This is a genomic window from Variovorax beijingensis (assembly GCF_007828835.1).
GTDB lineage: Bacteria > Pseudomonadota > Gammaproteobacteria > Burkholderiales > Burkholderiaceae_C > Variovorax > Variovorax beijingensis_A.
On record NZ_VIVL01000010.1, the window covers coordinates 1 to 53,431 of the forward strand.

General features: G+C 64.9%; 59 protein-coding genes and 1 pseudogene (1 of these 60 cut by a window edge). 31 read left to right on the top strand and 29 right to left on the bottom strand.

Annotated features, from left to right (window positions below):
• From FB547_RS24555 to FB547_RS24580, 6 genes are all read right to left on the bottom strand, one after another.
• On the bottom strand, positions 1 to 92 hold a 92-nt coding region (locus FB547_RS24555; protein WP_145746269.1), incomplete at its 3' end, for an acyl-CoA dehydrogenase N-terminal domain-containing protein.
• A 136-nt stretch (positions 93 to 228) separates the two neighbouring features.
• Entirely contained in the window at positions 229 to 759 is a 531-nt protein-coding gene (locus FB547_RS24560; RefSeq protein ID WP_145746270.1) for a MarR family winged helix-turn-helix transcriptional regulator, read from the bottom strand.
• Between the two features lie 83 nt (positions 760 to 842).
• Positions 843 to 1,649, bottom strand: a complete 807-nt coding sequence (locus FB547_RS24565) for an alpha/beta fold hydrolase (protein WP_145746271.1) — start codon at positions 1,647 to 1,649, stop codon at positions 843 to 845.
• Between the two features lie 120 nt (positions 1,650 to 1,769).
• Positions 1,770 to 2,987, bottom strand: a complete 1,218-nt coding sequence (locus FB547_RS24570; RefSeq protein WP_145746272.1) for a xanthine dehydrogenase family Fe-S subunit — start codon at positions 2,985 to 2,987, stop codon at positions 1,770 to 1,772.
• Between the two features lie 6 nt (positions 2,988 to 2,993).
• On the bottom strand, positions 2,994 to 3,845 hold the full coding sequence (locus tag FB547_RS24575) for an FAD binding domain-containing protein (protein ID WP_145746273.1): 852 nt from the start codon (positions 3,843 to 3,845) through the stop codon (positions 2,994 to 2,996).
• Positions 3,842 to 6,223, bottom strand: coding sequence for a xanthine dehydrogenase family protein molybdopterin-binding subunit (locus FB547_RS24580; protein ID WP_145746274.1), 2,382 nt, complete (start codon positions 6,221 to 6,223; stop codon positions 3,842 to 3,844). Before FB547_RS24580 ends, FB547_RS24575 begins: the two co-directional genes overlap by 4 nt.
• A gap of 209 nt (positions 6,224 to 6,432) precedes the next feature.
• Here FB547_RS24580 and FB547_RS24585 point away from each other — a divergent pair, with 209 nt between their 5' ends.
• From FB547_RS24585 to FB547_RS24655, 15 genes are all read left to right on the top strand, one after another.
• Complete coding sequence (locus FB547_RS24585; RefSeq protein ID WP_145746275.1) at positions 6,433 to 6,651, top strand: hypothetical protein; 219 nt, start codon at positions 6,433 to 6,435, stop codon at positions 6,649 to 6,651.
• A gap of 265 nt (positions 6,652 to 6,916) precedes the next feature.
• Positions 6,917 to 7,234, top strand: coding sequence for a non-heme iron oxygenase ferredoxin subunit (locus FB547_RS24590; protein ID WP_145746276.1), 318 nt, complete (start codon positions 6,917 to 6,919; stop codon positions 7,232 to 7,234).
• On the top strand, positions 7,231 to 8,484 hold the full coding sequence (locus FB547_RS24595; protein WP_145746277.1) for an NAD(P)/FAD-dependent oxidoreductase: 1,254 nt from the start codon (positions 7,231 to 7,233) through the stop codon (positions 8,482 to 8,484). The genes FB547_RS24590 and FB547_RS24595 overlap by 4 nt, the downstream gene beginning before the upstream one ends.
• A 29-nt stretch (positions 8,485 to 8,513) precedes the next feature.
• Positions 8,514 to 9,824: an aromatic ring-hydroxylating oxygenase subunit alpha gene (locus tag FB547_RS24600; protein ID WP_145746278.1), complete on the top strand. Its 1,311-nt coding sequence runs from the start codon at positions 8,514 to 8,516 to the stop codon at positions 9,822 to 9,824.
• Positions 9,821 to 10,336 (top strand): aromatic-ring-hydroxylating dioxygenase subunit beta, encoded by a 516-nt coding sequence (locus FB547_RS24605; RefSeq protein ID WP_145746279.1) that lies wholly within the window; start codon positions 9,821 to 9,823, stop codon positions 10,334 to 10,336. Before FB547_RS24600 ends, FB547_RS24605 begins: the two co-directional genes overlap by 4 nt.
• 17 nt (positions 10,337 to 10,353) lie before the next feature.
• The gene (locus FB547_RS24610) at positions 10,354 to 11,349 is read left to right on the top strand and encodes an amidohydrolase family protein (protein ID WP_145746280.1); all 996 of its coding nucleotides are present in this window, start codon (positions 10,354 to 10,356) and stop codon (positions 11,347 to 11,349) included.
• A 23-nt stretch (positions 11,350 to 11,372) separates the two neighbouring features.
• Positions 11,373 to 12,416: a 2,5-dihydroxypyridine 5,6-dioxygenase gene (locus tag FB547_RS24615; RefSeq protein ID WP_145746281.1), complete on the top strand. Its 1,044-nt coding sequence runs from the start codon at positions 11,373 to 11,375 to the stop codon at positions 12,414 to 12,416.
• On the top strand, positions 12,413 to 13,054 hold the full coding sequence (locus tag FB547_RS24620) for an isochorismatase family protein (protein WP_145746282.1): 642 nt from the start codon (positions 12,413 to 12,415) through the stop codon (positions 13,052 to 13,054). Before FB547_RS24615 ends, FB547_RS24620 begins: the two co-directional genes overlap by 4 nt.
• 80 nt (positions 13,055 to 13,134) lie before the next feature.
• A complete protein-coding gene (locus FB547_RS24625; RefSeq protein ID WP_145746283.1) occupies positions 13,135 to 14,313 on the top strand; it encodes an ABC transporter substrate-binding protein in 1,179 nt (392 codons plus the stop codon).
• Between the two features lie 15 nt (positions 14,314 to 14,328).
• A complete protein-coding gene (locus FB547_RS24630) occupies positions 14,329 to 15,198 on the top strand; it encodes a branched-chain amino acid ABC transporter permease (protein ID WP_145746284.1) in 870 nt (289 codons plus the stop codon).
• On the top strand, positions 15,195 to 16,208 hold the full coding sequence (locus FB547_RS24635) for a branched-chain amino acid ABC transporter permease (RefSeq protein WP_145746285.1): 1,014 nt from the start codon (positions 15,195 to 15,197) through the stop codon (positions 16,206 to 16,208). The genes FB547_RS24630 and FB547_RS24635 overlap by 4 nt, the downstream gene beginning before the upstream one ends.
• Complete coding sequence (locus FB547_RS24640) at positions 16,205 to 16,969, top strand: ABC transporter ATP-binding protein (RefSeq protein WP_145746286.1); 765 nt, start codon at positions 16,205 to 16,207, stop codon at positions 16,967 to 16,969. Before FB547_RS24635 ends, FB547_RS24640 begins: the two co-directional genes overlap by 4 nt.
• Positions 16,950 to 17,672: an ABC transporter ATP-binding protein gene (locus tag FB547_RS24645; RefSeq protein WP_145746287.1), complete on the top strand. Its 723-nt coding sequence runs from the start codon at positions 16,950 to 16,952 to the stop codon at positions 17,670 to 17,672. The genes FB547_RS24640 and FB547_RS24645 overlap by 20 nt, the downstream gene beginning before the upstream one ends.
• A gap of 36 nt (positions 17,673 to 17,708) precedes the next feature.
• Positions 17,709 to 18,950, top strand: coding sequence for an MFS transporter (locus FB547_RS24650; protein ID WP_145746288.1), 1,242 nt, complete (start codon positions 17,709 to 17,711; stop codon positions 18,948 to 18,950).
• A gap of 27 nt (positions 18,951 to 18,977) precedes the next feature.
• Positions 18,978 to 19,850 (top strand): LysR substrate-binding domain-containing protein, encoded by an 873-nt coding sequence (locus FB547_RS24655; protein WP_145746289.1) that lies wholly within the window; start codon positions 18,978 to 18,980, stop codon positions 19,848 to 19,850.
• Between the two features lie 64 nt (positions 19,851 to 19,914).
• Here FB547_RS24655 and FB547_RS33650 read toward each other — a convergent pair whose 3' ends face one another.
• The 3 genes and pseudogenes from FB547_RS33650 to FB547_RS24665 all read right to left on the bottom strand — a co-directional run bounded on the left by FB547_RS33650 (position 19,915) and on the right by FB547_RS24665 (position 21,654).
• Positions 19,915 to 20,322, bottom strand: coding sequence for a hypothetical protein (locus tag FB547_RS33650; protein ID WP_261380404.1), 408 nt, complete (start codon positions 20,320 to 20,322; stop codon positions 19,915 to 19,917).
• A gap of 103 nt (positions 20,323 to 20,425) precedes the next feature.
• A pseudogene (locus FB547_RS33655) lies at positions 20,426 to 20,776 on the bottom strand (transporter); the annotation flags it as partial.
• The gene (locus FB547_RS24665) at positions 20,776 to 21,654 is read right to left on the bottom strand and encodes a MurR/RpiR family transcriptional regulator (protein WP_145746501.1); all 879 of its coding nucleotides are present in this window, start codon (positions 21,652 to 21,654) and stop codon (positions 20,776 to 20,778) included. The gene FB547_RS24665 and the pseudogene FB547_RS33655, both read right to left, overlap by 1 nt.
• Positions 21,655 to 21,742: 88 nt before the next feature.
• Here FB547_RS24665 and FB547_RS24670 point away from each other — a divergent pair, with 88 nt between their 5' ends.
• On the top strand, positions 21,743 to 22,639 hold the full coding sequence (locus FB547_RS24670) for an oxidoreductase (protein WP_145746290.1): 897 nt from the start codon (positions 21,743 to 21,745) through the stop codon (positions 22,637 to 22,639).
• 103 nt (positions 22,640 to 22,742) lie between these two features.
• On the opposite strand, the gene FB547_RS24675 is transcribed toward FB547_RS24670, so the two are convergent.
• From FB547_RS24675 to FB547_RS24700, 6 genes are all read right to left on the bottom strand, one after another.
• On the bottom strand, positions 22,743 to 23,726 hold the full coding sequence (locus FB547_RS24675; RefSeq protein ID WP_145746291.1) for a Bug family tripartite tricarboxylate transporter substrate binding protein: 984 nt from the start codon (positions 23,724 to 23,726) through the stop codon (positions 22,743 to 22,745).
• Between the two features lie 120 nt (positions 23,727 to 23,846).
• On the bottom strand, positions 23,847 to 24,623 hold the full coding sequence (locus FB547_RS24680; RefSeq protein WP_145746292.1) for an enoyl-CoA hydratase/isomerase family protein: 777 nt from the start codon (positions 24,621 to 24,623) through the stop codon (positions 23,847 to 23,849).
• Between the two features lie 9 nt (positions 24,624 to 24,632).
• Positions 24,633 to 25,799, bottom strand: a complete 1,167-nt coding sequence (locus FB547_RS24685; RefSeq protein ID WP_261380377.1) for a CaiB/BaiF CoA transferase family protein — start codon at positions 25,797 to 25,799, stop codon at positions 24,633 to 24,635.
• A gap of 72 nt (positions 25,800 to 25,871) precedes the next feature.
• Entirely contained in the window at positions 25,872 to 26,651 is a 780-nt protein-coding gene (locus FB547_RS24690; RefSeq protein ID WP_145746294.1) for an SDR family NAD(P)-dependent oxidoreductase, read from the bottom strand.
• 10 nt (positions 26,652 to 26,661) lie between these two features.
• Positions 26,662 to 27,798, bottom strand: a complete 1,137-nt coding sequence (locus tag FB547_RS24695; protein WP_145746295.1) for a thiolase family protein — start codon at positions 27,796 to 27,798, stop codon at positions 26,662 to 26,664.
• Position 27,799: 1 nt separating this feature from the next.
• Complete coding sequence (locus tag FB547_RS24700) at positions 27,800 to 28,159, bottom strand: Zn-ribbon domain-containing OB-fold protein (protein WP_145746296.1); 360 nt, start codon at positions 28,157 to 28,159, stop codon at positions 27,800 to 27,802.
• A gap of 187 nt (positions 28,160 to 28,346) precedes the next feature.
• Here FB547_RS24700 and FB547_RS24705 point away from each other — a divergent pair, with 187 nt between their 5' ends.
• Complete coding sequence (locus FB547_RS24705) at positions 28,347 to 29,492, top strand: PrpF domain-containing protein (protein ID WP_145746297.1); 1,146 nt, start codon at positions 28,347 to 28,349, stop codon at positions 29,490 to 29,492.
• 26 nt (positions 29,493 to 29,518) lie between these two features.
• Positions 29,519 to 30,298 (top strand): SDR family oxidoreductase, encoded by a 780-nt coding sequence (locus FB547_RS24710; RefSeq protein WP_145746298.1) that lies wholly within the window; start codon positions 29,519 to 29,521, stop codon positions 30,296 to 30,298.
• Between the two features lie 55 nt (positions 30,299 to 30,353).
• On the opposite strand, the gene FB547_RS24715 is transcribed toward FB547_RS24710, so the two are convergent.
• Complete coding sequence (locus FB547_RS24715; protein ID WP_307698182.1) at positions 30,354 to 31,325, bottom strand: AraC family transcriptional regulator; 972 nt, start codon at positions 31,323 to 31,325, stop codon at positions 30,354 to 30,356.
• Between the two features lie 154 nt (positions 31,326 to 31,479).
• On the opposite strand from FB547_RS24715, the gene FB547_RS24720 reads away from it, so the two are divergent.
• The 6 genes from FB547_RS24720 (at position 31,480) to FB547_RS24745 (ending at position 37,424) form a co-directional block, all read left to right on the top strand.
• Entirely contained in the window at positions 31,480 to 31,788 is a 309-nt protein-coding gene (locus tag FB547_RS24720) for a hypothetical protein (protein WP_145746299.1), read from the top strand.
• Entirely contained in the window at positions 31,785 to 33,803 is a 2,019-nt protein-coding gene (locus tag FB547_RS24725; RefSeq protein ID WP_145746300.1) for an FUSC family protein, read from the top strand. The genes FB547_RS24720 and FB547_RS24725 overlap by 4 nt, the downstream gene beginning before the upstream one ends.
• Complete coding sequence (locus tag FB547_RS24730) at positions 33,800 to 34,012, top strand: DUF1656 domain-containing protein (RefSeq protein ID WP_145746301.1); 213 nt, start codon at positions 33,800 to 33,802, stop codon at positions 34,010 to 34,012. Before FB547_RS24725 ends, FB547_RS24730 begins: the two co-directional genes overlap by 4 nt.
• 20 nt (positions 34,013 to 34,032) lie before the next feature.
• Positions 34,033 to 34,995 carry an HlyD family secretion protein gene (locus FB547_RS24735; RefSeq protein WP_145746302.1) on the top strand — a complete coding sequence of 321 codons (963 nt, stop codon included), beginning with the start codon at positions 34,033 to 34,035 and terminating at the stop codon, positions 34,993 to 34,995.
• Complete coding sequence (locus tag FB547_RS24740) at positions 34,992 to 36,452, top strand: efflux transporter outer membrane subunit (protein WP_145746303.1); 1,461 nt, start codon at positions 34,992 to 34,994, stop codon at positions 36,450 to 36,452. The genes FB547_RS24735 and FB547_RS24740 overlap by 4 nt, the downstream gene beginning before the upstream one ends.
• A 66-nt stretch (positions 36,453 to 36,518) precedes the next feature.
• Positions 36,519 to 37,424 carry a LysR family transcriptional regulator gene (locus FB547_RS24745; protein WP_145746304.1) on the top strand — a complete coding sequence of 302 codons (906 nt, stop codon included), beginning with the start codon at positions 36,519 to 36,521 and terminating at the stop codon, positions 37,422 to 37,424.
• Between the two features lie 516 nt (positions 37,425 to 37,940).
• Here FB547_RS24745 and FB547_RS24750 read toward each other — a convergent pair.
• Entirely contained in the window at positions 37,941 to 38,855 is a 915-nt protein-coding gene (locus tag FB547_RS24750; RefSeq protein ID WP_145746305.1) for a LysR family transcriptional regulator, read from the bottom strand.
• 97 nt (positions 38,856 to 38,952) lie between these two features.
• On the opposite strand from FB547_RS24750, the gene FB547_RS24755 reads away from it, so the two are divergent.
• Both FB547_RS24755 and FB547_RS24760 read left to right on the top strand, forming a co-directional pair.
• Complete coding sequence (locus FB547_RS24755; protein WP_145746306.1) at positions 38,953 to 40,068, top strand: alpha/beta fold hydrolase; 1,116 nt, start codon at positions 38,953 to 38,955, stop codon at positions 40,066 to 40,068.
• 52 nt (positions 40,069 to 40,120) lie between these two features.
• Positions 40,121 to 40,687, top strand: a complete 567-nt coding sequence (locus FB547_RS24760; RefSeq protein ID WP_145746307.1) for a flavin reductase family protein — start codon at positions 40,121 to 40,123, stop codon at positions 40,685 to 40,687.
• 99 nt (positions 40,688 to 40,786) lie between these two features.
• On the opposite strand, the gene FB547_RS24765 is transcribed toward FB547_RS24760, so the two are convergent.
• The 6 genes from FB547_RS24765 to FB547_RS24790 form a co-directional block, all read right to left on the bottom strand.
• Positions 40,787 to 41,809, bottom strand: coding sequence for a zinc-dependent alcohol dehydrogenase family protein (locus FB547_RS24765; RefSeq protein ID WP_145746308.1), 1,023 nt, complete (start codon positions 41,807 to 41,809; stop codon positions 40,787 to 40,789).
• Entirely contained in the window at positions 41,806 to 42,384 is a 579-nt protein-coding gene (locus FB547_RS24770; protein ID WP_145746309.1) for an amino acid synthesis family protein, read from the bottom strand. Before FB547_RS24770 ends, FB547_RS24765 begins: the two co-directional genes overlap by 4 nt.
• 10 nt (positions 42,385 to 42,394) lie before the next feature.
• Complete coding sequence (locus FB547_RS24775; protein ID WP_261380378.1) at positions 42,395 to 43,366, bottom strand: tripartite tricarboxylate transporter substrate binding protein; 972 nt, start codon at positions 43,364 to 43,366, stop codon at positions 42,395 to 42,397.
• 69 nt (positions 43,367 to 43,435) lie between these two features.
• Positions 43,436 to 44,299 carry a fumarylacetoacetate hydrolase family protein gene (locus tag FB547_RS24780; protein WP_145746310.1) on the bottom strand — a complete coding sequence of 288 codons (864 nt, stop codon included), beginning with the start codon at positions 44,297 to 44,299 and terminating at the stop codon, positions 43,436 to 43,438.
• Between the two features lie 44 nt (positions 44,300 to 44,343).
• Positions 44,344 to 44,895, bottom strand: a complete 552-nt coding sequence (locus tag FB547_RS24785; RefSeq protein WP_145746311.1) for a VOC family protein — start codon at positions 44,893 to 44,895, stop codon at positions 44,344 to 44,346.
• A gap of 33 nt (positions 44,896 to 44,928) precedes the next feature.
• Positions 44,929 to 45,645: a GntR family transcriptional regulator gene (locus FB547_RS24790; protein WP_145746312.1), complete on the bottom strand. Its 717-nt coding sequence runs from the start codon at positions 45,643 to 45,645 to the stop codon at positions 44,929 to 44,931.
• A 31-nt stretch (positions 45,646 to 45,676) separates the two neighbouring features.
• Between FB547_RS24790 and FB547_RS24795 the strand changes: the two genes are divergently transcribed.
• A complete protein-coding gene (locus tag FB547_RS24795) occupies positions 45,677 to 46,261 on the top strand; it encodes an NADPH-dependent FMN reductase (protein ID WP_145746313.1) in 585 nt (194 codons plus the stop codon).
• A gap of 16 nt (positions 46,262 to 46,277) precedes the next feature.
• Here the strand turns inward: FB547_RS24795 and FB547_RS24800 are convergent, their stop codons facing one another.
• From FB547_RS24800 to FB547_RS24810, 3 genes are read right to left on the bottom strand one after another with little or no spacing between them, the layout of a single operon-like run.
• Positions 46,278 to 47,291, bottom strand: coding sequence for a TRAP transporter substrate-binding protein (locus FB547_RS24800; RefSeq protein WP_145746314.1), 1,014 nt, complete (start codon positions 47,289 to 47,291; stop codon positions 46,278 to 46,280).
• 40 nt (positions 47,292 to 47,331) lie between these two features.
• Complete coding sequence (locus tag FB547_RS24805) at positions 47,332 to 47,781, bottom strand: type II 3-dehydroquinate dehydratase (protein ID WP_145746315.1); 450 nt, start codon at positions 47,779 to 47,781, stop codon at positions 47,332 to 47,334.
• A gap of 15 nt (positions 47,782 to 47,796) precedes the next feature.
• On the bottom strand, positions 47,797 to 48,804 hold the full coding sequence (locus tag FB547_RS24810) for a TRAP transporter substrate-binding protein (RefSeq protein ID WP_145746316.1): 1,008 nt from the start codon (positions 48,802 to 48,804) through the stop codon (positions 47,797 to 47,799).
• Between the two features lie 118 nt (positions 48,805 to 48,922).
• On the opposite strand from FB547_RS24810, the gene FB547_RS24815 reads away from it, so the two are divergent.
• Positions 48,923 to 49,705 (top strand): IclR family transcriptional regulator, encoded by a 783-nt coding sequence (locus FB547_RS24815; RefSeq protein WP_145746317.1) that lies wholly within the window; start codon positions 48,923 to 48,925, stop codon positions 49,703 to 49,705.
• 27 nt (positions 49,706 to 49,732) lie between these two features.
• On the opposite strand, the gene FB547_RS24820 is transcribed toward FB547_RS24815, so the two are convergent.
• Positions 49,733 to 50,437 carry a B3/4 domain-containing protein gene (locus tag FB547_RS24820; RefSeq protein WP_145746318.1) on the bottom strand — a complete coding sequence of 235 codons (705 nt, stop codon included), beginning with the start codon at positions 50,435 to 50,437 and terminating at the stop codon, positions 49,733 to 49,735.
• 39 nt (positions 50,438 to 50,476) lie between these two features.
• Positions 50,477 to 51,337, bottom strand: a complete 861-nt coding sequence (locus FB547_RS24825) for an AraC family transcriptional regulator (protein WP_145746319.1) — start codon at positions 51,335 to 51,337, stop codon at positions 50,477 to 50,479.
• Positions 51,338 to 51,526: 189 nt separating this feature from the next.
• Here FB547_RS24825 and FB547_RS24830 point away from each other — a divergent pair, with 189 nt between their 5' ends.
• Together FB547_RS24830 and FB547_RS24835 are read left to right on the top strand one after the other, a co-directional pair.
• The gene (locus FB547_RS24830; protein ID WP_145746320.1) at positions 51,527 to 51,727 is read left to right on the top strand and encodes a hypothetical protein; all 201 of its coding nucleotides are present in this window, start codon (positions 51,527 to 51,529) and stop codon (positions 51,725 to 51,727) included.
• A 142-nt stretch (positions 51,728 to 51,869) separates the two neighbouring features.
• Entirely contained in the window at positions 51,870 to 52,316 is a 447-nt protein-coding gene (locus FB547_RS24835; RefSeq protein ID WP_145746321.1) for an SRPBCC family protein, read from the top strand.
• Between the two features lie 14 nt (positions 52,317 to 52,330).
• On the opposite strand, the gene FB547_RS24840 is transcribed toward FB547_RS24835, so the two are convergent.
• Positions 52,331 to 53,080, bottom strand: coding sequence for a TerC family protein (locus tag FB547_RS24840; protein WP_145746322.1), 750 nt, complete (start codon positions 53,078 to 53,080; stop codon positions 52,331 to 52,333).
• A gap of 189 nt (positions 53,081 to 53,269) precedes the next feature.
• Here FB547_RS24840 and FB547_RS24845 point away from each other — a divergent pair, with 189 nt between their 5' ends.
• On the top strand, positions 53,270 to 53,431 hold the 5' portion of the coding sequence (locus FB547_RS24845) for a hypothetical protein (RefSeq protein WP_145746323.1). The gene runs 207 nt beyond the window's last position; the window shows 162 of its 369 coding nt (coding positions 1–162); its start codon is at positions 53,270 to 53,272; the stop codon falls past the right edge of the window.

A 53,431-nucleotide genomic window follows, 5' to 3' on the forward strand; every position in this document is an offset into this window, starting at 1 on the left:
TCCTCGAAGCCCGGCAGCCTGGCGATCTCGCCGATGTTGGCCAGGTGCTCGATGTCGAACAGCATGTCCTTGAGGGGGGCGGTGTAGCTCATCTCCATCCTGCTTCCAGAGCAGTCCCAAATTACTTAATTGACACAACTCACGTGCGGGCAAGCGATACGGACGCCGAAAGAAAGCAGTGGGCCCATATTCATCAGTCGCCGAAAGACGAAAACTCCATCAGACGACTCAAATTCCCTTTTCCTTCTTTTCATGCGCATCGACGAGCTGCGCAAGCAACCTCATGAAGACAACGCGATCTTCTGGCGACAGCGGTTCGATCAGCAGTTCTTGAGAGCGGTGAATGCTTTCTTGCAAGTCGTTGATCAGTTTGAGCCCATCCGTGGTGATCACCGAAAGCCTTGATCGACGATCGTCCGGGTTGACGCGGGTTTCGACCAACCCCTTGTCACCGAGACGTTTGAGCACTTCCGCCGTCGTTGTCCGGTCCAGCGAAAGCTCTCGCCCGATCGCTTTCTGATCCAGCCAGGGGTTCATCGAAAGCGCCGTCAGCATGCCGATCTGAAGCGGAGTGATGCTTTCGGACTTGCATAGATCGAAAAAGATCGCCTGTCCGATCTGGGTCAGCCTGCGAATGAGGAAACCCGGGCGACGCCACATGACCTGGCGCAGTGGATTGAAAGGCTCTGGGACCGGGTGCTTTGCCACATCGGCTGAGCCGACCGTCTTTTTCTGGGCGGGAGAACGCTTTGTCATCATCTCGAGATCGCTGAGGGTGTCAGCCGACGAGTTTATCGACTCCCTTGAGTGTGAATGGAAACCCAACTGCGCTTCAGGTTGCGCTAGCGCAGGTCGACCTTCAGGTAATCACCAAGCAAGCGATAAAAATCTTCCTCGTCATCCCACGGGATCATGTGCCCGGCGTACAAGGCCGTGCATTGCGACAATCCAGGCGAGAGAGCCTCGATCTCGGCAAGGTCTTCCGGCAGCATCACCCCTCCTCGGCCCGCGGCCATCAGAAGTCCAGGCGTCCGCAGTTTGGGTAGATCGGCGTGGATGTCGTCCTCATGGAAGCCAGCATGCGCCTGGACAACAGCATCCTGGTCGCACGTATGGAGCCATTCGGCCCTCAGCCGCAATTGTTCATCTGTCCACGTGGGCGCATAGGGGCGAAGCTCTTCGGCCGTGATGCCATTGACAGCCATTTGGATCGACTCGACATACCAAGCCAGAGGGACTGGATAAGGTCGGCGGCCCGGGCCGGACATTGGCGGATCGACAAGCAGCAGCCTGGCCATGCGTCCCGGATCGAGCGCCGCGGCGCGAATCGCCACGCGGGCGCCCATTGAGTGACCCAGCACCGTCACGGATGACCACCCCAGGACATTCAGCAGATCCAGCACATCGGCCGCCATGGCATCAAGGGTCGCGACCATCCCCGGCGCGCTGAAGGACAGACCACGCCCCCGGAAGTCAAGGACATGGACGTCGAAGTGCCGAGCCAATCGTTCGGCGACGAAGCCCCAGGTAATTGCAGGACTCGTAATTCCGGGCAACAGGAGCAGTCGAGGACCCTGTCCTCCATAGCGCAAGAGGTGCAGTCGCACCCCGTTTGCACGGATGTGATAGCCAAGAAGGAAGGAACTCATTCAGACTCCGAAAATATTCATGCGGCCAACTCTGTGACGCGAGCATCACGCTCAAACCGACGTTGAAAGAACCATCGAAACGCTCGCCTGGGCCGCTTGCCTCTCCTGCAGCGAGCCATGTCAGAGCTGCGGCGGCTTTCCAAACCAGCCACGGATGCGATTCCAGAGCACGCTCCACATCATCCCGGCGACGGAAACCGTGGGTTGTGGTTCATTGGACGCAACCGTTTGACCGCCCAGCCTTCGCGTGATCTGTTTTCCAAAGTCCGCGACCATGCGGCGCACGAAATCCTTCACGAGTCCGGAGCGCGAGAATTGAGCGAGTGGACCCTGGAGGGCATAGATCATGTCCACGTGGACACGCGTGCTGCCGGCAGTCAGTTCTTCCAGGCGATAGGTGATGTCTCCCTGGGTGCGCGACTTGCTCAGGCTGTCCTGGCCGGCACCGCGCAGGACCGCGCGCTTGGCAACATCGTCGCGCTCCAGCCGCGCTGCACCGGCGAATGCCGCCGACATCGGGCCGAACTTGATCGCGATGGTGCCCTTGACCCTCTCTCCCTCGTGCGAGTCGATGGTCGCACCGGGCAAGCAGGAGGCAACCGCAGGCAGGTCGCCCATGAACTTCCACACCTGATCCGCCGGATAAGGCACATCGAAATGCACTTCGATCGCGTTGCCCTTGGCCTTGGCCTTGGCCATCGCGACGGGATCGACCTCCGCCATTTCCGCGGCAGTCACCGGATCCGCCGTGGGCGGCTTGCCGGGCGAACGCGCGGGCGGCTGCGCCTGGCTCGGTGCAGTGACCGGGCCCAGTGCCATGGTTCGCGGCAAGCTCAGTGTCTGCCGCAGGTTTTCGACTTGCGCGTCGGGGGTGTCACGCTGCTGTTGCAGCACATCCAGGATCGCGTCCACGATACCCTGGTATCCGGTGCAACGGCACAGGTTCCCGGACAGCTCGAGGCGCACGCGCGCCTCGTCGGCGTGGGGCAGACGAAGCACGATGTCGCGCGCCGTGGCGAGCATTCCGGGTGTACAGAACCCACACTGCAATGCGTGATGACGCGTGAACGCCGGGCGCAGCCTTTGCATCACTGCATCATCGTCGTAACCCTCGATGGTGGTGACCTCCTGGCCCTCACATGCGACGGCGAAAGTGATGCACGAGCGCGTCGGTTGCCCGTTGACGAGCACCGTGCATGCGCCGCAGACGCCATGCTCGCAGCCAAGGTGGGTTCCTGTCAGGCGCAGCTCGTCCCGCAGGAAGTCGCCAAGATGCATCCGCGGCTCGGCGTGCCGGCTGTAGCCGCGGCCATTGACCTGAATAGAGATGGGGTCCAAGTCTTCTTACTCCGCTTGCTTGAGATTGGAAAAAACACCGGACTGCTCGAGTGCGCGCTCGACGCAGGCCGTGAAGAGCTTCCGGTCGATGGCGTCGCGATCAGGGAGAGCGGCGCCGACGGCCGCGCTTACCTTTTCACGCCCCGCAGCCTGCGCACCCCTGCTGGCAATTTCCGCCGCGAAGTCATTCAGCAGGATCGGTGGCCCGTCTGCGGCCCCCAGAACGACGCGTGCTCGCTTGCGCGAGACATCGAAATAGACCGCCGCACTGGCCTCGGCAAATTCGCCAGGCTTGCGGCAGACCTTGTGATACCCCCAGCGCGTGGTCGGCGTCTCGGATGGCACATGAATGGCAAGGATCAACTCGTCAGCCTCGAGCACCGTTGTATAAGCGCCGAGCATGAGGCCGTCCGCCTCGATCGTGCGTTCGCCGCGCGGCGACCTGATCACAATGCGCGCACAGAGTGCAGCGAGCGTCACAACCCAATCCGCTGCTGGATCTGCATGCGCCAAGCTACCTCCGACGGTGCCGCGGCTACGGATCGCGCGGTAGGCGATCCCGCCTGCGACCTGACGCATGGGATGCGCCGCCAGCGGCGGGTACACACCATCCTCGATCTCGGCATGCGTGACGGCTGCGCCGATCTCGACCCACTCGCCCTTGCGACTGACAGCGCGCAGCGTTGGGATATTGGCCACGTCGACCACTTGAGCCGGTCGCGCCAGTCTCAAGTTGAGCATGGGACCGAAGGACTGGCTTCCGCTCATCGCCTTTGCCGTGCCGCCGCCCTTGGCCAGCACCTCGATCGCCTCATCCACGTCGAAGACCCGGGTGTATGCAAATTTCGGCGCCTTCATTTGACGAGCTCCTGTTCCGGCTTCGCGCTTTCGAGGGCCTTGAGCAAGCGACGCGGCGTCAGGGGCGTCATCAGTACCTCGGCGGCACCCGTGCCTCGCAACGCGTCGTTCACGGCGTTGAAGATCACCGCCGGCGGCGCGATTGCGCCCCCCTCCCCCACGCCCTTGGCACCGAACTCGGTGTGAGGCGAAGGTGTCTCGAAATGCTCGATACGGATGCGCGGCACTTCCGTGGCGCCAGGCAAGATGTAGTCGGCCAGAGTGGAAGCCAGGGGCTGGCCTTGATCGTCGTATGGGCTTTCTTCATACATCGCGGTGCCGATGCCCTGCGCGATGCCCCCGATGGTCTGGCCCTCCACGATCATCGGATTGACCATGGTGCCGCAATCCTCGACGACGACGTAGTCGAGGATCTCGACCTCGCCCGTCTGCGTGTCGACAGCGACAACGACCGCATGGGTGGCATACGTAAAGGTACCTGTGTCGACTCTGGGCTTGTACGCACGCGAGACCTCCAGTCCACCGAGATGAACGTTCTCAGGCAGGTCCTGCGGCGTGAGATACCACGCACCGCCCACTTCGGACAGCGGAATCGACTTTTCCCCGGCGACAGCAAACCCCTCGACCAATGCGACGGTCTGCGGGTCCACGCCCATGAGATAGCCGGCGATCGACTGAATGCGAGGCAACAGTTCCTTGCACGCGGTCGAGATGGCGCCTCCTGACATGACGGTGGCCCGAGAGGCGTAGGTCCCCGAGGAGAAGGGCGTGAGCGCAGTGTCGCCATGCACCACCCGGATCCGGGCAACAGGAATGCCAAGTACATCATTGGCGATCTGCGCAAAGCTGGTCTCCATGCCTTGGCCATGCGAGTGCACGCCGACGCGCACTTCCAGTCCGCCATCCGCGGTCATCCTGACCACCGCCTGATCGAAGCCAGGCACCACCGGCAACCCCCAGTTGGCGAAAACGGTCGTGCCGTGGGCAGACTGCTCCGTGTAGGTTGCCGTCCCGAACCCGATCCGGCGCCCATCCGGCTCTCCCCGGGCTTGCCGCTCACGGACTGCAGCGAGTCCGATCATCTCCACGGCGCGGCGCAGGCTCGCGGGAAAGTCGCCGCTGTCAAAGTGCTTGTTGGCCACGTTGACGTAGGGCATGGCAGCGGCCGGGACCAGGTTGTCCATGCGGACCTCCCATGGCTCTCGCCCCACTTCACGCGCCACGGCGTCCATGAGGAGCTCGATCGCGAAACACACGCCGGTGCGCGCTACGCCGCGGTAGGCCATGAAGCCCGGCTTGTTGGTCGCGACACACAGGGTCTCGCAGCGATAGCCGCGGAAGGTGTAGGGGCCCGGCAGGTTGCCGATCGCCTGGCCAGGTTCCAGACCGACGAAGAAGGGATAGTAGGAATAGGCGCCGCCGTCGATGGTGATGACAGCGTCCAAAGCGAGGAGCTTTCCAGTGCGGTCCGCATAGGCAGTGAGCTGGTAGTGATGCTGCCGCGTGTTGGCACCGACGATCAGATGCTCGCGCCGATCCTCAAGGTAGCGGAACGGCGTTCGGTATGTCTTGGCCAGCCAGGCAATGCACAGATCCTCGGGGTACAACTGCCCCTTGTAGCCAAAGGCGCCTCCCACGTCGGGCGACACCACGCGCACCGCTTCCTCGTTCATCGAGAGGTGCTGGGCGATACCGACGCGCAGCAGGTGCGGGACTTGCGTCGCGCTCACGACCACGAGTTGATCGGCCTGGAAGTCCCAGTAGGCCAGCACCGACTTACCCTCCAGCGGCACGATGCACTGACGCGAGAGTTCGACGGTGCGGCTGACCTTCACCTCCGCCTTCGCGGCAAGTTCATCGAAGTCGCGATTGGCCCGCAGCGTGAGAAAGACATTGTCTTTCCACCCAGGATGAAGGAAGTCTCCCGTCGCCGCAAGAGAAGACTCGGCGCCGTGGTAGACGGGAAGCTCGTCATAGGAAACCTGCACCTCCTCGAGCAGGTCTTCCGCCACTGCACGCGTGGGCGCAACAGCCATGGCGACCGCCTCTCCCACATGCCGGACCTTGCCCGAAGCCAGCGGCGGCAAGGCTGAGTACTGGTATGTGGGCAGCGAAGAAGGCGAACCGATGTCCGCAGCATCCGGCATCATCTCGCGCAAGAACACCTTCCCCGCAAGCTCCTCCGGAATTTCGACCCCCGTGATGGTGGCGTGCGCCAGAGGACTGCGCAGGAACGCGACCTCCTGCAGACCCGGCAGCACGAAGTCGCCCACGAAGTTGCCTTTGCCCACCATATGGCGCGCATCCTCCTTGCGAGGCACCCGCGCTCCGATGCCCTCGCGCTTGAGCACTCTCGCCGGAATGTCTGCTTGGTTCATGCGTTTCCTTTTCCTTGACTAATTTGCCCGGGCGTGCCGCACAGGATGTGCGGCACGGCGGCACTGTCCCAGCGATCCCAGCCGCTGCTCATTCATGCGCACAGATGACCCGTCCGAAACTGGCCCGTGACGGCACTTCGTGCTTCGTGCCGCGTACCTGGCGTTCGCCGCCGCATCGCCGACTCCATCGAAAGCCCCCGAGTGAAGCCGTGACCTCGACCACGGCGCACCCCGATCTGCGCGCGACTTCGAAAGCACTGGACCACACCCGCTTGAATGGCGGCCATGAGCAGGAACTTTCCACGCGACATCGGCGCGCGCTTCTCCACACGATCGGCTCACATCAAGAAGACGCTCACGTGCCGGACCCCGCCATGCTGCATCGCGGCTTCCGGACCGTGATCCAATGTCTCACATCTATTTTATGACAGTACACGTGCAGAAGTATAGATGCGCTAATGCCGCGTGTGAAGACAGCATTTCTTGATGAAAACCCTGACACGCCGGACTCACCGACGTGGTGCTATTCCAGAGCGTAAATGCACTCTTTTTGCCCATCATCCAGGCGCTTTTCTATCCACTCTGGTGCAGCGCCAACAAGTACAAACCCGCACTTGAAAAGACGATTCGATGCGCTTACTATGACAGTTCACTGAGTATTTATTTCGGATCTTTCAACGACTGGATGGAGCCATGGATTGGATCAAGGTCGCCTCGGCGCAAGAGCTGAGCAACGATGAAGCGAAGACAGTCAATGTCGCTGGCTACGGTGTTGCGCTGTACCGGATCGACGACGAGTTTTTTGCAACAGACAGCATGTGCACCCATGCCACGGCTCTGCTGTCGGAGGGCTATGTGGAAGACGGCTGTGTCGAATGCCCCTTGCACCAAGGCCGCTTCGACATTCGCACCGGCAAAGCGATGTGTGCGCCGGCCACCGCGGACCTGCGCACCCATGCCGTGAAGCGGGAGGGCGATCACATCTACGTGTTGTCGCCTGCCGGCAAATGACCGCACGCGGCATCGTCATCGTCGGTGCGGGTCAGTCGGCGGCCGTCGCGGCACACGCCCTGCGCGAGCATGGCTACAGCGGGCGCATCACGATGCTGGGTCGGGAGCGCCACAGACCGTATGAGCGCCCGCCTTTGTCCAAGGCCGTCTTGGTGGCTCCCGACGCCCCCCGGCTCGACGTCCTCACGGACGAATCCTGGACGCGCAGCAAGATCGACCTGCTCAGCGGCAGCGACGCGGTTGCACTGGACCTTGTGCAGCAGCATGTTCGCCTTGCAGACGGGCAAGTGCTCGAGTACGAGATCTGCCTGCTCGCCACCGGCGGTGAGGCCGTCACGCTCGCATCCGTCCCAGCCGGCCGCCCGGGTGTGCACTACATCCGCACCCTGGATGACGCGCGCAGGCTGCGAGCCGCCCTTCAAGGAACGCCGCAAGTCGCGATTCTGGGCGGTGGATTCCTCGGACTCGAAATCGCAAACTCGGCGCTGTTCGCAGGCGCTTCGGTGACGGTACTCGAACGCGCCACATCCGTGCTCGATCGCTTTGTGCCGCCGGAGGCGTCGGCATGGCTTGAATCGCGAATACGGGCAGCAGGCGCAAGGCTCCTGCTCGGCGCTTCCTGCAGCGGCGTCCATTCACTGCCAGTCGGCCGGTTGCGCCTGAGCACCAGCACCGGCGATCTTGAAGTGGATGAGGTGATCATCGCCATCGGCCTGTCTCCGAACGACGCGCTGGCGCGCGATGCGGGACTCGAGATCGCGGCAGGTGGCGGCATTCTGGTCGACGCGTCCTGTCGCACCAGCAACGCACACGTGTTTGCATGTGGCGACTGCACCAGCCAGCGTCGTCCCGGGCAGGCGGCGCCAACGCGCCTCGAATCCTGGCAGAACGCGAACGAGCAGGGGCGCACTGCCGCTGCTGCCATGCTGGGCCTGCCTCTTCCTGCACCTGTGGTGCCATGGTTCTGGACCGACCAGGGAAAACACAACATCCAGATGCTGGGCCTGCCGGCCAGCGATCTCGAATATGTGCGCCGCGGCGACCCGGCCAATGACAAGGCGCTGTGGATCGGCCATCGGGGTTCTGTCCCATTGCACGGCGTCGCCATCAATGCAGGCGCCGATCTGCGAGCCGTTCGCCCTCTCTTCGAACGTGGGCGGCCCGTGCAGTTGCAGGACTTTCAACTGGACGCCACCAACCTGCGCGCATGGGCCAAGCAGATGCAAGCCGATGACGCGCTCACCGCTTAAACCACCTCTCTCAAAGCTAAGGAGCTTTCATGTATCAATCGCAGGCGGTCATCGGCATCACGAATGCCCGAAAGAATCCGCCCTTGGAACAGTGCGTCTGGCCAGCGGACGCCATGAACAACATCCCGGACTGGGTCTACACCAGCCAGGCGAACTATGACCAGGAGATCGAGCGCATCTTTCGGGGGGACACCTGGAACTTTGTCGCTCTGGAAGCGGAGATTCCCAACCCAGGCGACTACAAGCGCGGTTACGTCGGCGCCACGGCCGTCGTGATCGTTCGCGCGGAGGACAACACGATCTCCGTCTTCGAGAACCGCTGTGCCCATCGCGGCGCGGAGTTCTGTCGCTCCAGCCAGGGAAATACGAAGGAGTTCGTCTGCCCCTACCACCAGTGGTCGTACGACCTCAAGGGAAACCTGCAGGGCGTTCCGTTCAAGCGCGGCATCAACAAGGTCGGCGGCATGCCGGCGGACTTCAAGAACGCCGACCACGGCACCCGCCAGTTGCGCGTGGCCACGCGCAACGGCGTGATCTTCGCCACCTACTCCGACAAGACCCCTCCCCTGGAAGAGTACATGACCGAGGAGATCGTCGAGGAGTTCGACGTGCCCTTCTCGGGCAAGAAACTCAAGATCCTGGGCTACTGCCGCAACGAGCTTCCCTGCAACTGGAAGATGTACCACGAGAACCTCAAGGACCCGTACCACGCGACGCTGCTGCATTCGTTTCTCGTGGTGTTTGGCCTGTTGGTTCCCGGCATCAAGTCGATCGTGTTTGCAGACAAGGCGCATGGCCGCCATGGCTTCATGGCGTCGGCCAAGCCGGACGAGATCTATGCCACTGTCGCCGACGACGACAAGGCGCAGATGCGATCGTTCAGCGACACCCTCCGGTTGCGAGACGAACGGTTCCTGGACTACGTACGGGAGTTCAAGTCGCCCTGGTCCGCCAACATGATGACCATGTGGCCGAACCTCATCGTTCAGCGCCAGATGAACACGATGGGTGTGCGCCAGATCATCCCGAACGGTCCGAACAGCATGGTGATGCAATGGACGATGTTCGGATATGAGGACGACACGCCGGAGATGACACGGCACCGCCTTCGTCAGGGCAACCTGATGGGCCCGGCCGGCTTCCTGGGCCTTGAGGACAACGAGGCATTGAAGTTCGTGCAGGAAGGCCTGCGCAACTCGTCCACGGACAACAACGTCGTCAAGCTCGATGCCGGCCACCAGGGCACGGCACGCAATCTCATCTCCGAGTCCTGCATCCGCTCCCTCTACCAGTACTACCGGGACGTGATGGACATCCGTGTCGCGGAGAAAGCAGCATGAAGGAGCGGCTCGCCTATGCCAAGGCCACCATCTCGCCCCGACGCGCAGCCGAGTTGCGCGCCGAGATCGAGTCGTTTCACGTCGAGTACTGCGCTGCTCTGGATGCGAACGACGTCGAACGCTGGCCGGACTTCTTCAGCGAGGAAGCGACGTACCGCGTGACATCGCGCCAGAACGCGCTTCTGAACATGCCCGTGGGACTCATCTACTGCGAGGGTCTGGACATGATCATTGACCGCGCCCTTGCCGTTGCGCACTCGCAGATGTTCGCGCCGCGACACATGCTGCATGTACTCGGGATTGCGCGCGTACTGCAAGAGACGGGGAACGCGATCAGTTCTCAGACGCCATTCATCCTGATGCAGACCCTGGTGGAGGGCCCATCCACGGTGCATCTCGCCGGGGTCTATCACGACCGCTTCGTGCGCGAAGGCGACCGACTGCTTCTTGCCAGCCGCGAAGTGGTCCACGACACGGAAATTCTCGACACCGCCTTGGCGTACCCGGTCTGAGGCCACCTAGGAAGACTATGAATCAAACCCCAAAAATCGCACTGGAAGAGCACTTCTCGGCCCCCGGCTTCGACGCGTACTCAGCCCCGTACACGCGAGCGCTTCCCGCCGAATTCGTCGCCAAGCTCGATGCCAGGCTGACCGACTTCGATGATCAGCGCCTTGCGGAGATGGACGCAGGGAACATCGAGTACGTCGTGCTGTCGCAAACGATGCCTGGTGTACAGGCCGAGGCCGATCGTGACACCGCCGTGCGCCGAGCGCGCGAGAACAACGAGTTCCTTGTCGAGCGCGTGTCGCGTCATCCGCGACGTTTCGGCGCCTTTGCCCACGTGGCCATGCAGGATCCGAGCGCCGCAGCAAAGGAGCTGGAACGCACGGTCGTCGAATATGGCTTCAAAGGCGCGATGATCAACGGCCATACCCTGGGCCGCTACTACGAAGGTGGCGCGTTCGACGTGTTCTGGGAGCGCGCGCAGGCGCTTGGGGTGCCCATCTATCTGCATCCCAACGCATTCAGCCAGGCACCGGCTCTGCTGGAAGGCATGCCGGTGCTCCAGGGCGCTGCATGGGGATGGGGCGTGGAGACAGCGGGCCATGCGTTGCGCCTGCTGTTCGGCGGGGTGTTCGACCGATTCCCGCGCCTGACCCTGGTGTTGGGCCACATGGGGGAGGCCCTGCCGTACCAGCGCTGGCGCATGGACAGCCGCTTCGCCGCGTATCCATCCGGCATCAAGTTGGCGCGCAAACCCAGCGAGTACATCGGTAGCAACATCCTGATCACCACGTCAGGTGTGTGCTCCGCATCGGCCCTGTTGGGCGCCATTGGCGAGCTCGGGGCACAGGCCGTGCTCTTCTCGGTGGATTACCCCTACGAGTCAACCGCCGAGGCCTGCACCTTCATCGAAGACGCACCCCTCGACGACAAGACACGGGCACAGGTGTGCCATGGCAATGCGCGCCGGCTCTTCAAGCTAGGCAGCCCGGAAGACCTGGCGCTGCTGCAGTTCTGACACTTCACTCCAAAGGACGAAACATGGCAGTCAGCGATTATCAGATGATCAAGGCCTGGGACGAGGTCCTGAAGCTCAGCAAAGTGGAGCGCGGACAGACGGTCTCCATTCTGTGCGGCCCCCACACGCACCCGCAGACGCTCCAGACAGCAACAATTGCAGCGCAGGCCGCGGGCGCGATCGTGACCAGGATCGAGCTGCAACCCATCAACGCGGAGAAGGCCACCAGCCGCGACCTGATGAGCTACCTGGGCGCAACGCCCCTGACCAACAACCCGGCCGCGCTCGCGGCGATGAAGAACAGTGACCTCGTCCTGGACTTGATGCTGCTGCTGTTCTCGCCCGAACAGATGGAGATCCTGGAGTCGGGAACGAAGATCCTGCTGGCCGTGGAGCCGCCGGAGGTCCTGGTGCGGGCGGTGCCCACCGAAGCCGATCGCAAACGCGTGCTGGACGCATCGAAGCTGCTCAAGAAGGCAAAAAGGATGCACGTGACGTCGCCGGCCGGCACGGACGTGACGTTCCAGCTTGGCGAATTTCCGGTCATCAGCGAGTACGGATTCTGTGAGGAACCCGGGCGCTGGGACCACTGGCCGAGCGGCTTCCTCTTTACCTTCGCCAACGAAGGCGGCAGCGACGGCACGATCGTGATCGATCGCGGCGACATCCTGCTGCCGCAGAAGAACTACGTCTCGGACAAGATCACGATGAATCTGAGCGGCGGTTTCGTGCGCAGCATCGAAGGTGACGTCGATGCCGCCCTGCTGCGCGAATTCATGGAAGCCTACAAAGACCCCGAGGCCTACGCCATCGCGCACATCGGCTGGGGGATGCAGCCACGATGCTACTGGCACACACTATCGCTGATGGACCGCGAGGCGACGACCGGCCAGGACGCGCGCTCGTTCGAAGGCAATTTCCTGTTCTCTCTGGGCCCGAACAACGAGGCCGGCGGCTCGCGCACCACGCCTTGTCACCTCGACATTCCGCTGCGCAATTGCACGGTGGCACTCGATGGCATCGTCGTGGTTCGCGACGGCAAGGTGATCGACGGGGCTTTCCAATGAGCTTCGATCAAGACATCTACCAGAAGCAAGGATTCGGCAATGCCGTGGCGCCCGTGGCGCCCTACGGCCTGTTGATCATCGACTTCATCAATGGCTTCGCCGATCCGCTCACGTTTGGCGGCGGCAACATCGCCGGGGCCATCGAATGCACGCGCGGGCTTCTCGCCCAAGCGCGCCAGCGCCAATGGCCGGTCGTGCACACGCGGGTCGTGTACCAGGACGATGGCGCCGATGCCAACATCTTCGCGCTCAAGGTTCCCCCCATCCTTGCCCTGCGCGAGGATGCGAGCGAAAGCCAGATCGTGCCGCAACTGCAGCCGGTGGCCGGGGAGTTGGTGCTGCGCAAGACCAGTCCCTCGGCTTTCTTCGGGACTTCGCTGGCCGCCTGGTTGTCCCTGCGGGGCACACGGACCCTCCTGATTGCCGGCTGCACGACCAGCGGCTGTGTCCGCGCCAGTGTGGTCGACGCCATGTGCCACGGGTTCCGCCCCCTCGTCGTGACCGACTGCGTGGGGGACCGGTCGCTGCAGGCCCACGACGCCAACCTGTTCGACATGAATCAGAAGTACGCGACCTTGATGGCCCGTGATGTCGCCCTTGAAGCGACCACCAGGGCAGAAAACGGCGCCTCGGTCTGATACCCGTTCGAAGGTCCGTCACCTCGTTCGAACCCCTGGTGCTCACGGCACCAGACATGCCCCACCATTTGGAGAAAAGAATGACCCTCAAATTCGTTGCCGCCTTGGCGGTTTCACTCGCGACGATTGCCTTTCAGGCGCGCGCCGACGTCATCAAGGTTGGCGTCATCGCTCCGATGTCCGGACCGTTTTCAGCCGTGGGGCAAACCTGGGAGGGTGCGACCAAGGCATACCAGAAGCTCAATGGCACGACCGTGGGCAAACACACGATCGAAGTCATCTATCGCGACCTTCCGGAGATCAACCCCGCGCAAGCCAAGGCCCTGGCACAGGAACTGATTGTCAAGGAAGGCGCCCAGTACATCGCCGGCCTCTATTTCACTCCTGACACCTTGGCCGTGGCTGCGCTCGCGCAGGAGGCCAAGGTACCGGTCGTGATCTTCAACGCGTCGACGTCCTCGCTTCTCGACAAGTCGGACTTCCTGCTGCGCACTTCATACACCTTGCCGCAAATGGCGGTACCTGTGGCCAAGTACGCACTGGAGAAGAACGTCAGGAACGTTGTCACGCTGGTCAGCGACTTTGGTCCCGGTCTCGACGCCGAGAAGGCCTTCACCACGGCGTTCGTCAGCGGCGGAGGCAAGCTGCTCGAGGCCATCCGTGCGCCGTTGAAGACAACCGACTTTGGTCCCCTGATGCAGCGCGTGAAGGCGCTCAAGCCCGATGCCCTCTACGTCTTTGCCCCAGGCGGTCCTGCGACCTACGCGATGGTCAAGGCATACAACGAGGCCGGATTGAGGACGGCCGGCGTGCGCTTTCTCGGCACTGCCGAGACCGATGAGGACCAGCTGCGAGCGATCGGCCCGGATCTTCTCGGCATCGAGACGGGCATGTTCTATTCGGCAACGCACAACTCTGCGCTGAACAACGCTGTCATCAAGGCCCTTGGCGAGGTTGCCCCCAAGGCCATTCCGACCGTCCAGCTTGCGAACGCGTATGACGGTCTGCATGTGATCTATCACATGGTCAAGGCAACCGATGGGAAGCGGGACGGCGCCAAGGCGCTTGCCAGCGCCAAGGGTCATTCCTGGGAAAGTCCGCGAGGCCCCGTGAAGATCGACCCGGCTTCGCGCGAGTTCGTGCAGAACGTCTACATGCGCGTGGTCGAAAAGGACCCGGCCGGACGCTACGTCAACCGGGAATTCCGGACGTTCGAGATGCAGCCCGACTACGGCCGCACGCAGAACGCATCCAAGTGACGCAGAGTCTGAAGCATGTCTCTCGCGCTTCTTAGCAGCATCCTGATCGACGGGGTCGCGTACGCGATGATCCTGTTCATGATCACAGTGGGCCTGTCGATGACGATGGGCCTGATGCGGGTGGTGAATCTGGCCCATGGCGCCTTCGCGATGCTCGGTGGCTTCTTTGCAGCCACGATCCCGCAACGCCTGGGCGTTCCGATCTGGCTGGGCTTCGTGCTGGCCATCGTCCTGGTCGGACTGGTTGCGCTGCTGTTCGAGCGCATCCTGCTTCGGCGCTTCTATCGACGCGACGATCTCGATCAGATGCTGGTGACGATCGGGCTGATGTTCGTGGCAACCGCCGCGGTGAATCTGCTGTTCGGTTCGACGGTGACATCGGTGGCGCTGCCGGAGCTGTTCAGCGGCACGGTCGATCTGGGCTTCCGGTCCATCCCTCGGCATCGGCTCATCGTTGTGGCCTGTGGGCTCGTGGTCGTCTGCATTCTTTGGCTGGCGGTGGACAAATCGTCCTTTGGCATCCGGGTACGCGCTGCGGTCGACAACGCGCCCATCGCACGGGCCATCGGCATCGATACGACGAAGATCTATGCCGCCACTTTTGTGATGGGTGCAGCGCTCGCAGCACTGGGAGGCATAGCAGGCGCGGAATTGCTGCCCATGGAGCCGACCTACGCCTCCAAATACCTGGTGATCCTCCTGGCCGTCGTCGCCGTGGGAGGCAACGGAAATCTGTTTGGCTCATTCTTTGCAGCGTTGCTGCTCGGCATTGTGGAGACTTCGATGAAATACATGGTTCCGCAGCTCGCATCGGCTGCGTTCTTCCTGACGATGATCATCGTCCTGCTGGTTCGACCGCAAGGTTTGTTCGGGAGACACGCATGAACACGGTCAGTGCGCCCATGACGGTGACCGCACCGTCTCGCGTCCGCCCGTGGATGCAATTGCGCGAAGAGCTCGTGCTGCTGCTGGTGGGACTGCTGGCCTTCGTGCTGTTCCCGCAGGACCTCGGTCTGCTCACCAACATGGCGACCATGTCCATCTTCGCGCTGTCGCTGAGCCTCGTGCTCGGACAGGCCGGCATCGCAACCTTGGGCCAGGCCGCGTTGTACGGCAGCGGTGCCTACGTCGTGGGCTGGACGGCGCTGCATCTGACGGCAGATCCGATTGTGGGCTTGCTGCTGGGCGGGCTGGGCGGCGGCGTGATCGCGCTGCTGAGCGGCGCCGTGATGCTGCGGTCGACCAAACTCACGCTGGTCATGCTGACCATCGCGGTCGCCCAGCTGCTGCTTGAGCTGGCCAATTGGGCGAGGTGGCTCACGGGCGGCGACGATGGACTTGCCGGTTTCAATATCGGCCCCCTGCTGGGCATCTGGGAGTTCAACTTCCTGAGCCACACGGGCTACTTCTATGCCTTGGGCGCACTTGTGCTCGTGTACTTCCTGCTGAGGAACCTCGTGGAGTCGCCATTCGGACTCACGGCCAGGGCCATCCGGCAGGATCCCGGACGAGTTCAGGCGCTGGGGGGTCGCGTCTACTTGCACTTGCTGGCCGTTTACACCGTCGGCGGCATCGTGGCGGGGCTGGCTGGCGCATTGACAGCACAGACCAGCAAAGTTGCCAACCTCTTCATGCTGGATTTCACGACATCGGCGGGCGTCGTGGTCATGATCGTTCTGGGTGGAACACGCCGTCTGTCGGGCGCCGTGCTCGGCACGGTCGCGTACATGACCATCCATCACATCGCATCGACCTTGAACCCCTATCACTGGTTGTTCCTCATCGGGTCGATGCTGATCGTCGTACTCATCGTCCTGCCTGAGGGCTTGATCGGGCTGGTGGACCGTGCCGGGATGTACACCAAGCGGCCTGGCCGCAGTGGGGTGGCACGATGACCCACCGACTCCAGACTCATAACCTGAGTCACTCCTTTGGCGGCCTGGCGGTCACGCAGAACGTCACGCTGTCCCTCCCCCAGGGAGCCCGCACGGCATTGATCGGTCCGAACGGCGCTGGCAAGACGACTTTGGTCAACCTGCTGAGCGGCGCGTTGCGCCCGCAGTCGGGTGACATTCAGCTGGACGGGCGCTCGATCGTCCAGCTGCCGCAGTACGCGCGCGTGCGCAGCGGCATCGTTCGCACGTTCCAGATCAGCCGCCTCTTCAAGGAGCTCACCGTGGCGGACAACGTCAGGGTCGCGGTGTTGCAGCGACACCGGGCCTCCATGCAGTGGTGGCCCTCGCCGACGCGTTCCGCACGCGTGCAGGAAGATGTCGACGAGACACTCGGCATGCTGGGACTGCACCCCTATGCGAACCGGGTGGTGGGACAACTGGCACTGGGCGAGCAGCGGCTTGCGGAGATCGCCCTGGCACTCGCGATGAAGCCCCAGGTGCTGCTCCTCGATGAACCGGGCGCAGGCGTACCGCAGGGAGAAGGCGGCCGGATCATGGAAGCCATCGGGAGCTTGCCGAAAGATCTGTCCGTCCTGCTGATCGAGCACGACATGGACCTGGTGTTCCGGTTCGCGTCGCACATCATCGTCCTGGTCGCCGGTGCGGTGATGGTCGAGGGAACGCCGCAGGAAGTCGCTGCCAACGAGCAGGTCAAGCAAATCTACTTCGGACGAGACGGTCATGCCCAAGCCCACCATTGAACTCCGGTTCGACGACGTCACCGCAGGCTATGGCGGCCTGCCAGTCCTCGAGCATCTCAGCTTCAGCGTACGCGAAGGCGAGCGCCTCGGCCTGATCGGGCGCAACGGCGCCGGCAAGACCACGACGCTCGCGACGGCCATGGGCCTCGCCGACCTGATGAAGGGGCGCATTCACTTCGGCGGCGACGACATCAGCAACGCGAGCACCTACGCACGCTCGCGCGCAGGCCTCGGCTACGTACCGCAGAGCCGCGACATCTTCCCCTCACTGACAGTGGAGGAGAACCTGCTGGCGGGCCTGCAGGGACGCTCGGCGAGCGTTGCCCTGCCACCGATCTATGCGCTGTTCCCGCGGCTCAAAGAGCGCCGACGCAACGGAGGCACGCAGCTATCGGGCGGCGAGCAGCAAATGCTGTCGGTCGCACGAGCACTCGTCGGGCAGCCGCGCATCCTGTTGCTCGACGAACCGCTGGAAGGCCTGGCGCCGATGGTGCGCGAGGAGTTGATGGATGCCATCGTCCGGATGAGTGATCAGCTCGGCGTTGGGTGCATCATCGTGGAGCAGCATGTGGATGTCGTTCTCGAGTTTTCAAACAACATGATCGTGCTGGAACGGGGCCTGGCCGCCTACTCCGGGTCTGCGGCGGTGCTGAGCGGCGAAGAGGCATTGCTGAACCGCACCATCGGCATCCAGAAATGCTGAAGACGAACTCATCGTTGGTTCAACGTGGATCCGCACATGACACCCTCTCCTGATTCACCTTCAGAACTGCGGCAGCATTGGCGCTACGTCCTGGGTTGCTTCCTCGGCCTGGCCAGCGGCGTCTCATCGCTGTACTTCTACAGTTCAGGTCTGTTTCTGAAGCCGCTCGCAGCCGAGTTCGGATGGACCCGAGGCACCGCGTCCCTGGGCTCGCTGATCAGCAGCGTGCTGCTCGGATGCGCGGCACCGCTCATCGGACAGGTGATCGACCGGTATGGCGCGCGACGCGTCACCCTGCTCTCCCTGGCGGCCCTGTCGACCTCCTTTCTGCTTCTGGGCGTTTGGACACAGGGGCTGGCCAGTTTTCTGGCACTGGTCACTGTCCTGACACTGCTCGGCGGCGCAACCTCCCCCTTGTCCTTCACAAGGATCCTCGTGGGCAAGTTCTCCCGGCAACGCGGACTGGCGCTGGGCATCGCCATTACCGGAACGGGCGTCGGGGCCATCCTGATTCCGCTGATCGTCACGCCGGCTATCGCCAACTTCGGATGGCGAGCCACCTACCTGGGTCTTGCGGCCGTTGTCCTTGCCCTTTTGCCATTGATCGCCTACTTCCTGCGGGGTGCGGATGCGGCGCCTGCAGACAAGGGCCGCCGTGCCCCCGCCGGAGGTAACCTGAAGGCTCTGGCCGATCCGCACTTCTTCCGCATTGCCGCAGTCTTCCTGTTGTGCTCGGTCGGCATCTTCGGCACGATCGTGCACGTCGTTCCGATGCTCACTGACCTCGGGCTTTCCCCGAACCGCGCCGCCGGTCTCGCCAGCATCCTTGGCGTGGCGGTCATCGTCGGACGAATCGTCACCGGCTTTCTGCTCGACATGTTCGATGCCGCGCGCTTGTCGGCGACGCTCTTCATGCTGTCTGCCACCGGCATGCTGCTTCTGGCAACAGGCCAACCGGCGCTGGTGCTTCCCGGGTTGCTCATGACTGGCTTCGCGGTCGGCGCGGAGTTCGACCTCGCAGCCTACCTGGTGAGCCGGAAATTCCCGCTGAACCTCTACAGCACCCTCTTCGGGGGTGTCTATGCCACGGTGGCCGTTGGCGCAGGCATCGGGCCATTCCTCGCGGGACGGCTCTTTGACATTTCCGGCAGCTATGTCTCGTGGCTCTGTCTGGCAGCAGGACTTCTGTTTGCAGCCGCAATGATCTGCCTCGCGGAGCGTCGGGCCGCCAAGAACCTGAGCGGCATGGTCCCAGCGGCGGGTTCGAGCGAGCGCTGAGTTCGCTGCGCCTTCCGTTTGCTCGCAATGCACAGCCTCCGTGCGCTCCTCGGCCCGCTGCGCGTGTTCGATGCAGTGTGCCGCGCCAAGGGGATCACGCGCGCCGCTCAGGTGCTTCATGTAACGCCCGGTGCAGTCAGCCAGCAAGTCAAGCAGCTGGAGGTCGGGCTCGGAGCGCAGCTGTTTCAAAAATCCGGCCGCGAGATCGAGCTCACCGCGGTGGGCAAACGACTGGCCCACCGCGTCTCGGATGCTTTCGATCGCCTGAACGATGCACTCAATGACGTGGTCGATATCCAGCTGGACAAGCGGCTGCGCCTGAAAGTGACGCCGAGCCTTGCCATCCGATGGCTGGTACCTCGCCTGCGCGGCTTCTACGCACAACACCCCGACATCGACCTCGAGATTTCGACCATTGCAATGGCCGACGACATCCGGCTCGAGGGCGCCGACTGCGCGATCCGGCATGGCATGGGAGAGTGGGCCGATGTCGAGCTGGACCACCTCTTCGACGACGAATTTCTTCCTGTCTGCGCACCCCACCTGGCCAGGCATTTGAAGACACCTCGAGATCTGCTGCAAGCCAACCTGCTGCACTCGATGATGCGACCGGAAGCCTGGTCGCTATGGTTCAGTTCGGTCGAACTTTTAGATTCCCCGCGTCTGCATGGAATTACTTTGGCGAATGCTGCGCTGTGCTACCAGGCTGCGGCTGATGGATTGGGGATCGCCATTGCCCAGCGAGCCTACGTGGATGACGACCTCCGCAGCGGGCGGCTCGTCATTGCCGTGGATCACGTCGCCAGAACGGAGTCCGGTTACTACTTGGTCTGCGATCCGCTGAAAGCCGCAGAGGCTCCCGTGAAGCTTTTCAGAGATTGGATCCGTTCTGTCCGGTAGCAACGGGCCTCAGCCATCACCCATGAGCCCCGCTACCGCGTGCGGAGCTGGCTCAAAGAAGGCGTCAAAGACTGATCGCCGCGATCCCGGCCAGCACGATCACCGCGCCGGCAATGCGGCGCGCAAGATCACCCTCGCCAAACAGTCTGCATGCAACGAGTGAGCCGATGACGATGGAGGACTCGCGCAGTGGCGCGACGAGCGCCACCGGCGCCTTCAGCATGGCGGTGAGAACGAGGATGTAGGCGAGCGGGGAGAACACAGCCACGATGAGGATCGGCATGGCGTCGGCACGGATGGCCGCTCGAATGCGATGGCGTCGGCGCAGCAAACTGGGGGTCAGGATCAGGCTCTGCAGCAGCAGCGTGGCCGCGTAGTAACTCACGGGCGCCAGGTGCAGCGCGATGACCGAGTAGCCGTCCCAGACCGTGTAGGCGGCGATGGTCGTCCCCGTCGCGGTGCCCCAGAGCAAGCCCTGAAGCGGCCGGCGGCTCCCCCCTTCTGAACGGGTTGCCGGTGACGACGAGGATGCCCGCCACGACAAGCGAAGCACCGAACATCGCGGCAGCGGTGAGCTGTTCGTCCAGGAGCAGGATCGCGAACAGCATCGCCAGCACCGGCCCGGTGCCGCGTGCGACCGGATAAACCACCCCCAGCTCGGCGCGGTCGTAGCCCGCCTGCAAGGTCAGAGAGTAGGCGGTGTGCAACACGGCCGAGACAGCGGCGCCCGCCGCGAGCTGCCAGTTGAGCACCTGCTGCCCATTCGCCATGAAGACGAGGCTGATCGGGACGCACAGCAGCGCCGAAGCGTAGGTATAGGCGCAGACGAACAGCAAGGCATCACCACGCTTGTACTTCGAGGCCAGGTTCCATGCCGCATGGGCTACCGCCGCGGCGAGGACCATCGCGACGGTGCCGGGCGGCATCAGGCGATATCGGGCAGGTCGATGCCCGCCCGTTCCGCGCGGCGGCTGCGCTGCGGGTCGCGCAGCGCGAAAGCCGCGACCAGTGCGTCGATCACCACGAGCTGCGCCAGCCGACTTCCGGCCGCGGCCATCTGGGCCGTCAGTGGTGCCCCGCCGACGACAAGCGCGATGTTCGCGAGGGTTGCCAGCGGTGTGCCGTACTGGTTGGTGATGGCGATGAGCGAGGCGCCGGCAGAAGATGCCGCATCGGCGACGGCGAGTGTCGTCGAGGTGCGCCCGGTCGAACTGACGGCGATGACGACGTCACCGGGCCCCAGGAGCCGCGTTGCGATCATTGCCGACAGATGGTCCGCAATGCCGATGGTCGTCACGCCGACCGCCCGCAGACGGAAGACCGCATCGGCGGCGACCGTCGCCGAGGGACCGGCTCCGAATGCGATCACCTGGCGCGCCTGCTCGATGGCGATGACCGCCCGCTCGAGCGCGGACAGCTCCAGGGCTCCGCCGAGCGCGGCCAGTGCGTCAGTGCCTGCGCGGATCGAGGCCTCGAGCACCGCCGCGGTCGTCGCACCCGCGGTGAGCACGTCAGACGGCGCGAAGAACCCGGTGGTACCGCGGGCACGAGCGATCTCGATCTTGAGTTCGGTGAAACCGCTGAATCCGATCGCACGCGCGGCGCGAATCACGCTCGGCGGCGAAACGCCGGCGCGGGCAGCCACCTGCGCGGTCGTGCTCGCGCCAACGAACAAGGGATCGGCGAGCAGGAGCTCGACGACCTTTGCCTCGCTGGCAGCGAGATCGCCAGCTCGGGCCTGGATGCTTCCGATCAACTGCAACAAGCGCGCGTCGCCTGAAACTCCGTTACCATATTCTTCCATTATGCGTAATAGATTACATCGCGCTCGTGACGAACGCAAGCATGGCGTGCGCGAACGCTGAGCGAGACGCTTGAAGGAGTCTGTGTTCATGAATACGACCAGGGCTGCATCCATCGCCGTTGTGGGTCCGGGTGCCATCGGCACCGCGGTCGCGGCGGCACTGCACGAAGCCGGTCGCACACCGTTGCTGTGCGGCCGCACACCCCGGGATCGCCTGACGCTTCTGGATGGCGATCGCCTCATCACCGTTCCCGGTCCGGTGCGGGTGGATCCCGCACAAATCGGGGGGACGGTCGACCTCGTCCTTCTGGCGGTCAAGGCGACACAGATCGAGGCGGCGGCAGGATGGCTCACCGCGTTGAGCGGCCCGAAGACCGTCGTGTGCGTTTTGCAGAACGGCGTCGAGCAGTTGGAGGGGATCGCCCTGCATGCCCGACCCGGGCAGATCGTTCCCGCGATCGTGTGGTTCCCTGTGCAAGCCCAATCCGACGGCACGGTGCGCCTGCGCGCAGACATGCGCCTGAGCCTGCCAGACACGCCGCATGCCCGCGTGGCGGCCGAGGCGCTGCAAGGTACACGGTGCCATGTCGAGCTGGCCGCGAACTTCCGCACGCTGGCCTGGCGCAAGCTGCTGCAGAACGCGGTGGCCGGACTCATGGTGCTCACGCACCGCCGCTCGGGCATGTTCGGCCGGTCCGATATCGCCGAGCTCGCCCTTGCCTATCTGCGGGAATGCCTGGCCGTGGCGCGCGCCGAGGGCGCAGAACTCGACGGCGGGGTGCCGCAGGAGATTCTTGCCAAATTCCAGGCCTCTCCCGCAGACATGGGCACCTCCATCCTCACGGATCGCGAAGCCGGGCGGCCGCTCGAATGGGATATCCGCAACGGTGTCGTCGCGCGTCGCGGCCGGGCTCTGGGCATCCCCACGCCGATCAGCGATATCCTGGTGCCGCTGCTTGCAGCCGCGAGTGACGGCCCTGGCTGATCCTGCGGCCGATGAGCGCACTGTCGCGCCTCTTCCTCTTCGGCGCCGCAATCCTCAGTCGAGTTGCTGTCCAGCCGGTGTGCGATCACAAGCCGCCACAGCCCTAATCCGCTTTGAATCCCGAAGCTTTGACCACAGGTTCCCAAAAGGCACGCATTTCGCTGAACCTGGCTCGAGCCTCAGCCGGCGAGCTTCCCGTCTCCACAAAGCCGAGCGTGCGGATCTTGCGCGCGAACTGCTCCGTTGCAACTGCTTTCCGGATCGCAGTGCTCCATTCGGAGACGACGACTGCAGGCGTTCCAGGAGGCAGGCATATGGCCAATACGCCAGCTGCGGTGAGCTCCTTTCGGCCGAGCTCGCCGAACGTAGGAACGTCAGGCAGAAGCGGTGAGCGTTGCGCAGAGGTGACCGCCAGCACGCGAAGCTTTCCGGCGTTGTGGTGCTGTGCAAAGTCTCCGACAGTTGAACTTCCCGCTGCGACATTGGCGCCGACGAGGTTCACGATCATCGGGGCTGCGCCCTGAAACGGCACGTCCTGCAGCGGTGTTCCGATGACTTTGGCGATCTGCAATCCCAAGAAGTGGGTCGGGCCTCCCGATGCGGCATGGCCGAAGTTGGCATGCTCAGGATGAGCACGCACCCATTGGGCATATTCGGCAAAGTTCTTGACGGGCGAGGATGCGGGTACGGCCAGCGCCATCGGAAACTCGACCACGGTCGACGCCGGCAGGATATCCCGCTGCGCAGCGTAATTGAGCTTGTTGAAGACGAACGGATAGATCGATTGCAGGAAGTCAGGACACAGCATGGCCACGCTTCCGTCGGCGGGGGCGGCACGCAGCGCATCGATCGCGATCTTTCCGCCGGCTCCGGGCCTGTTCTCCACCACGACGGCACGGTGGAGCGGCTCATGCAGCTGATCCGCAAGCGCCCGTGTGACGACATCGAGTGTCCCGCCAGGCGAGAAGCCCACAAGAATCCTTGCGGGCGGTCGGCCGGCCTGCTGCGCGATGGCCGACGACGTGCCGAAGGACGCGGCAACGATGAGTGCGAGGCTGTAGAGCCAAGCAGTACTCGATTTGTTCAAGAGCTGCTCCAGGAAAGTTCAGCGAGGTCGCGCCGGTTGTTTGGGCGTCAGCACGAGGCCGCTCGGGGGATGCGAGCGCGCAGCGCCCCACGACGCTTGCGCCCTCTGTGCGAGGCAAAGTCAGCGACCGCGAAAGACCGGGGCGCGCTTGTCGGCGAAAGCACGGCGCCCCTCCAGTCGGTCCTCGCTGTCCCTGAGCACGCCAAAGGCCTGGCGCTCCAGTTCCAGTCCACCGGCAAGCGGCAGCTCCCGTCCGGTCATCGCCAGACGCTTGGCCGCGGTCATCGCCAATGGCGCATTGGCGGCCATTGCGCGTGCCAGGTCGATCGCCGTTTCCTGCAGCTCGGAGAGGGCAACCACCTTGCTGACCAATCCGATCCGCAACGCTTCGTTGGCATCAATGCGTTCGCCCGTCAGCAGCATCCACATCGCGTCCGACTGGCCGACCGCGCGAATCAGGCGTTGCGTGCCTCCGGCGCCTGGGATGCTGCCGACGCGCACCTCCGGCAAGCCGAACTGCGCGTTGTCGGAACAGATGCGGATGTCCGCAAGCAAGGCCAGCTCCAGTCCGCCGCCGAGGGCGTAGCCGTTGATCGCGGCGATGACGGGCTTGTCGGTGCGCAGCGTGCCGAAATTGGAATGTCGGTTGCCGCCGCGAAAGACCTGCCGGGCTGCGCTGTCGGCCGGCGGCATCGTTTTCTTGAGATCTGCACCTGTGCAGAACGCACGCTCGCCCGCGCCCGTCAGCACGAGTACGCGGATTTCCTCGTCGCTCGAGACCTCGTCCCAGATCGCGAGCAGCTGCTCGTTCGACTCGGGGTCGATGGAATTCATGGCTTCGGGCCGATTCAGGGTGACGATGGCGACGCCATCCTGGACTGTTTTGACGATGGGCATGGGTTTGTCTCAGTTCGAAGGAGAGTCGGCGGCGATGACCGCCTCGATATTTGCTGGCGGCATGCCGAGTTCGGCCAGCACTTCGCGGGTGTGCTGTCCGAGTGTTGGAGCTGCCCGTCGCGCCTGAGGCCGCTCGCCAACCGCACCGATGACGCTGCGTGGCATCGTCAACGCACCTGCGACCGGGTGCAGCAAGGTCTCTGTGAGTGCCGCTTCGACGAAGGGCGCGGACTGCGCGACCTCGGCATAGTTGTTGATCGGACCGCAGATGATGTCCACGGCCGCGAACTGCTCGAGCCAGAAGGCACGGGGATGCGCCAGCATGCGTGCTTCGAGCAGGCGTAACAGCGCCTCACGGTGCTGCAACCGATCCTTGTTCTCAGCGAAACGCGGGTCGGATACAAGCTCAGGCGCACCGATTGCGGTACACAAGGCCTGCCATCGGGCGGGGTGATAGGCCGCCACCATGATCCACCCGTCGGCGCAACGCAAGGCCTCGTTCGGCGTCGAATACGGCGCTGCGTTTCCCTGCGGGCCGGGCACATGGCCGTCTGCGAAATAGGACGCGAAACTCACATGCTGTAGCGCGATGGCGCTGGCGAACATGCTTGCTTCCACGTGCTGGCCCAACCCCGTGCGTTGGCGATCCGCGAGGGCAGCCAGGATCGAGATGGTCGCGAACGACCCCGTGACAAGATCGACAACGGGCACTGGCACCTTGCACGGCTGCCCATCGGGCGTGCCGGTGACGCTCATGAGGCCGCTGACGGCTTGCAGCACACCGTCCACCCCGGGCAGGTCTCTTGCGGCCCCGTGCTGACCGTACGCGGAGACGGAGCAATAGATCAGCCGCGGATTGGCCGCAGCCACCGTGGCGTAATCAAGCCCCAGGCGTTCCATCACGCCCGGGCGGAAGCTCTCCACCAGCACGTCCGCCTGCGCGACCAGCCGCAGCGCCGCTTGCCGGTGGGTCGGCTGCTTCAGATCGAGCACGATGCTGCGCTTGTTGCGATTGAGCGCCAGGAAAGGAACGCCCTCGCCATGAACCCAGGGCGACAGCGCTCGCGAAAGATCGCCTGTGGGGGCTTCCACCTTCACGACATCGGCCCCAAGGTCGGCCAGGCACAGTGTGCACGTGGGACCCGCCATGACCTGGGTGAAGTCGATCACCTTCAATCCGCCCAATGCATTAGCGAGCATGCGACCTTCGATCTCGTTGGATGTTCTTGTTGGGTTCGCATCGGTTCATTACACCGACGGACTGCTGAGACTGCGTCCGCCGCAAACGTACAGCAGCTGCCCTGTGACGTAGCTGGAGCCTGGCTCCGCGAAGAATCGAACGGCGCGACCGATGTCTTCCGGCTGGCCGATGCGCTCCATCGGCACGGTCTTGTGAAGACTCTGCCTGACCTCCTCGGTGAGCGTTTCAAACAGCGGGGTCTCGACGATGCCCGGCGCAATGGCATTCACCGTGATGCCCTTGCGCGCATATTCCAGCGCCAGTGAGCGGGTCAGGCTCACCACGGCGCCTTTGGAAGCGGAATAGGCCGCCTGGCCGCGATTGCCCAGCCAGGCACGGGAACCGATATTGATGATGCGTCCGAACCGGTTCTCCGCCATCTGGGTCAAGACCGCCTTGGAGCAAATGAATTGCGAATGGAGGTTGACCTCGATCACGCGGCTCCAGAAGGCCAGATCCATCTTGGAAACAAGCTTGTCTCCACCGATGCCGGCGTTGTTGACCAGGATGTCGATGCGTGCATGGGAGGCCAGCAGCTGGGCCACCGTCGACTCCACTTGCTCCACGGAGCTCACGTCAACCTTGAAGGTCTTCACGTCGACCCCTTCACTCGCAAGGCTGCGCTGGGCGGCTTGCAGGGCTTCGTCGTCGAAGTCCCACAGCGCGATGCGGCAGCCGGCTTGCGCCAGTTCGCGGGCGATGCCAAGGCCGATGCCCTTCGCCCCTCCGGTCACGACGGCGACGAGGCCTTGCAACGAGGCAGGCGCGGTTGGATTTGTCTGGTTCATGTCGACCCGATCAGAGCGAAAGAATATGGATGGCGCAGGCGGCGTGATCCACGCCCCAGATACCGCCGCCAGTCACCTGCGTGAGGCCGATGCGCGCCCCCTGCACTTGCCGTGCTCCCGCGCGGCCTTGCAACTGCTCGCAGACTTCCACGATCTGTGCGACACCGGTTGCGCCGGGCGGATGTCCCTTTGCCAGAAGGCCGCCACTCGGATTGACAGGCACCCGCCCGCCCAGGGCGGTCGCACCGCTGTGCAGCAACGCAGCCGCATCGCCGCGATCGCAAAGCCCCAGCGCCTCGTAGTAGAGCAATTCGGAGATAGTGAAGGCGTCGTGCACTTCGAGCAGACTGAGATCCTGCGGTCCCACACCGGCCTGCTCATAGGCCAGCCTGGCGGCACGCGCCGTGATCTCGGCCTCCGTCATATCGACCGGTGTGGTTTCGAACAAGCCGGACTGCACCACGGACGCCAGGATCTGAACCGGCTTTGCAACGCCTTGGGTAGGCTTGGTGCTGAGCACGAGGGCCGCTGCACCGTCGACCACGGCGGGACAGCACTGCAGCAGCGTGAGCGGCTCGGCCACGGGGCGGGACGCAAGAATCTCCTCGCGGGTCGCCAGCTTTGCAAACTTGGCGATGGGATTGAGAACACCGTGCTTTCGGTTCTTCACGGAGATATCCGCGAGCGTCTCGAGCTTGAGCCCGTGGTCGTGCATGTATCGCCGAGCGCGCATGGCGTACAAGGCGGGCATGATCATCCCCCGCCTGTTGTTCCAGTCTTGCTGGCTCAGCTGCAGCGGCCCGCCCCCCAGACCGCTCAGATGGTCCATTCCGAACACCAGGACGGTGTCGTACTGGCCGACCTTGAGCGCCTGCAATGCAAGATTCAATGCGGTCGCGCCGCTGGAGCAGGCGTTGTCCACGTTGTAGACGGCGCCCCCGTGCGCATGCAGTTCACGCAGTGCACGCTGCCCCGGAAGCATGGCCCCGAGCGCGTTGCCGCAGTAGAACGCCTGAACTTCGGAAAGCCGCGTGCCGGCATCTTCCAGGGCGCCAAGAATGGCCGACTGGACCATGGCCTCTTCGGTGAGCTCCGGAAAGCGGCCGAAGTCGGTGATTCCCACGCCGGTGATCATTGGTTGCTTCATTTCATTGCTCCTGGAAGGCGTAGTCGGGTGTGCCGTCCGGCAACGCGAAGGGCACCACGCGCACGCGGCTTTCGATCGCCGGCGGATTTCCATCGAACAAGAGCCGACCGAAGGCGCGGACGCCCGACTCGAAGTCGACCATCGCCAGTGCGTAGGCGGGCTTGTCCTTGCCGGGATGGACCACCGTGAAGCTGTAGAGGGACCCGGTCGGGCCGAGCTCGATCTCCTCGATCGGCTGGTCGTGGTGAATGAATTCGATCGGCGGAAACTGGGGGGGCTGCCCGCCTGCCTGTGTGGCCACAAGCACCATGCCGCCGAGGGTGTCACGGATGTGGGAATCCGTGCGTTTGATGATCTTCAAAGGTGTCTCCTGTTCCGGTGGCGATGGCCACGACAACAGGAAGTGTGGGGACCCAGGGCCGCCCCGTCATTGGATTTGTGCTGCGCATTCTTTAGCCTTCCTAAAGCGTGCAAAGCGTGTAGTTCTGCTAAAGCCAGAGCAGCCGAACTGCAAGGACGCGCGCCCTGCGCACGCGCATACTGAACGAATGAAAGAACAAATCAGCGTTCCGGTCACCTTGATGCGCGGCGGCACAAGCAAGGCTGTTTTTCTCGCGCAGCGTGACGTGCCGTCCGATCCGCAAGCGCTGCAGCGATTCCTTCTGGCTCTGTTCGGCAGCCCGGACGTGCGCCAGATCGACGGGCTTGGAGGCGCCGACATCCTCACCAGCAAATGCGCAATCATCGGGCCGCCCTCGCGACCTGACGCAGACATCGACTACACCTTTGTGCAGATCGGCATCGATCAGCCGAGCGTGAGCTTCGAGATCGTCTGCGGCAACATTTCATCGGCCACCGGGGTCTACGCGCTGCAGGAGCGATTGGTTCCCGTGCAGGAGCCCGCCACCTCCGTGCGAGTGCACAACACCAACACCGGCAAGATTCTGCGCATGGTGGTGCAATGTGCCCACGGCGAGCCGCGCGTGGAAGGCGACACCGAAGTGGATGGAGTGCCCGCCAAGGGCGCCGAGGTCGCGTTGGATTACTCCGGCACCAGCGGTGCCACCACGGGCAGATTGCTGCCCACCGGGCAGGCACGTGATTCGGTCTACGTCTCCAAACTCGGTCGCGAGATACCCGTCTCGATCGTCGATGTGGGAACGGCGTGTGTCTTCATCCGCGCCGCGGATCTGGGCGTTACCGGCACGGAGCTTCCCGGTCAGCTCGGCTCCGATATCTACGAAATGGCCGAGGAAGTCAGGCGGTGGGCCGCCGATCGTTGCAGCCTGCCAGCGTCAGGAACCCTCACGCCCTACCAGATCCTCGTCAGCGAAGCGCAGGACTACCGAACCATCGGCGGCGATCGAATCGTCAAGTCGTCGGAGGTCGACTTTGTTGCGCGCATGGTTCTCAATGGCGGCGCGATGCACAAGGCTTTTCCAGGCGGGGGCTCGGTCTGCCTTTCCGTGGCAGCACAGATCGCAGGGACGATTCCGGCTGAGGCGCGAGGCAGTCATACCGGCCCGACGCGCATCCGCATCGGCCATCCGAGTGGTGTGATCGGAATTTTTGCGAGCGTGGCTCGCACTGCCGACGACGAGTGGACGGTCCGAGAAGTGCACTTCACTCGAACCGCTCGGCGGCTGTTTGACGGAACCGCCTACGTGAGGCGAGCCCTCCTCGAGGTTGGTTGATCTCACCGAACTGCCGAGACATTGCAATGATGACGCAAGATCTTTTTTCTCTGCGAGGCCGCACGGCTCTCGTCACGGGTGGCTCACGAGGTATTGGTCGCATGATCGCCGAGGGATTCCTGGCGCAAGGTGCACGCGTCTACATCAGCGCGCGCAAAGCCGCGGCATGCGATCTGGCGGCTTCGGAACTGTCGAAGAACGGCCATTGCGTCTCGCTGCCCTACGACGTCTCCACGGTCACCGGCTGCCAGGCCCTGGCCGCTGCCTTCGCGCAGCATGAAACCAGCCTGGACATCCTGGTCAACAACGCCGGCGCTGCCTGGGGAGAGGACTTTGATGATTTCCCCGAAAGCGGCTGGGACAAGGTGGTCAATCTCAACATGAAGACACCCTTCTTCTTGACGAAGGCGCTGTCCGGGCCGCTGCGCGCCGCGGCCAAGGGGCGTGTAGGGAAGATCATCAACATCGCCTCCACGGATGGCATCGCGCTCAATCCTCAGGAGAATTACTCCTACGTCGCCAGCAAGGCGGGCTTGATCCACCTGACCCGTCGGATGGCGCTGCGCCTGGCGCAGGACAACATCGCGGTCAGCGCCATTGCACCTGGTGCGTTTCCATCCGAGATGAACCGCAACGCGCGCGACCGCGGCGACGAACTGTCCGAACACATACCCGCCAGACGCATCGGCACTTCAGAGGACATCGCAGGCGCGGCGATCTTCCTGGCGTCGCGTGCGGGTGACTACGTGATGGGCGCTACCCTGGTGGTGGACGGTGGTGTGACCCACGCCCGGGCCTACAGGTGAGTGTGTCCATGGGATGGCCGCTGGTGTCCGTGACGCGCTGACCTGAAATCACGTGTCATCCACCGACCCGAAAGCGGTCGTTGATATAGGTAGCGGGTGGCTTTCCAAAAGCCTTCTTGAACATCGTATTGAAGGCAGAGGGCGACTCATAGCCCAGCTCATAGGCGACTTGCTGGACGGTCGCGCCACCGGACAGCTCGCGAAGCGCCACGATCATCTGCAGCTGGCGCCGCCAGCGACCAAAGCTCAGGCCCGTCAACGAGGTGCACAGTCGATTCAACGTTCGATCGCTCATGCCCAGCTCGCTTGCCCAGTTCGTCTGGGTCCTGCGATCAGAGGGATCACGCATCATCGCCGTTGAGATCTTTCTAAGCCTTGCATCCTCGGGCATCGGCAGGAACATTTCTTCCGTGGGCATCGCGCAAAGCTGGTCAAGCAGCACCTGCGCCAGTCGATCGGTCGGCCCGCCGGCTTCATACAAAGGCGGCAATCCTGCGAGGTACTGGATCATCTCGCTGAGCATCGGGCTGATGCGCAAGGTGCAGCAACGATCAGGCAAGGGGGCAGCGCCAGGTTCCACGAAGAGGTAGAAAATCAGCGCGTTCGCCGTTCCTCGGTTGCTGTGCGGCGTGCCGCCCGGAATCCACACGCCAGCCTGGGGCGGAACCATCCACAGGGCACCGGGCACCTCGCAGGAGACGGCACCGCGCAATGCGATCACGAGCTGGCCGGACCGGTGCTCGTGCACAGGAATCTCTCGCTCGCGCGCTGCCACGTCCACACGCAGTGCCATCACGGGTACTGACGGTTCATAGTCCAGACCTGGTTCGCTGAATTCTGCACTTCGCATATTGAAAAGGTTGGTGTTGCTCCCGCCATCGCGGCTTGTTCCTGCATTGGAATCGGTGCTCGGCTCGAAACGGGTGAGATCGGCGCATGGGCCAAGCGGCCATTGTTCCAGTTGCTGAATCGAAGGCACACAGCCGCCACGCTGCAGCGCCTGTACCCCGGCCGTGGTGAAGGGCAAGGTCCGCCCATCCCAAGCCCAACGAGAACGGATCGCGTTGGTGCAGGCTCCTCATCGTTGCCAGGGCACGCCCGTCTCAGCGATGACCGAAAAGAGAAGTCATTCGTCCAACTTTGCAATTCTCGGCTCGAGTGCCGGTCACTAGCATCGTTGCATGAAAATGATTCGCAACAAGAATGAAATGGTTTCGGCCCTGCCACTGCTCATTCTTCTCATCGGCCTGGTGCTCATTGGCGCTGCGAGCTGGTCATGCTGTACCGCGGAAGGCGCCCCGCCGGAATCGATCTCGCTGCGCTTCAGCACGCCGCTGTGTCCAACGATTCCGGCGCAGGAACTGGCACAGCTGGCTGGCCCCGCCCATCAATGGCTTCGCGCTTTTGCCAGCATCACCCTCGGCGGTTTGCGCTTGCGCTCGCGTTTCCCATGGAAGCGTGCTCGCGCGATTTCTCGGGGTGCAGCATGATCCCGCTGCCGCGTTTCTCTCGGCAGGAGTTGCTCTTTTCTCTCAAGAGCTTCGTCGCCGCCATGCTTGCGCTTTACCTGTCGAGCCGCTTCGGGCTACCCCGGCCCTTCTGGGCCATGATGACCGCTTACATCGTGGCCCACCCTGTGGCCAGCCATGTGCGCTCCAAGGCGCTCTATCGCTTTCTGGGCACCTTGCTGGGGTGCGCAGCGACCGTGGTGCTCGTCCCTTCGCTGTCCGGGTCCCCGGAACTCCTGTCGCTGGCCTTGGCGCTGTGGGTGGGACTGTGCCTATATCTTTCGCTGCTGGACCGAAGCGCGCGCTCTTACGTCTTCATGCTGGCTGGCTACTCAGCCGCTTTGATCGGCTTTCCTCTGGTAGAAGCGCCCGCGGCGATGTTCGACACGGCCGTCGCACGGGTCACTGAAATCGGGCTGGGCATCCTGTGTGCCAGCGTGGTCCACAGCATCGCGCTTCCTGCCGGTCTGGCCCCATCCCTGCTGGGCGTGATGGATCGCGCACTTGGCGATGCGCGGCAATGGCTCACCGACCTGTTGCGCGAGGCACCGGCCGAAGCCAAGAACGCTCGAATTGCAGCGGACCGCCAGCGCTTGGCCCTGGACATCACACAACTGCGTCTGCTGTCCACGCATGTGCCCTTTGACACCACTCTGCGCTGGAGCGGGGGCGCCATCGGCGCCTTGCAAGACCGTATCGCCGCCCTGACCCCGGAGCTCTCGGCGGTGGAGGATTGCCTGCAAGCGCTATGCACCGCCACAGGCGGTGTGCCGGATGACATCGGCTCGACCTTCGCGCAGCATTCGGGCTGGCTGGCCCCGAGCGCGACGAACGCGGGAGTGGACGAAGCGCGCGCCGCCTTTCGCGCCATCGCGGACGGTCCGGCCGCTTCGCCGTGGGTCCGCGCGCTGCGGATCGATCTGGCAACCCGCCTGGAGGACCTGGTCGCGCACTGGGATGCCTGCACCACGTTGCGCAACGATATCGACGCTGGTATTGCCGGGAACCCGGTGCCGTTGCAGCGCACCGCGGCCCTGGGTCGCAGGGTGCTTCACCTGGACAGAGGGCTCGCGTTGCGGTCGGCGATCACTGCGGTGTTGGGCACCTGCCTCTCGTGCGCACTCTGGATTGCGACGGGCTGGCCCTCGGGATCCGCCATGGCCATGGGCGCTGCAGTCTTTTGCAGCTTCTTCGCCACCATGGACGATCCAGTGCCTGCCATGCACAAGTTCATCACGGCGCTGTTGTGGTCGTTGCCCGTGTCGGCTTTCTATGTCCTGGGGGTCATGCCGCTGGCACATGACTTTGGCATGCTGGTGCTGTGCATCGCGCCTGTGTTCTTGGTGGTCGGGTGCTACATGGCACGACCGGCCAGTTCCTTGTCGGCCCTTGGCATGTTCTTCGGCGTCGCCGGAACGCTCGCCCTTCAAGATACAGCCACCGCCGATTGGGTGAGCTTCATCAGTTCCAACCTGGCCTTGTTCGTGGGTTCGGTGATCGCGGCCCGCGTCACCGCTCTCATGCGCAGCGTGGGGCGTGACTGGACGGCCAAGCGCATACGCCGTGCGACATGGCACGACCTCGCCGATCTGGCCGCCCCTCCGCAGGAAGCATCCGCCCGAGACGCCTTTGCCTCACGCATGCTCGACAGGATCGCGCTGTTGGCGCCGCGCGTCGCTCCTGATGGTCCCGAAGCAGTCCAGATCGCAGCACACCGCGCGCTCCGCGAACTGCGCATGGGGGCAGACATCGCTGCGCTGCAGCGGCATCGCGGGCGCCTTCCGGGAGAACCGGTCAGCCGCCTCTTCAGGGAATTGGCGCTCGTCTTCCGCGCCCAGGTGGCAGGAGCGCCACCGCGTCATGCGTCGCTGCTGCCGCATATCGATCGGCTGTTGCTTGACGCCCTGATGACGGGCGCCGAGCGGCCTGCCGTCGCGGCACTTGCGGGCCTTCGACGCAACCTCTTTCCAACCGCTCCCGCCGCGCTCCAACCATGATCGAAGTCAACCTTCTTGGCGTGCAGTTGCCCTGGCTTTTGCTGCTGGCAGCCGGCGCGCTGCCGTGTGCCTGGGCAACGCGCCGCCTGCTGGCCATCGTCGGTGCCTACCGATGGATCTGGCACCCCGCCCTGTTTGACGTTGCGCTGTACGTCCTGCTGCTCTGCGCCTTGGCTTCTCTCACCGGCGCAACCACCGCCTCGTCTTGAAACCCGGCCCGCTTCAATCCATGAAATCTGACGCCCTCCCCTTGCCCATCTGGACTTCCCGTCTTGCCCGTTCCGTCGTTCGTCTGTTGGTCACCGTGCTGATGGTGGCCGCAGCCGGCTGGGCGGGCTGGCGCTTATGGGACCACTATGAACTCGCCCCGTGGACACGCAACGGACGCGTGCGGGCCAATGTCGTGCAAGTCGCCCCTGACGTGTCCGGCATGGTCGCGAATGTGGCGGTGCACGACAACCAGTCCGTTGCCGCTGGTGCCTTGCTGTTCTCGGTGGACAAGGCCCGCTTCGAGCTGGCGCTGGAACAGGCCCGGGCCGCCGTCGCGACACAGCGCATCGCGATCAGCAACCAGCGCATCACACTCGCTCAGGCGCAGCGCGAGAGCCAGCGCAATTCCGACCTGGGCGACTTGATCTCGCTGGAAGCTCGCGAGCAGTCGCACCTGAAGGTAGACCAGGCCAAAGGCGCACTTCAAGCGGCCGAAGCGGCGTTGCGGCAGGCGCAGGTCGCGTTGAATACCTCGACGTTGAACCTGGAACGCACCCAGGTGCGCGCACCCACCGCTGGGCTCGTGACCAATCTCGACCTGCGCCAGGGCGCCTATGCGAGCGCCGGCCACCCGGTGATGGCGTTGGTTGACGCGGGTTCCATCTATGTCGAAGGCTACTTCGAGGAAAACAAGCTGGCTCGGATTCGTCGGGGCGACCGCGTACGAGTCACGCCCATGGGCGCCGCGGCGCTCGAGGGCACCGTCGAAAGCATCGCGGCCGGAATCGCAGACCGTGACCGCAGCACCAGCGCCAACCTGCTTCCCAGCGTCAATCCCACGTTCAACTGGGTGCGGCTTGCACAGCGCGTTCCCGTGCGCGTGAAACTCGATCAGTCGTCCTCAGGCGCGCGTTTGGTGGCAGGCCAGACGGTCACCGTTGAAATCCTCGAGACTGCCCGGACTTCGGAAAGCCGCGGATGAACGCCATGTCCCGACTCCTGGCCGCCGCCACGGCGGCAAGCGCACTGCTCACCGGTTGTGCCCACCCACCCGTGGGGCCAGACTACGTGCCCCCTGTCCCCCTGTCTTTCGCGCAGTCCGCCTCCGCGGGCACCTTCCGATCTGCCGGTGGCGATGCGGCGGACACGACTCTGCCGCCGCACTGGTGGAGGCTCTATGACGACCGGCAACTGGACGCGTTGGTCACCAAGGCGCTGGAACACAACACCGACCTGCGGCAGGCCGTGGCCAACCTGGAACGCGACCAGGCGCTGGCGGCGGAGGTGCACGGAAATGAGAGGCCGACCCTGACAGCCAGCGGGGGTCCCGGCTTTGGGCACGCGTCGGGCCTGAGCCTGCTGCAGCGCGACGACGAACCGCCCAGCCGCGGCACATACAGCGCGGGTGTCTCCTTGTCGTATCAACTGGACCTGTTCGGTCAACTGCGCCGCGCCATCGAAGCCGCCGAGGCCGGTACCGGCGCTGCCCAGGCGGCGTTGGATCTTGTGCGTGTGCGCGTGGCCGGCGGCGTGGCACATGCCTATGCACAAGCATGTTCAAGCGGCTATCGCTTGCGCGCCACGCAGGAGTCGGTTCGTCTGCAGGAAGAGGCGATCCGGCTCTCCGAGCGGCTTCAACGAGCGGGAAAAGTGGGGGAAATCGACATTGCACGTGCGCAAGGCCAATTGGAACAACTGCGTGCCGCGCTGCCGCCGCTTCGGGCCCAGCGCCAAGGTGCGTTGTACCGGTTGGCAACACTGACCGGCGCAGCACCTCGCGACTTCCCTGCGGCAGTGGCCGCGTGCGAGCAGCCGCCGCGCCTCGCGGGGCTGCTTCCGGTCGGAGACGGCGCGGCCCTTTTGCGCCGGCGGCCCGACGTTCGCCAGGCCGAGCGCAGCCTGGCCGTTGCCACAGCCCGCATCGGCATAGCCACAGCCGACCTCTACCCCAAAGTGTCGCTGGGCCTCTCGGCCAGCTCGGCGGGCTTCTTGGCAAGATTTGGAAACCGGGAAACGCTCAGCTACAGCCTGGGCCCGCTGATCAACTGGACGCTACCCAACACCGGGGTTGCCCGCGCTCGCATCGCGCAGGCCGAGGCGGCCACCCGGGTTGCGGCTGCCCGCTTCGACGGGACCGTACTGACGGCACTGCGCGAGGTGGAAACGGCGCTCGATGTCTATGCCCACGAGCTGGAACGTCATGCTGCGCTCCTGGCCGCGCGGGATCAAAGTGCCATCGTCGCCCGGCAGGCGCGCACCCTCTATGTCAACGGCAAGAGCGGTCAGCTTGAAGCATTGGATGCAGAGCGCACCCTGGCAGCCAGTGACGCCGCTCTGGCAACATCCGCGGCCCTGTTGGCAGAGGATCAAGTCGCCGTATTCATGGCGCTGGGGGGTGGCTGGGAAGCCGATGAGCTGCTCGCGAATGCCATGCACTAGCGCACGCCTGAGCGTTTCTCGAGGGAAATATGAGGCGAGCGGAAATTCCACTGCGCAAGTGTGAGCATGGACGGGCTTAATCTTCTGAAGACCTTTCTGGAGGTCGCCAACGTCGGCAGCTTCTCGCGCGCAGCGGGCAAGCTGGGAATCTCCAAGGCCAGCGCAAGCAAGCATGTCGCGACGCTTGAGGCGCGCTTCAACATACGGCTCATGAACCGCTCAACGCGGTCGGTGACATTGACCGATGCTGGAAGGCTGCTCCAGCTTCGCAGCGCGCCACTGATGGAGATGGTCGAGTCGACGCACAGCGAATTGCAGGCGCATGGCTCACGCCCAAGCGGGCGTCTGCGCGTCGCCGGGCTTCACGGGCTCGTGCAAACCGACTTCCCGGGCCTGCTGAGCGAATTCCTCGCGCTCTACCCAGATGTCCACATCGACCTGCAGATTGGCAATCGCGTCATCGATCTCGTGGAGGAAGGCGTCGACATTGCCCTGAAGTTCGGGCGCATCGGGGACGAGAACCTGATCGTGCGTCGCCTCCAACGCGTGGAACTCACGCTCTGCGCCACGCCCGGTTATTGGGCCAGGCGCGGCATCCCTCAAATGCCCGACGACATGCGATGGCATGACGTGCTCACCTACTCGCTGTCAGCAGGTGCCCCCCATATTCCGTTCGAAGTCGGTGGGGAGCCATACAACCTCCCGATCTGCGGACGCATGGATGCAAACGACTCAGGCACGCTTGTCGCCGCAGCACTGGCCGGCATCGGCGCGGTGTGTGTGCCGGCATTGCTGGCTCGGCCGTACACAGAACGCGGCAGCCTGGTCCCAGTGCTCAAGGAATTCATGCCCAGTGACATCTGGCTCTACGCAGCGTACACGCAGCACCGGCACAACAGCGCAGCCCTACGGGCACTACTGAAATTGCTTGAAGCGCGTATGGGAGGTAGCGCACCCGACCATCCAATCTAGAAGCTGAGGACTGAGATACATCCATACGAGCGCCCGTCGCGTATCGCTCAACCTTTCCGACGCAACCATGCCGTGGAAGTACAACGCCACGGCACGCTCCGCAAGCTGCGGTGCCACCTGCGCATGCGTCTCAAGCCATCGACACCGTGTTGCGCAGAATACGCTGCAAGATCCCGTTGAACTCAGCAGGGAGTGAAATCTCTGACCACGAGACTCTATCAAGCGAAACCATTTTGGAGTCCACGGAGATATTGAGCATCGAATGTCTGGTCATGGGCGAATTGATGGCTGGCCGGCAGTGGCAGCCAACCTGGGCGCGGTGTTCGGCTCGGCGCTGGGAGGCGCTGGCTGTTCGCGGGGCTGCCCGTGGTGTTCGTGGCCTTGGCGATCCGGCTGCCCGGCAGGATGGGCCGCGCGTGCATCGACGCTGTGCCGGAGAAGGCCTGAGCCGGAGACGGGGCTCGATCGTCACGGCGGCGGACATCTCGGGACCGAGCAGCGCACTTTCCGCTGGGTTCACGCGTCGGCCGCATCCGCGCCGCCGGGCATCTCGCACCGCATGGCCACCGCCACGAACGCATCGACCAGCGGCGTGCGCCTCGCGAAGGCCAGCGCGAGCTGGTAGCCCACCGGCGTTCCCCTGCCGGCGAGCGGGCGAAACGCCACACCTGCGCGCCCCGCGGCCGCCAGCGGCGGCGCGACCAGCGCCACGCCGGCGCCGCCGGCCACCAGCCCCGCGATGGTCTCCATCTGGATGGCTTCCTGCGCCACGCGCGGCACGAACCCGGCGCTTCGGCAGGCCGTCACGATGCGCTCGTGCAGGCCCGGTCCCGCACTTCTCGGAAAAAGGATCCACGGCTCCTGCGCCAGGTCCGACAATTCGACCGCGGCCTGCACGGCCAGCGGATGCCCATCGGATAGCGCCGCGACCAGCGCCTCTTCGCGCAGCGGGACCAGTTCCAGATCGCCTGCCCCGGCACAGGGCAGCACGACCAGGCCGACGTCGCCCTGCCCGTCCTGCAGCGCCGCCAGCTGCTCGGCGGTGGTCGCCTCGCGCAGCACGAGATCGACCTCGCCATGCGCCTGCGAGAACGCGCGCAGGATCGCAGGCAGCACGCCGTGCGCCGCGCTCGCCACGAAACTGATGCGCAGCGAGCCGACCAGCCCGCCCGCTGCGCGCCGCGTCAGCTGCAGCGCGCGTTCCGCCTGGCGCAAGGTGCGCCGGGCTTCTTCGAGCAGCACCTGCCCCGAAGGCGTGAGCCGCTCGACGCGGTTGCTCCGCTCGAGAAGCACCGTTCCCAGTTCTTCCTCCATGTGGCGGATCGCCGCGGTCAGCGGCGGCTGCGCCATGTGCAGGCGCTCGGCCGCCTTGCGAAAGCTCAGTTCCTCCGCGACAGCGACGAACTGCCGCAATTGGCGCAGGTCAATCATGCGATACGTCCGGTGGATCACTCGTTCACGAAGATGGTATTGGAAATATCGCGCGGGTAGCGGGAACATGGCCGCTGTTCATCGCAAGGAGAGCTGAATGCAGTTTCGCAACCCTGTTCTCGCGGCCGCCCAGCTGGCGGCGGCCGTGTTGCTCAGTGCCGCCACCGCGGCCGATGCCGCGGGCCCGGCACCGGCGCGCAATGACTTCCGTGTCGAAACCCTCGACGGGCAGACCCTTCGTGTGCGCGAAATCGTCACCGCAAAAAAAGAAGAGCGCTCGGGCGCGCAGCCACTGGTCCTCATCCACGGCGCCCGAGTGCCGGGCATCGCATCCTTCGATCTCGACGTGCCCCACGGCTCGCTGGCCGCGGACCTGGCGTCGGCGCTGGGCACGGCCGTGTATGTCATGGATGCGCGAGGCTATGGCGGCTCCGTCCGGCCCGCCGCCATGGAGCGGCCGCCCGGCGAAAGCCGTCCGCTGTCGCGCGCGAACGAGGTGGTACGCGACATCGATGCCGTGGTGCGCGAGGTCTCGCGCCGCCATGCGAACGCGCAGGTGAACCTGCTCGGCTGGGCCACGGGCGGCATGTGGGCCGCCTATTACGCATCGCTCTGGCCCGAGCGGGTCGGGCGCCTGGTCACGCTCAATGCGCTGTACGGCGGTGCCTCCACGCATCCCACGCTCGGACCGGGCTCGCCCAACGCGGACCCGGCGCACCCCGAGCGCCTGCGGCCAGCCATGGGCGGCTATGCGCGGTACGACGCCGCCTCGCTGCTGCCTTCGTGGGACCGCTCGATTCCGTCGGACGACAAGGCCGCCTGGCGCGCCCCCGAGATCGCCAGGGCCTATGCCGACGCCGCACTGCGCAGCGATCCGCAGTCGGACCGCCACAGCCCGCCCGCCTTCCGCGCGCCGCTGGGCGCCATCGAGGACAGCTTCTACCAGGCCGGTGGGCGCCGCCTGTTCGACGCCTCCTTCATCACGGCCCCGGTGCTGGTGGTCCGCTCGGAGCGGGACTTCTGGAGCCGCCCGGAAGACGCCGAGGCCTTCGCGCGCGACGCCGTTCGCGCCGCGAGCGTGCGCATCGTCACGATCCCCGGAGCCACGCACTATGTGCATCTGGACCGGCCCGAGCGCGGCCGCGAGCGGTTGACCGGCGAGCTCGCGGGGTTTCTCCGCGGCGCGGGCGCCACGGCTTCGAGCGGAAGCTGATGCTTCGCGGTACCGTACGCATTTCCGAATGCGACGACGACGCGGTATCGCGATGACGAAAAAGAAGCTCTTCACCAAGGCGGACTTCCCTGTCTCCCAGGTGCGCCGGTTCCTGGAGCCGGGCCCGGTCGTGCTCCTGTCTTCCCGCTGGCAGGGGAAGAACAACATCATGACCCTGGGCTGGCATACGGTGATCGAGTTCACGCCCTCGCTGGTCGGCTGCGTGATCGCGCGCGCGAACCACAGCTTCGAAATGATCCGCCGCAGCGGCGAGTGCGTGATCAACCTTCCCACGCGGCCGCTCACCGACGAAGTCGTGCGCATCGGCAACAGCTCGGGCGCCGAGATCGACAAGTTCGCGGCCTTCGGCCTCACGGCAGTCGATGGCGAGCGCGTGGAGGCGCCGCTCATCGGCGAATGCCACGCGAGCTTCGAATGCCGCGTTCACGACCGCAGCCTGGTCGGCAAGTACGACTTCTTCATCCTTGAGGTAGTGAAGGCCCACGCCGCCGATTCACTCCGGCATCCGAAGACGATCCACTACACCGGCGAGGGCGTTTTTCTCGAATCGGGAAAGGCGTTCAGCCGGCGATCCTTGTTCAGGAACGCGCTGCTTTGAATCGCCGCGTACTGCATCGCGCCAATGGGCGCGCCCATGTGTCCTGCGACAAGGTGCGGATCTTCTTCTGCCCGCTGCGCCCGGCGGATTCTCGGGTTGCTAGTCACGAGGCGAGCCGGCGGGCAGCAGCACGATCTTGCCGACCGCGCTTCCGCTGTCGAGCAACTCGTGCGCGTGACGCGAATCCGCGAGCGCAAAGCAGGTGGCCGGCGGCGCCTGCACGCGTCCCTCGGCCATGAGCGCGATGGCCGCCTCCATGAAGCCGCGCCGCTGCGCCGCGTCGGCATCGATGGCGTGAATCGAGAACGTACGCACGGCCAGGCTCCGGCCCAGCAGCCGCCGAAGCTCCTCGAACACATCGCCGGTCGGCGGACCGTTGACGATGTTGTAGGAGACCGCCATGCCGAATGGCGCGAGGGCCCGCAGGCAGGCGATGAAGAGATCGCCGCCGAGGTGATCGAAGGCCAGGTCCACGCCGCGCCCATCGGTGAGCTGCATGACCTTCTCGGTCAGGCCCCGCGGTTCGCTCTCGATCACCTCATGCGCGCCGTTGGCCCGTGCGAATTCCCGCTTCTGCGGCGTGGAGGCGGTGCCGATCACGCGCAGGCCGCGGTCCCGGGCCACCTGCACCAGCGCCGTGGCCACGCCGCCGGCCGCGCCGGGAATCAGGACCGATCGGGCGGGCAGGTTGCCATTGCTCGACAGCATGGCCAGCGCGAGCTGGAAGTTGCCCAGGCTCACGGCGTCCTCGAAGCGGATCGCGTCGGGGAGCACGAAAGGCGCGGCTTCGGGCACGCAGATGGCTTCGGCATAGCAGCCGCCGCGCTGCGCGAGCTCGCGCGCGCTCACGAACACGCGCTGGCCGACCCGCAGCGCGGTGACGCCGGGGCCGACGGCATCGACGACACCGGCCATCTCGTTGCCGGGAATCGCCGGCATCGGCGGCATCCACTTGTAGGTGCCGTTGCGGATCAGCACGTCGGGGCCGCCGGCGCCGATGGCCATGGCCTTGACGCGCACTTCGCCGGCCTGCGGCTGCGGCAGCGGCAGCTCCACGAGCTGCAGAACCTCGGGGCCGCCGGGTGCCTGGAGCTGGACGGCCTTGATGGTGGCGCTCATCATCGCTGCCCGTCGTGCACGGACACGTTTTCCTTGGTGAGCCCCCCCAGGCGCGCATGCACCCGCCCTCCCGTGCCCATCACCAGCGCGAACAGGATCTCGTTGGGGCGCGGCGCATCCTGGATGCCGATCTCCATCGAGTTGTAGTGGCTGCGCACGTACGCGGCGTGGATGTAGTGCAGCGGCACCATCAGCCGGTAGCCGGTGGCCGCCACCGCCTTGGCCGAAGGCACGATCGCCTTCGGCTCGCCGAGCACCTCGCGCATGGCCCAGCCGCCGGCTTCGTGCCAGACGGCACCGTGCTCCAGTTCGCCGTTCACGCCAATGATCGCGGCCTTGCTGTAGACCTCGACCTTGTCACGCCCGAGCGTCTCGACCAGCTCGGTAGCCAGCAGCGTGCCGAGTGCGCGCAGCTCGGCCATGAAGGGCAGCAGGTCCGGCTCGTAGCGGCCTGCGTAGGGGTTGTGGATGACCGCGCAGGCAGCCGCCAGCCTGAGCGGCGTGGCGGCCGGCGGACCACCCTCGTGGTAGATGGTTTCGATGCAAAGGCTGCGCTTGCGGATGTCGATCAAAGACATGGAGGGGTCCTCATTGCTTGGGGATGTGTGCATCGTTCACCACGGCGGTCCACCGCTTGAGTTCGGTGGCCACCATCGCGGTCATTTCCTCGGGCGTGCTGCCGCGCGCTTCGCCGCCCATTTCCTCGAGCCGCGCACGCACGGCCGGCGCCTGCAGGGCCTTGAGCGTTTCGGCGCGCAGGCGGTCGACGACCGGGCGCGGCGTGCCCGCGGGCGCCATGAAGCCAGCCCAGGAGCGTACGTCGTAGCCGGGCACGCCCTGCTCGGCCACGGTCGGCAGCTCGGGCATCTGGCTCCAGCGCTGCGCGCCGGTGGTGGCCAGCGCACGGAGCTTGCCGGCCTTGATGTTGGCGAGCACGGCCGTGGGCGGCGCGATGATCATCGGCACCTCGCCGCCGAGCAGCGCCGCCACCGAGGCCGCATCGCCGCGGTAGGGAATGTGCAGCAGCTCGACGTTCGCGCTCTTCACCAGCAGCTCGCCCGCAAGATGATGCGTGGAGCCGATGCCGGCCGAGCCGTACGATACGCCCCGTGCATCGGCACGCGCCGCGGCAAGTATCTCGGCAAGTCCGCGATAGGGCGAATCGGCCCGCACCACCAGGAGGAACGGAAAGTAGGTGATCGTCGAAACCATCTGGAAGTCCGCCACCGTCTGGTAGCTGAGCTTGTTGTAGAGCGCGCCGGCCACCGCATGGCCACCCGTGGCCAGCAGCAGCGTGTATCCGTCGGGCTTGGCACGCGCCACTGTGCCCGAGGCAATGGTGCCGCCCGCGCCGGTCTGGGCCTCGACCACGAAGGGCTGGCCCAACCCCTTGGACATCTCGGTGCTGACCACGCGCGCGATGGTGTCGGCGTTGCCGCCGGCCGCAAAGCCCTGGTAGATCTTGATCGGCTTGTCCGGAAAGCCCTGGGCCAGGCCGTGGAAGGGTGCCGCGCAGGCCAGGGCCAGGCCTGCGGCAACGAGCGATCGTCTGTGCCACATGGTTCTTGTCTCCAATGTTGTGGAATGAAGGCCGCGGCTTGTGCCGCCGCGGTCCGGGTCCGGGAGGCCTCAGTCCTGCTGGACGATGGGATTGCGCAGCACGCCGATGCCTTCGATCTCGACTTCGCACACGTCGCCCGGCTTCATGAAGCGCGGCGGCTTCTTGCTCCAGCCCACGCCGGCCGGCGTGCCGGTGGCGATCACGTCGCCGGGCACGAGCGTGAAGATGGTCGACGCGTAGCTGATGAGCTTCGGAATGCTGAAGATCATGTGGCCCGTGTGGCTGCTCTGCACCACTTCGCCGTTGAGCCGGGTCTCGAGTTTCAACGCACGGCCGGGCGCGATCTCGTCGGCCGTCACCATCCAGGGGCCGAAGCCGCCGGTCGACTCGAAGTTCTTGCCCGAAGCGATCTGCTTGGCATGGAACTGCCACTCGCGCACGCTGCCGTCGTTGTAGCAGGCGTAGCCCGCCACATGGTCGAAGGCGTCGGCCTCGGCGATGTTGCGCCCGCCCTTGCCGATGATGACGGCGAGCTCGCCTTCCCAGTCGAGCGATTCGGACACGTGCGGCCGCACGATCGGCTGGTTGTGCGCACATTGCGAACGCCACACGCGCAGGAAGATCGGCGGCTGCTCGGAGAGTTCGCGCTGCATGCCGGCCGCCAGCACCTCCTGGTGGTGGTCCATGTAGTTGCGCACCGCGCACACGATCTTCTCGGGCTTGGGGATCGGTGGAAGAAAGGTGATGTCGGCCAGCCTGGCCGCGATCGGCAGTCCTTCGACATGCTGCGCCGCCTGCAGGTACTCGCCCGATGCGATGTAGTCGACCAGGCCTGCATGCTGCGGGCGCGCCTTGCCGAGATCGACCACGCCGTCGCCGACGACGGCGCCCCAGGTTTCGCGGCCTTGATGGACAAATGACAAAAGCTTCATGGGAACTCCGGTTGAAATGTGCGGGTGGGTGAAAGGCGCGTGCGTCAGGGCGCGGCCGGCGAACGCGACTCGAACTGCGCCTGCCACTGCGCGAGCGGCATGAAGCTCGGGTCCTTGCGGCAGGCCTCCTCGGTCTCGCGCATGAGCGTTTCGTCGTCCTTCGACAGGTCCAGCGGATCGCCATGCGGCTGCGCGATGTAGAACGGCGTGTCGACGTAGATCTCCACCGTGTTGCCCTCCGGATCGAGCATGTAGACCGAGAGCGCATTGCCGTGGTTGAGGCCGCGGATATTGGTGGCACCGCGCGCCTCGGCGCGCGCCGAAATGTCGCGCAGGTGCTGGATGCTCGGCACCACGAACGAGATCTGCATCACGGTGCTGAACGTCGCCTCCGGCGGCCGGCCCGAGGCCAGCACCAGCTGGTGGTGCTGGTCCGGGCTGGCGCTCGTGAACACCAGCTGGTTCCTGAAGGTGCGGCCCACGCCGCGGTCGGTGACCGTGAGGTCGAAGGTCTCGGTATAAAAAGCCACCATCCGCTCCAGGTCGGTGACGAAGATGCCGAAATGCGAAGGCGTGGGTCGTGCGACCTTGAGCATGCTGTCTGTCTCCGGTGACGGGGCCTTGCACCCCTAGGATTGCGCGGCCTGGGCCGCCTTGAGTGCGGCGACCACGTTGCGCTGTGTGCTCAGGATGTGTTCCTCGAGCAGCGCGCAGGCCGTGTCCGCATCGCGGCGCAAGGCGGCGTCCATGATCTTCCTGTGCTCGTTCGACTTGCGGCGCGCGGTCTTCCGGTGGCGCGCGGAAAACCGCCGGTAGCGCTCGGCCTGGTCGAACAGGCTCGCGCCCCAGACGCGCTGGCGCAGCGAAGGGCAGGCGGCCAGCAGCGAGAGATGGAAGGCGCGGTGCAGCTGCGACCAGTCGTTGTCGAGAATGACCGGGCCGTCGCTCAGGCGCGACTCGACCTTCTCGAGCCGGTGGAACGCCGCCAGGATGTCGGCCTCCCAGGCGTCGTCGCCGTGGGCAATGGCCTCGCGCAGCGCGGGCACATCGAGCATCACGCGCATGCGCGTGATGTCGGCCAGATCCTCTTCGGAGATCGGCGCCACACGGAAGCCGCGGCGCTCGTCGGCGCGAACGAGCCCTTCCTGCGCCAGGCGGCTCAGCGCCTCGCGCAGCGGGCTGCTCGAATAGCCGTAGGCGGCCTGCAGTTCGTCGAGCTTGAGCTTGGCGCCGGCTTCGAAGGTGCCGGCCAGGACGTCCTGCCGCAAACGGGCGAAGGCCTGCTCGGCCAGCGGCGGCTCATTGGCGATGACTTCATATTTGTGCATGGAGTTGATTTTATGCATAAACTTTGAATTTTGGAAACAAGGGATCACCATGACACGCAGCACCCCCATCACTGGCATCCGCCTGCTAGGCATTTCCGGGAGCATCCGGCGCGACTCTCACTGCACCGCGGTGCTGCGCAGCCTGCAGCCGTTGCTGCCTGCGTCGGCAGCCATCGAGCTCTTTGCGCTGAACGATATTCCGCTCTACAACGCCGACCTGGACGGCGATGCGCCGCCCCCGGCCGTGGCACGGCTCAAGGCTGCGATTGCAGAGGCTGACGGCGTGGTGCTGTGCTCGCCGGAATACAACTACGGCATGCCCGGGGTGCTGAAGAATGCGATTGATTGGGCATCGCGGCCCGGCTTCGCCTCGCCGCTCAAGGGCAAGCCCGTGCTGATCGCGACCGCATCGCCGGGCACCGCAGGCGGCGTGCGCGCGCAGGCGCAGATCCGCGACGCCCTGGCCGCCACGCTGGCGCGGCCCGTGGTGCGGCAGCACGTCGCCATTGCGAACGTCGCCACGCGCATCCACGACGGCCGGCTGGATGACGAATCCACACTCGACTTCCTGCGAGTGGCGCTCGCCGATCTGCTTCAGGAGATTGAATTGCTGGACGGCGCCGCGTCCCGCTAGACGGACTGCCTCGGAGCTACCTGCGCACCTTGTCGATCTCCGACATCAGTTCCTTGACCGTGGCCTCGCCCACTGATGCGGAATATTTGTCGATCACCGGCTTCACCTTGGCGCGCAGTTTCGCCATTTCTTCCGGCGGCAGTTCCGAGACGGTCATGCCGGCTTTCCTGAGCGCCTCGAGCGCGCTGTCTGCGGCGCTGCGCGAGGCCGCGCGCTGGAACACGGTCGAATCCTTGGCGGCCTCGGTGAGGATCTGCCGCTCGTCAGCGCTCATGCCGTCCCAGGTCTTCTTGCTGACCAGGAGCGCCTGCGGGTTGTAGACGTGCCGCGTCTGGGTGATGTACTTCTGTACCTCGGCAAACTTGGAGGCAAGGATGGTGGTGTTCGGGTTCTCCTGACCGTCGACCGCCTTCTGGTCGAGCGCCGGATAGAGCTCGGGGAACGGCAGCGGCGTGGGGTTGGCGCCCAGCGCGCTGAACAGGTCGACGTAGATCGGCGATTGAATGACGCGGATCTTCAGCCCCGCGATGTCGTCCGCCTTCTCGATGGGCCGCTTGCTGTTGGTGAGATTGCGAAAGCCCAGGTCCCAGTAGCCAAGCCCGTGCAGGCCCTTGTCATCGAGCCTGGCCATCAGCTTCTGGCCGAAGGGCCCGTCGGTGACCGCATCGGCCTCCTTGCCGCTGTTGAAGAGGAACGGAAAGTCGAAGACCGCGAACTCCTTGACCTGCGCCGAAAGGATGCCGGCGTTGAGCACCGTGAGCTCGACCGTTCCGCCCTGCAGCGCCGACACGGTCTGCAGGTCGCCGCCGAGCGTGCCGCCCGCAAACAGCTTGACCGTGATCTTGCCGCCGGACTTGGCCGCGACGATGTCGGCGAACTTCTGCGCGCCCTGCGCCTGCGGATGGCCGGTCTGGTTCTGGAACGCGAACTTGAGCGTGCGTTCCTTGACCTGCGCACCGGCACCGGCCGCCGCCAATGCGGCGAATGCCGCGATGGCCACCGCCAGCCATTTCCGCTTCGAGCTTTTCATGGGGGTCTCCTTCCCTTCGTATGTTCCGCCGGGGCTCTCTTCAGGCACCGGCCGATCGCATTTCCTGCATCTCGACCAGCGCGCGCAGCGCGGCCAGGTACGACTGCGGCCCCAGGCCCTGGATCGTGCCCTTGACGGCCGGCGAGATGATCGAGTGCGCGCGCCAAGCCTCGCGCGCCGCAATGTTCGACATGTGCACCTCGATGGTCGGAAACGGCATGGCCTTGATCGCGTCATGCAGCGGAACGCCATGTTGCGTGAGGCCGGCCGGATTGACCAGCGCACCCTGCGCATCATCGATGTGCGCGTGCAGGAAGTCCACCAGCACGCCTTCGTGGTTCGACTGGATCGTCTCCAGCGTGGCGCCGAGCTCGTCCGCGAGCTTGTGCAGCATGGCGTCGATCTCTGCCAGCGTGGTGGTGCCGTAGATGTGGGGTTCGCGGCGGCCGAACAGGTTGAGGTTGGGACCGTGCAGGACGAGGATCTTCATTGCGTGGCTTCTTTCCTATTTGCGGACGCGCACGAGTTCGTCGTTGTAGAGCTTGACGATGGCGGGGTCGTAGCTGGCGGAGAAGCGCTCGATGACGGGCCTGGCGATCTGCCGCATGCGGGCCTGCTCGGCCGGCGCAAGCTCGTTAAACTGCGCGCCCTTGGCCTGGAGCTCGCCCACGGCGCGCTGCGCGGCGGCGCGGCTCACCTGTCGCTGGTAGCCCCGGGCCTCGTCTGCAGCCTCGCGCATCATCTTCTGCTCCGCGGGATTGAGCGAATCCCAGAACTTCTTGCTGACCAGCACGATGTTGGCCGCATACACATGGTTGGTGGCGCTCACGAACTTCTGCACCTCGAAGAACTTGTTCGAAAGAATCACCGAATACGGGTTCTCCTGGCCGTCGACCGCCTTCGATTCGAGCGCACCATAGAGCTCCGCGAAGGGCATCGGCACCGGGTTGGCCTTGAAGGACTTGAAGGTCTCAAGGAATACCGGGTTGGGAATCACGCGGATCTTCAGGCCCTCCAGGTCTTCGGGCCGGGTGATCGGGCGCTTGCTGTTGGTGACGTTGCGAAAGCCCAGGTCCCAATAGCCCAGCGCGATCAGGCCCTTCTCCGGCAGCTTCGCAACGAGCGCCTGCCCGAGCGGACCGTCGAGCAGCGCATCGGCCTGCGCGAAGTTGCCGACCGCGAACGGAAAGTCGAGCAGGCCGAACTCCTTCACGATGCCCGCGAGCGAAGTGGTGGCCGGCGCCGACATCTGCTGCACGCCGCCTTGCAGCGCCGACTGCTGCTGCATCTCGTTGCCCAGCTGCGAGGCCGGGTACTCCTGCACCTTCATCCGGCCGCCGCTCCGGGCCGCCAGCAGTTCGGCAAAACGCTTCACGCCAAAGCTCACCGGATGGTCGGCGTTGTTGAGGTGGCCGAAGCGGATGACGCGTTCCTGCGCCTCCTGCGCGAGCGCCGGAACGGCTAACGCGAGGGCCAGGCCGGCGGCCGCCAGCGAGCGATGAAGCTTTCTCAAGATGGTTCTCCAGCAAGTGATGCGGCGCGATCTTAGGATCTAAGTGGAAATCTTTTCCACTAGTGAAAACACTTGGCAAAAGAGCTAGCATTGCACCTGCCCCACCTTTCCGAACGACATGAGCGCCATCCTCGAACGCAGCTTCAAGGTCCTTGAACACCTGGCCGGCCATCCCGAAGGCCGCGCGCTTTCCGCGCTCTCCGCCGAGCTGGAAATGCCGCTGAGCGCCACCCACCGCCTGCTGGGCGAACTGATCCGCTGCGGCTACGTGCGGCAGGACCAGAGCCACGGCGACTACATGCTCACGATCAAGCTGGTGTCGCTGGGCCTGAGCTTCCTGAGCAACAGCGGCATCGTCGACGTGGCGCAGCCGCTGCTCGACCGGCTCGCGGCCGAATCGGGCGAGCTGGTGCGGCTGGCGGTGGTCGACGGCGACGAGCTGACCTTCGTCGCCAAGGCGCAGGGCGCAATGCGCGGCCTGCGCTACGACCCCGACATGGGCCTCTCGGTCAATCTCTCCTGCAGTTCCGCGGGCCACGCGTGGCTGTCGACCATGACGGACGAACAGGCGCTGCAGCTGGTCGCCAGGCAAGGCTTCGGCAAGCCCGAGGACTACGGCCCGAAGGCGCCGACCACCGTCAAGGCGCTGCTGGCGTACCTGCGCGCGGCCCGCAAGCGCGGCTTCGCAATGATCAACGAGGTGTTCGCGCCCGCCATGACGGCCATGGCCGCCCCCGTGCGCAGCGGCAACGGCGCGGTGATCGGCGTCATCACCATCGCCGGGCCGCTGGTGCGGCTGACCGAAGAACGCATGCTCGCGCTGGGCCCGGCGCTGCTGGCCACGGCCGAGGACGTGGCGCACGCGAGCGGCGCGTCTGCCCTCTTCAAGCGGCGCGCCTGACCGGGCGCCTCGGGAAACGGCCGCTCTTCAGAACGCCAGCCGGGGCGCCTCTTTCCGCAACAGCGCGCTCGCGGCCGGCGGCTCCCAGATCTCGGCCAATGCCCGGGACAGCGCATCCAGCAGCTGCCGCACATCGTTGGCGGCATCCGCGTGCAAGGCCTCGGCCACGATGAGGACGCGGGAGGTTTCATCGCGCACGGCGGAACGCGCGCTCTGGCGATGGGTCCAGCGCCGGGCGTGCGCGCAGCCCGCGGCATCCGCAAAGACGACTTCGCCGCGATCGGGCGTTTCGGTTTCGCCCGAGAACGCGAGGTAGCTTTCGGTGCCGTCGGCGCATCGCACCTGCAGCCCCTCGGCCACCTTCGACAGGTCGAACACCGCGATCGGAATCGCGAAGGCCAGCGACAGTGCATTGCAAAGATCGACGAGCGGATGGATCGGCGGCAGCGCGCCTTCTTTCCGGAACCGGCGCAGCAGCGATTCGGAGGCGCACCGGTATTGCGTGGGCTTGAGGCCCATGCGTGCGAAGGTGCGGCGCCAGGCCTGGATCTCCGGAAGATCGGCTTCCGAGCCGACGGCTTCGAGCCGTGCGCGCGCCACGCCGTGGTAGTGCGCCACCTGCGCCTGCACCGAGCCGTTCCGGTGGATGCCCTGGGCCAGCAGGACGCCGGGCACCAGTTCGGGATGGCGCTGCCAGATTTCCGGCGAATGAGAGAAGAAGAAAGAATGCATGGCGCAGTGTGTCGCCGGCGCGGTGGCCTGTCTTGAACGCTATTGCAGCCGTGCGGGCGGCGTCCAGGCGCGCTGCCATGCGCCGGGCGTGAAGCCGAAGTGCAGTGCGAACGCGCGCGTCATGTGGCTCTGGTCCGCAAAGCCGGCCGCCATGGCCGCGTCCGCCAGTGCCGCGCCGCGCCGGATGAGGCCGCGCGCCACTTCCGCGCGCTGCTGGAGCAGCCACGCGAACGGCGTGACGCCATGGACCTCCCTGAAGCGCCGCAGCAGCTGGTATTTGCTCAGCCCCGAAGAGGCCGCGAGCTGGCCCAGGCTGGGCGGCTGCGCAAGGCAATCCGCGAGCATTTCGCGCGCCCGCGAGATGCCGGCCGACGGCGCACGCACGGGCAGCCGTTGGGCGCCGTGGCGCGATGCGAGCATGGTGCAGGTCTGCACGAGGAGTTCCTCGCAGCGCAATGCATCCGCCTGCGCCTGCTTCGGCGCGGCGGCGCGCGCCTCCAGCAGCCGCAGGAGATCGCCGAGCGTGCGCCGCAGCCGGTCGTCGCTGATGACGGGGCGGATCAGCGCCATGTCGCCATCATTCGCCGTGCCCGTTGCGGGCGCATCCACGGCCCATCGGAGCGCAGCGGGTTCGAGATACAGCATGCGCCAGCGCCGAAACGGCCCGCCAAGCGGCCGCCCGTCATGCACTTCGCCCGGATTCGTTGCGATGAGGTGGCCGGCATGGGCCTCGACCTCGCCGCATCCGCTGGCCGAGCGCTGGGCACCCTCGTCGATGATGCCGATGCCGAAGGTGGCGTGCCAGTGCCTGCCGTAGCGGCGTTGGCTCGAGATGCGGGTGCCATGCACGCCCTCCCAGGGGGAGCCGAAGACGCGGCAGTCGTGGTGCGGGTTCTTCATCGCGCGGAGTATGCATGGGCACGCGGACCCGCAGGATTCGCCGCGAAATGCGCAAATTCGCACAGGTTCCGCCACCGCCCTGCTGTACGACCTGCCGCATTTGCCGGTTCGCACTTGTAGGATCGCCGCCATCCAGCAGAGCACGCCATGCGGCCCGCATTCCACCCTTCCCCGTCCGCCTCGATTCGAATGAAGCAAATCTGCGTCAACTGGCGTTCGAGCGTCGTCCACGACGAGGACGACGAGCACTGCGACGACGGCCTGTGGGTGCCCGAAACCCCGGCGGCACGCAGGGAGGCCCAGGTGATCTGCGAAGTTCAGAATGCGATCTACGGGCACGGCTCGCACTGGATCGAAGAGCGCGAGGCTCTTTTTCTGCGCTCCGCCTGACCAGAGCGCGCAGGCCAGACTGCGAACTTTCGGCCTCAAAAAAAGCTTCATCGCACGGCGCTACAGTTCGCTGTCGATTTTCCGCAGCCTCGTTCGTCGTGTCAGTGGAGGGTCATCCTCCGCATTTCAGGAGAACACAGCCATGGCTACCAATACCGTCCGCCTGCACCGCGTACTGCGCGCCCCGCCCGAGCGGCTCTACCGCGCCTTCGTCGAGCCCAGCGCCTTCGAGCGCTGGCTGCCGCCTTTCGGATTCACCGGCAAGGTCCACAGCATGGACCCGGTGGTCGGGGGCGCCTGGCGCATGTCCTTCACCGCCTTTGGCAGCGGCCACAGCCACTCGTTCGGCGGCAAGTACCTGGAACTCGTTCCCGGCCAGCGCATCGCCTACGACGCGAGCTTCGACGATCCCAACCTGCCGGGCACCATGAAGACCACCGTGACGCTCGCGGCCGTGTCCTGCGGCACCGACATGTCCGTCGTGCAGGAAGGCATCCCCGACCTGATCCCCGTGGAGATGTGCTACCTGGGCTGGCAGGAGTCGCTGGTCGCGCTGGCCCAGCTGGTCGAGCCGAACATTCCGGGCTGAGGCGCCGAGCGGCGTCAGTCGCCCGGAATATGGGGCGGGTTCAGCTCCACGGGCTTGGGCGCCTTCTTGCGCAGCCGGATGTTGAGCATCTCGACGGCCAGCGAGAAGGCCATCGCGAAGTACACGTAGCCCTTGGGCACGTGATGTCCGAAGCCCTCTGCCACCAGCACCACGCCCACCACCACCAGGAAGGCCAGCGCCAGCATCTTGATGGTGGGATGGTTCGAGACGAAGCGGCCGATCGGGCCGGCAAACAGCATCATGAGGAACACCGACACGATCACCGCGGCGATCATGACCCGCACGTCGTCCACCATGCCGACCGCCGTGATGATCGAATCCAGCGAGAACACCAGGTCGATGACCATGATCTGCAGGATGACACCGGCGAAGGTGGCCTTGACGGCGCTGGACTTCTGCTCGTGGCCGCCCTCCAGCGACTGGTGGACCTCGCTGGTGCTCTTCCAGATCAGGAACAGCCCGCCCAGGATCAGGATCAGGTCGCGCCCCGAGATGTCCTTGCCGAGCACCGAGAAAAGCGGAGCGACCAGACCCACGATCCACGCGAGCACCAGCAGCAGGCCGATGCGCATGAACATGGCCATGAACAGGCCGGTCCGGCGCGCGAATTCGCGCCTTTCGGGCGGCAGCTTGTCGACCAGGATCGAGATGAAGATGATGTTGTCGATGCCCAGCACGAGCTCGAGCGCGGTCAGGGTCGCAAAGGCGATCCAGACCTGGGGATCCGTCAGCAGTTCAAGCATGGAAGATCTTTCGGCACGGCAATGCCGGCAAAAAAGAAGGATTGGCGGCAGGGGCAGAGTCTGCCATGCGGCTTCCTGGGGTTTTCGCGTGACATCTTGAAATGTTCTTCACCGAAGCGATGTGTGCGATCTTGCGCGGCCGAACGTTGGAAGAGGCATCGGGAGCAATCCCATATCTTTGGAGACGAGATGACCTTTCCTCGAACCGTTCTCAAGCTGGCTCTCTCGGGCACCATTGCCGCAGGCGCTCTTTTCGGCGTGGCTGCTGCAAGCGCGGGCACCAGCTGGTCCATCGGCGTGTCGGTGCCCGGCGTGGTGGTGAGCGAACCGGCACCGGTGTACTACGAGCCC

What these genes read in the sequence shown, in the direction of transcription:
- FB547_RS24630 (WP_145746284.1), top strand. Translation starts at nt 14,329, where the DNA reads ATGTCTCTCGCGCTTCTTAGCAGCATCCTGATCGACGGGGTCGCGTAC.
- FB547_RS24650 (WP_145746288.1), top strand. Translation starts at nt 17,709, where the DNA reads ATGACACCCTCTCCTGATTCACCTTCAGAACTGCGGCAGCATTGGCGC.
- FB547_RS24735 (WP_145746302.1), top strand. Translation starts at nt 34,033, where the DNA reads ATGAAATCTGACGCCCTCCCCTTGCCCATCTGGACTTCCCGTCTTGCC.
- FB547_RS24790 (WP_145746312.1), bottom strand. Translation starts at nt 45,645, where the DNA reads ATGCATAAAATCAACTCCATGCACAAATATGAAGTCATCGCCAATGAG.
- FB547_RS24815 (WP_145746317.1), top strand. Translation starts at nt 48,923, where the DNA reads ATGAGCGCCATCCTCGAACGCAGCTTCAAGGTCCTTGAACACCTGGCC.
- FB547_RS24780 (WP_145746310.1), bottom strand. Translation starts at nt 44,299, where the DNA reads ATGAAGCTTTTGTCATTTGTCCATCAAGGCCGCGAAACCTGGGGCGCC.
- FB547_RS24695 (WP_145746295.1), bottom strand. Translation starts at nt 27,798, where the DNA reads ATGAAGCAACCAATGATCACCGGCGTGGGAATCACCGACTTCGGCCGC.
- FB547_RS24705 (WP_145746297.1), top strand. Translation starts at nt 28,347, where the DNA reads ATGAAAGAACAAATCAGCGTTCCGGTCACCTTGATGCGCGGCGGCACA.
- FB547_RS24565 (WP_145746271.1), bottom strand. Translation starts at nt 1,649, where the DNA reads ATGAGTTCCTTCCTTCTTGGCTATCACATCCGTGCAAACGGGGTGCGA.
- FB547_RS24560 (WP_145746270.1), bottom strand. Translation starts at nt 759, where the DNA reads ATGATGACAAAGCGTTCTCCCGCCCAGAAAAAGACGGTCGGCTCAGCC.
- FB547_RS24840 (WP_145746322.1), bottom strand. Translation starts at nt 53,080, where the DNA reads ATGCTTGAACTGCTGACGGATCCCCAGGTCTGGATCGCCTTTGCGACC.
- FB547_RS24655 (WP_145746289.1), top strand. Translation starts at nt 18,978, where the DNA reads ATGCACAGCCTCCGTGCGCTCCTCGGCCCGCTGCGCGTGTTCGATGCA.
- FB547_RS24805 (WP_145746315.1), bottom strand. Translation starts at nt 47,781, where the DNA reads ATGAAGATCCTCGTCCTGCACGGTCCCAACCTCAACCTGTTCGGCCGC.
- FB547_RS24795 (WP_145746313.1), top strand. Translation starts at nt 45,677, where the DNA reads ATGACACGCAGCACCCCCATCACTGGCATCCGCCTGCTAGGCATTTCC.
- FB547_RS24665 (WP_145746501.1), bottom strand. Translation starts at nt 21,654, where the DNA reads ATGGAAGAATATGGTAACGGAGTTTCAGGCGACGCGCGCTTGTTGCAG.
- FB547_RS24755 (WP_145746306.1), top strand. Translation starts at nt 38,953, where the DNA reads ATGCAGTTTCGCAACCCTGTTCTCGCGGCCGCCCAGCTGGCGGCGGCC.
- FB547_RS24600 (WP_145746278.1), top strand. Translation starts at nt 8,514, where the DNA reads ATGTATCAATCGCAGGCGGTCATCGGCATCACGAATGCCCGAAAGAAT.
- FB547_RS24760 (WP_145746307.1), top strand. Translation starts at nt 40,121, where the DNA reads ATGACGAAAAAGAAGCTCTTCACCAAGGCGGACTTCCCTGTCTCCCAG.
- FB547_RS24680 (WP_145746292.1), bottom strand. Translation starts at nt 24,623, where the DNA reads ATGCCCATCGTCAAAACAGTCCAGGATGGCGTCGCCATCGTCACCCTG.
- FB547_RS24745 (WP_145746304.1), top strand. Translation starts at nt 36,519, where the DNA reads ATGGACGGGCTTAATCTTCTGAAGACCTTTCTGGAGGTCGCCAACGTC.
- FB547_RS24720 (WP_145746299.1), top strand. Translation starts at nt 31,480, where the DNA reads ATGAAAATGATTCGCAACAAGAATGAAATGGTTTCGGCCCTGCCACTG.
- FB547_RS24765 (WP_145746308.1), bottom strand. Translation starts at nt 41,809, where the DNA reads ATGATGAGCGCCACCATCAAGGCCGTCCAGCTCCAGGCACCCGGCGGC.
- FB547_RS24620 (WP_145746282.1), top strand. Translation starts at nt 12,413, where the DNA reads ATGAGCTTCGATCAAGACATCTACCAGAAGCAAGGATTCGGCAATGCC.
- FB547_RS24730 (WP_145746301.1), top strand. Translation starts at nt 33,800, where the DNA reads ATGATCGAAGTCAACCTTCTTGGCGTGCAGTTGCCCTGGCTTTTGCTG.
- FB547_RS24825 (WP_145746319.1), bottom strand. Translation starts at nt 51,337, where the DNA reads ATGAAGAACCCGCACCACGACTGCCGCGTCTTCGGCTCCCCCTGGGAG.
- FB547_RS24750 (WP_145746305.1), bottom strand. Translation starts at nt 38,855, where the DNA reads ATGATTGACCTGCGCCAATTGCGGCAGTTCGTCGCTGTCGCGGAGGAA.
- FB547_RS24635 (WP_145746285.1), top strand. Translation starts at nt 15,195, where the DNA reads ATGAACACGGTCAGTGCGCCCATGACGGTGACCGCACCGTCTCGCGTC.
- FB547_RS24670 (WP_145746290.1), top strand. Translation starts at nt 21,743, where the DNA reads ATGAATACGACCAGGGCTGCATCCATCGCCGTTGTGGGTCCGGGTGCC.
- FB547_RS24820 (WP_145746318.1), bottom strand. Translation starts at nt 50,437, where the DNA reads ATGCATTCTTTCTTCTTCTCTCATTCGCCGGAAATCTGGCAGCGCCAT.
- FB547_RS24590 (WP_145746276.1), top strand. Translation starts at nt 6,917, where the DNA reads ATGGATTGGATCAAGGTCGCCTCGGCGCAAGAGCTGAGCAACGATGAA.
- FB547_RS24640 (WP_145746286.1), top strand. Translation starts at nt 16,205, where the DNA reads ATGACCCACCGACTCCAGACTCATAACCTGAGTCACTCCTTTGGCGGC.
- FB547_RS24645 (WP_145746287.1), top strand. Translation starts at nt 16,950, where the DNA reads ATGCCCAAGCCCACCATTGAACTCCGGTTCGACGACGTCACCGCAGGC.
- FB547_RS24610 (WP_145746280.1), top strand. Translation starts at nt 10,354, where the DNA reads ATGAATCAAACCCCAAAAATCGCACTGGAAGAGCACTTCTCGGCCCCC.
- FB547_RS24625 (WP_145746283.1), top strand. Translation starts at nt 13,135, where the DNA reads ATGACCCTCAAATTCGTTGCCGCCTTGGCGGTTTCACTCGCGACGATT.
- FB547_RS24800 (WP_145746314.1), bottom strand. Translation starts at nt 47,291, where the DNA reads ATGAAAAGCTCGAAGCGGAAATGGCTGGCGGTGGCCATCGCGGCATTC.
- FB547_RS24785 (WP_145746311.1), bottom strand. Translation starts at nt 44,895, where the DNA reads ATGCTCAAGGTCGCACGACCCACGCCTTCGCATTTCGGCATCTTCGTC.
- FB547_RS24725 (WP_145746300.1), top strand. Translation starts at nt 31,785, where the DNA reads ATGATCCCGCTGCCGCGTTTCTCTCGGCAGGAGTTGCTCTTTTCTCTC.
- FB547_RS24835 (WP_145746321.1), top strand. Translation starts at nt 51,870, where the DNA reads ATGGCTACCAATACCGTCCGCCTGCACCGCGTACTGCGCGCCCCGCCC.
- FB547_RS24580 (WP_145746274.1), bottom strand. Translation starts at nt 6,223, where the DNA reads ATGAACCAAGCAGACATTCCGGCGAGAGTGCTCAAGCGCGAGGGCATC.
- FB547_RS24710 (WP_145746298.1), top strand. Translation starts at nt 29,519, where the DNA reads ATGATGACGCAAGATCTTTTTTCTCTGCGAGGCCGCACGGCTCTCGTC.
- FB547_RS24775 (WP_261380378.1), bottom strand. Translation starts at nt 43,366, where the DNA reads ATGTGGCACAGACGATCGCTCGTTGCCGCAGGCCTGGCCCTGGCCTGC.
- FB547_RS24575 (WP_145746273.1), bottom strand. Translation starts at nt 3,845, where the DNA reads ATGAAGGCGCCGAAATTTGCATACACCCGGGTCTTCGACGTGGATGAG.
- FB547_RS24615 (WP_145746281.1), top strand. Translation starts at nt 11,373, where the DNA reads ATGGCAGTCAGCGATTATCAGATGATCAAGGCCTGGGACGAGGTCCTG.
- FB547_RS24770 (WP_145746309.1), bottom strand. Translation starts at nt 42,384, where the DNA reads ATGTCTTTGATCGACATCCGCAAGCGCAGCCTTTGCATCGAAACCATC.
- FB547_RS24605 (WP_145746279.1), top strand. Translation starts at nt 9,821, where the DNA reads ATGAAGGAGCGGCTCGCCTATGCCAAGGCCACCATCTCGCCCCGACGC.
- FB547_RS24595 (WP_145746277.1), top strand. Translation starts at nt 7,231, where the DNA reads ATGACCGCACGCGGCATCGTCATCGTCGGTGCGGGTCAGTCGGCGGCC.
- FB547_RS24740 (WP_145746303.1), top strand. Translation starts at nt 34,992, where the DNA reads ATGAACGCCATGTCCCGACTCCTGGCCGCCGCCACGGCGGCAAGCGCA.
- FB547_RS24690 (WP_145746294.1), bottom strand. Translation starts at nt 26,651, where the DNA reads ATGAACCAGACAAATCCAACCGCGCCTGCCTCGTTGCAAGGCCTCGTC.
- FB547_RS24830 (WP_145746320.1), top strand. Translation starts at nt 51,527, where the DNA reads ATGAAGCAAATCTGCGTCAACTGGCGTTCGAGCGTCGTCCACGACGAG.